General features: G+C 36.1%; 56 protein-coding genes, 3 tRNA genes and 1 other annotated feature (1 of these 60 running past the window's edge). Of the genes, 17 read left to right on the top strand and 42 right to left on the bottom strand.

What is annotated here, in order from left to right; all coding sequences use genetic code 11:
- A protein-coding gene (locus BTR42_RS12170; RefSeq protein ID WP_077497942.1) for a DUF4097 family beta strand repeat-containing protein crosses the window boundary here: on the top strand, positions 1-543 show its 3' portion. The gene continues 363 nt to the left of window position 1, outside the view; the window shows 543 of its 906 coding nt (coding positions 364-906); the start codon falls outside the window, past its left edge; its stop codon occupies positions 541-543.
- Between the two features lie 38 nt (positions 544-581).
- On the opposite strand, the gene BTR42_RS12175 is transcribed toward BTR42_RS12170, so the two are convergent.
- Both BTR42_RS12175 and BTR42_RS12180 read right to left on the bottom strand, forming a co-directional pair.
- A complete protein-coding gene (locus tag BTR42_RS12175) occupies positions 582-935 on the bottom strand; it encodes a DUF1304 domain-containing protein (protein WP_077497944.1) in 354 nt (117 codons plus the stop codon).
- A 219-nt stretch (positions 936-1,154) separates the two neighbouring features.
- Positions 1,155-3,485 carry a YhgE/Pip domain-containing protein gene (locus BTR42_RS12180; protein WP_077497946.1) on the bottom strand — a complete coding sequence of 777 codons (2,331 nt, stop codon included), beginning with the start codon at positions 3,483-3,485 and terminating at the stop codon, positions 1,155-1,157.
- A 131-nt stretch (positions 3,486-3,616) separates the two neighbouring features.
- On the opposite strand from BTR42_RS12180, the gene BTR42_RS12185 reads away from it, so the two are divergent.
- Positions 3,617-4,159, top strand: a complete 543-nt coding sequence (locus BTR42_RS12185) for a TetR/AcrR family transcriptional regulator (RefSeq protein ID WP_077498018.1) — start codon at positions 3,617-3,619, stop codon at positions 4,157-4,159.
- Between the two features lie 390 nt (positions 4,160-4,549).
- Here BTR42_RS12185 and rpsD read toward each other — a convergent pair whose 3' ends face one another.
- From rpsD to mnmA, 8 genes are all read right to left on the bottom strand, one after another.
- Positions 4,550-5,161 (bottom strand): 30S ribosomal protein S4, encoded by a 612-nt coding sequence (gene rpsD / locus BTR42_RS12190; protein ID WP_014295480.1) that lies wholly within the window; start codon positions 5,159-5,161, stop codon positions 4,550-4,552.
- A gap of 266 nt (positions 5,162-5,427) precedes the next feature.
- The gene (locus tag BTR42_RS12195; RefSeq protein ID WP_003066965.1) at positions 5,428-5,700 is read right to left on the bottom strand and encodes a Veg family protein; all 273 of its coding nucleotides are present in this window, start codon (positions 5,698-5,700) and stop codon (positions 5,428-5,430) included.
- A gap of 38 nt (positions 5,701-5,738) precedes the next feature.
- On the bottom strand, positions 5,739-7,100 hold the full coding sequence (gene dnaB, locus BTR42_RS12200; protein ID WP_012962640.1) for a replicative DNA helicase: 1,362 nt from the start codon (positions 7,098-7,100) through the stop codon (positions 5,739-5,741).
- Positions 7,101-7,136: 36 nt separating this feature from the next.
- A complete protein-coding gene (gene rplI, locus BTR42_RS12205) occupies positions 7,137-7,589 on the bottom strand; it encodes a 50S ribosomal protein L9 (protein ID WP_009855195.1) in 453 nt (150 codons plus the stop codon).
- A complete protein-coding gene (locus BTR42_RS12210; RefSeq protein ID WP_077497948.1) occupies positions 7,589-9,565 on the bottom strand; it encodes a DHH family phosphoesterase in 1,977 nt (658 codons plus the stop codon). Before BTR42_RS12210 ends, rplI begins: the two co-directional genes overlap by 1 nt.
- An 86-nt stretch (positions 9,566-9,651) precedes the next feature.
- Positions 9,652-11,556, bottom strand: a complete 1,905-nt coding sequence (mnmG, locus tag BTR42_RS12215) for a tRNA uridine-5-carboxymethylaminomethyl(34) synthesis enzyme MnmG (protein ID WP_077497950.1) — start codon at positions 11,554-11,556, stop codon at positions 9,652-9,654.
- 1 nt (position 11,557) lies between these two features.
- Positions 11,558-12,016: an NUDIX hydrolase gene (locus tag BTR42_RS12220; RefSeq protein WP_077497952.1), complete on the bottom strand. Its 459-nt coding sequence runs from the start codon at positions 12,014-12,016 to the stop codon at positions 11,558-11,560.
- A 215-nt stretch (positions 12,017-12,231) separates the two neighbouring features.
- Entirely contained in the window at positions 12,232-13,353 is a 1,122-nt protein-coding gene (gene mnmA / locus BTR42_RS12225; RefSeq protein ID WP_077497954.1) for a tRNA 2-thiouridine(34) synthase MnmA, read from the bottom strand.
- Positions 13,354-13,590: 237 nt separating this feature from the next.
- Between mnmA and sdaAB the strand changes: the two genes are divergently transcribed.
- The 3 genes from sdaAB (at position 13,591) to BTR42_RS12240 (ending at position 15,880) form a co-directional block, all read left to right on the top strand.
- Positions 13,591-14,262, top strand: a complete 672-nt coding sequence (sdaAB, locus tag BTR42_RS12230; RefSeq protein WP_061458215.1) for an L-serine ammonia-lyase, iron-sulfur-dependent subunit beta — start codon at positions 13,591-13,593, stop codon at positions 14,260-14,262.
- Between the two features lie 11 nt (positions 14,263-14,273).
- On the top strand, positions 14,274-15,146 hold the full coding sequence (gene sdaAA, locus BTR42_RS12235; protein ID WP_077497956.1) for an L-serine ammonia-lyase, iron-sulfur-dependent, subunit alpha: 873 nt from the start codon (positions 14,274-14,276) through the stop codon (positions 15,144-15,146).
- 98 nt (positions 15,147-15,244) lie between these two features.
- Complete coding sequence (locus BTR42_RS12240; protein WP_077497958.1) at positions 15,245-15,880, top strand: HAD-IA family hydrolase; 636 nt, start codon at positions 15,245-15,247, stop codon at positions 15,878-15,880.
- Between the two features lie 29 nt (positions 15,881-15,909).
- Here the strand turns inward: BTR42_RS12240 and BTR42_RS12245 are convergent, their stop codons facing one another.
- The 9 genes from BTR42_RS12245 to yfmF all read right to left on the bottom strand — a co-directional run bounded on the left by BTR42_RS12245 (position 15,910) and on the right by yfmF (position 24,048).
- Entirely contained in the window at positions 15,910-16,566 is a 657-nt protein-coding gene (locus tag BTR42_RS12245) for a transglycosylase SLT domain-containing protein (protein ID WP_077497960.1), read from the bottom strand.
- A gap of 205 nt (positions 16,567-16,771) precedes the next feature.
- Positions 16,772-17,362, bottom strand: a complete 591-nt coding sequence (gene apf / locus BTR42_RS12250) for an aggregation-promoting factor (protein WP_077497962.1) — start codon at positions 17,360-17,362, stop codon at positions 16,772-16,774.
- Between the two features lie 132 nt (positions 17,363-17,494).
- Positions 17,495-18,292 (bottom strand): energy-coupling factor transporter transmembrane component T family protein, encoded by a 798-nt coding sequence (locus tag BTR42_RS12255; RefSeq protein ID WP_012962644.1) that lies wholly within the window; start codon positions 18,290-18,292, stop codon positions 17,495-17,497.
- A complete protein-coding gene (locus tag BTR42_RS12260; protein WP_061458219.1) occupies positions 18,285-19,127 on the bottom strand; it encodes an energy-coupling factor ABC transporter ATP-binding protein in 843 nt (280 codons plus the stop codon). The genes BTR42_RS12255 and BTR42_RS12260 overlap by 8 nt, the downstream gene beginning before the upstream one ends.
- Entirely contained in the window at positions 19,103-19,945 is an 843-nt protein-coding gene (locus tag BTR42_RS12265) for an energy-coupling factor ABC transporter ATP-binding protein (protein WP_077497964.1), read from the bottom strand. Before BTR42_RS12265 ends, BTR42_RS12260 begins: the two co-directional genes overlap by 25 nt.
- Positions 19,942-20,496 (bottom strand): CDP-diacylglycerol--glycerol-3-phosphate 3-phosphatidyltransferase, encoded by a 555-nt coding sequence (gene pgsA / locus BTR42_RS12270; protein ID WP_009855208.1) that lies wholly within the window; start codon positions 20,494-20,496, stop codon positions 19,942-19,944. Before pgsA ends, BTR42_RS12265 begins: the two co-directional genes overlap by 4 nt.
- Before the next feature lie 9 nt (positions 20,497-20,505).
- Positions 20,506-21,450: a helix-turn-helix domain-containing protein gene (locus tag BTR42_RS12275; RefSeq protein ID WP_009855209.1), complete on the bottom strand. Its 945-nt coding sequence runs from the start codon at positions 21,448-21,450 to the stop codon at positions 20,506-20,508.
- A gap of 63 nt (positions 21,451-21,513) precedes the next feature.
- Positions 21,514-22,803 (bottom strand): EF-P 5-aminopentanol modification-associated protein YfmH, encoded by a 1,290-nt coding sequence (yfmH, locus tag BTR42_RS12280; RefSeq protein WP_077497966.1) that lies wholly within the window; start codon positions 22,801-22,803, stop codon positions 21,514-21,516.
- Positions 22,804-24,048: an EF-P 5-aminopentanol modification-associated protein YfmF gene (yfmF, locus tag BTR42_RS12285; RefSeq protein WP_074658529.1), complete on the bottom strand. Its 1,245-nt coding sequence runs from the start codon at positions 24,046-24,048 to the stop codon at positions 22,804-22,806.
- A 1,051-nt stretch (positions 24,049-25,099) separates the two neighbouring features.
- Here yfmF and BTR42_RS12630 point away from each other — a divergent pair.
- Positions 25,100-25,282 (top strand): hypothetical protein, encoded by a 183-nt coding sequence (locus BTR42_RS12630; protein ID WP_157769872.1) that lies wholly within the window; start codon positions 25,100-25,102, stop codon positions 25,280-25,282.
- A gap of 296 nt (positions 25,283-25,578) precedes the next feature.
- Here the strand turns inward: BTR42_RS12630 and BTR42_RS12290 are convergent, their stop codons facing one another.
- The 17 genes from BTR42_RS12290 to BTR42_RS12360 all read right to left on the bottom strand — a co-directional run bounded on the left by BTR42_RS12290 (position 25,579) and on the right by BTR42_RS12360 (position 33,801).
- Positions 25,579-25,782, bottom strand: coding sequence for a cold-shock protein (locus tag BTR42_RS12290; RefSeq protein ID WP_039694771.1), 204 nt, complete (start codon positions 25,780-25,782; stop codon positions 25,579-25,581).
- A 177-nt stretch (positions 25,783-25,959) separates the two neighbouring features.
- Positions 25,960-26,373: a DUF1492 domain-containing protein gene (locus tag BTR42_RS12295; protein WP_077497968.1), complete on the bottom strand. Its 414-nt coding sequence runs from the start codon at positions 26,371-26,373 to the stop codon at positions 25,960-25,962.
- A 159-nt stretch (positions 26,374-26,532) separates the two neighbouring features.
- Positions 26,533-26,934, bottom strand: coding sequence for a hypothetical protein (locus BTR42_RS12300; RefSeq protein ID WP_077497848.1), 402 nt, complete (start codon positions 26,932-26,934; stop codon positions 26,533-26,535).
- A gap of 140 nt (positions 26,935-27,074) precedes the next feature.
- Positions 27,075-27,455, bottom strand: coding sequence for a hypothetical protein (locus tag BTR42_RS12305; RefSeq protein ID WP_077497850.1), 381 nt, complete (start codon positions 27,453-27,455; stop codon positions 27,075-27,077).
- Positions 27,448-28,023 (bottom strand): hypothetical protein, encoded by a 576-nt coding sequence (locus BTR42_RS12310; RefSeq protein WP_077497852.1) that lies wholly within the window; start codon positions 28,021-28,023, stop codon positions 27,448-27,450. The genes BTR42_RS12305 and BTR42_RS12310 overlap by 8 nt, the downstream gene beginning before the upstream one ends.
- Before the next feature lie 21 nt (positions 28,024-28,044).
- A complete protein-coding gene (locus BTR42_RS12315) occupies positions 28,045-28,671 on the bottom strand; it encodes a hypothetical protein (RefSeq protein WP_231873058.1) in 627 nt (208 codons plus the stop codon).
- A gap of 49 nt (positions 28,672-28,720) precedes the next feature.
- The gene (locus tag BTR42_RS12320; RefSeq protein WP_077497854.1) at positions 28,721-28,939 is read right to left on the bottom strand and encodes a hypothetical protein; all 219 of its coding nucleotides are present in this window, start codon (positions 28,937-28,939) and stop codon (positions 28,721-28,723) included.
- Positions 28,940-29,288: 349 nt separating this feature from the next.
- Complete coding sequence (locus tag BTR42_RS12325; protein ID WP_077497856.1) at positions 29,289-30,695, bottom strand: VapE domain-containing protein; 1,407 nt, start codon at positions 30,693-30,695, stop codon at positions 29,289-29,291.
- Complete coding sequence (locus BTR42_RS12330) at positions 30,670-31,218, bottom strand: hypothetical protein (RefSeq protein WP_077497970.1); 549 nt, start codon at positions 31,216-31,218, stop codon at positions 30,670-30,672. Before BTR42_RS12330 ends, BTR42_RS12325 begins: the two co-directional genes overlap by 26 nt.
- A 1-nt stretch (position 31,219) precedes the next feature.
- A complete protein-coding gene (locus tag BTR42_RS12735) occupies positions 31,220-31,366 on the bottom strand; it encodes a hypothetical protein (RefSeq protein ID WP_167367619.1) in 147 nt (48 codons plus the stop codon).
- A 63-nt stretch (positions 31,367-31,429) separates the two neighbouring features.
- Positions 31,430-31,702, bottom strand: coding sequence for a hypothetical protein (locus BTR42_RS12335; RefSeq protein ID WP_077497972.1), 273 nt, complete (start codon positions 31,700-31,702; stop codon positions 31,430-31,432).
- Positions 31,703-31,704: 2 nt separating this feature from the next.
- Positions 31,705-32,046 carry a hypothetical protein gene (locus BTR42_RS12340; RefSeq protein WP_077497974.1) on the bottom strand — a complete coding sequence of 114 codons (342 nt, stop codon included), beginning with the start codon at positions 32,044-32,046 and terminating at the stop codon, positions 31,705-31,707.
- Positions 32,043-32,201 (bottom strand): hypothetical protein, encoded by a 159-nt coding sequence (locus BTR42_RS12740; RefSeq protein ID WP_167367620.1) that lies wholly within the window; start codon positions 32,199-32,201, stop codon positions 32,043-32,045. Before BTR42_RS12740 ends, BTR42_RS12340 begins: the two co-directional genes overlap by 4 nt.
- Positions 32,202-32,212: 11 nt before the next feature.
- On the bottom strand, positions 32,213-32,407 hold the full coding sequence (locus BTR42_RS12345; protein ID WP_077497976.1) for a hypothetical protein: 195 nt from the start codon (positions 32,405-32,407) through the stop codon (positions 32,213-32,215).
- The gene (locus BTR42_RS12350) at positions 32,404-32,721 is read right to left on the bottom strand and encodes a hypothetical protein (RefSeq protein WP_077497978.1); all 318 of its coding nucleotides are present in this window, start codon (positions 32,719-32,721) and stop codon (positions 32,404-32,406) included. The genes BTR42_RS12345 and BTR42_RS12350 overlap by 4 nt, the downstream gene beginning before the upstream one ends.
- Before the next feature lie 288 nt (positions 32,722-33,009).
- Positions 33,010-33,537: a BRO-N domain-containing protein gene (locus BTR42_RS12355; RefSeq protein ID WP_077497979.1), complete on the bottom strand. Its 528-nt coding sequence runs from the start codon at positions 33,535-33,537 to the stop codon at positions 33,010-33,012.
- A 57-nt stretch (positions 33,538-33,594) separates the two neighbouring features.
- Complete coding sequence (locus BTR42_RS12360; RefSeq protein WP_061458754.1) at positions 33,595-33,801, bottom strand: helix-turn-helix transcriptional regulator; 207 nt, start codon at positions 33,799-33,801, stop codon at positions 33,595-33,597.
- Positions 33,802-33,925: 124 nt separating this feature from the next.
- Here BTR42_RS12360 and BTR42_RS12365 point away from each other — a divergent pair, with 124 nt between their 5' ends.
- From BTR42_RS12365 to recF, 5 genes are all read left to right on the top strand, one after another.
- Positions 33,926-34,708, top strand: a complete 783-nt coding sequence (locus BTR42_RS12365; RefSeq protein WP_077497980.1) for a helix-turn-helix domain-containing protein — start codon at positions 33,926-33,928, stop codon at positions 34,706-34,708.
- A 294-nt stretch (positions 34,709-35,002) separates the two neighbouring features.
- Complete coding sequence (locus BTR42_RS12370; protein WP_077497981.1) at positions 35,003-35,212, top strand: hypothetical protein; 210 nt, start codon at positions 35,003-35,005, stop codon at positions 35,210-35,212.
- 255 nt (positions 35,213-35,467) lie between these two features.
- Positions 35,468-36,610 (top strand): tyrosine-type recombinase/integrase, encoded by a 1,143-nt coding sequence (locus tag BTR42_RS12375; RefSeq protein ID WP_077497982.1) that lies wholly within the window; start codon positions 35,468-35,470, stop codon positions 36,608-36,610.
- A 133-nt stretch (positions 36,611-36,743) separates the two neighbouring features.
- On the top strand, positions 36,744-37,121 hold the full coding sequence (gene yaaA / locus BTR42_RS12380; protein ID WP_039692637.1) for a S4 domain-containing protein YaaA: 378 nt from the start codon (positions 36,744-36,746) through the stop codon (positions 37,119-37,121).
- 2 nt (positions 37,122-37,123) lie between these two features.
- Positions 37,124-38,218 carry a DNA replication/repair protein RecF gene (recF, locus tag BTR42_RS12385; RefSeq protein ID WP_077497983.1) on the top strand — a complete coding sequence of 365 codons (1,095 nt, stop codon included), beginning with the start codon at positions 37,124-37,126 and terminating at the stop codon, positions 38,216-38,218.
- Positions 38,219-38,280: 62 nt separating this feature from the next.
- Here recF and BTR42_RS12390 read toward each other — a convergent pair whose 3' ends face one another.
- From BTR42_RS12390 to trpS, 3 genes are all read right to left on the bottom strand, one after another.
- On the bottom strand, positions 38,281-39,147 hold the full coding sequence (locus BTR42_RS12390; protein WP_074582177.1) for a GRP family sugar transporter: 867 nt from the start codon (positions 39,145-39,147) through the stop codon (positions 38,281-38,283).
- 239 nt (positions 39,148-39,386) lie between these two features.
- Positions 39,387-40,868, bottom strand: a complete 1,482-nt coding sequence (gene guaB / locus BTR42_RS12395) for an IMP dehydrogenase (protein ID WP_009855215.1) — start codon at positions 40,866-40,868, stop codon at positions 39,387-39,389.
- Between the two features lie 260 nt (positions 40,869-41,128).
- Entirely contained in the window at positions 41,129-42,151 is a 1,023-nt protein-coding gene (gene trpS, locus BTR42_RS12400; protein ID WP_074658526.1) for a tryptophan--tRNA ligase, read from the bottom strand.
- A gap of 53 nt (positions 42,152-42,204) precedes the next feature.
- Positions 42,205-42,413 (bottom strand) — a binding site (T-box leader).
- A 217-nt stretch (positions 42,414-42,630) separates the two neighbouring features.
- Between trpS and BTR42_RS12405 the strand changes: the two genes are divergently transcribed.
- From BTR42_RS12405 to BTR42_RS12415, 3 genes are all read left to right on the top strand, one after another.
- Positions 42,631-43,503, top strand: a complete 873-nt coding sequence (locus BTR42_RS12405) for a YitT family protein (RefSeq protein ID WP_003067016.1) — start codon at positions 42,631-42,633, stop codon at positions 43,501-43,503.
- An 84-nt stretch (positions 43,504-43,587) separates the two neighbouring features.
- Positions 43,588-45,210: an ATP-binding cassette domain-containing protein gene (locus BTR42_RS12410; RefSeq protein ID WP_009855218.1), complete on the top strand. Its 1,623-nt coding sequence runs from the start codon at positions 43,588-43,590 to the stop codon at positions 45,208-45,210.
- 94 nt (positions 45,211-45,304) lie between these two features.
- Entirely contained in the window at positions 45,305-47,899 is a 2,595-nt protein-coding gene (locus BTR42_RS12415; protein WP_077497984.1) for a YfhO family protein, read from the top strand.
- 65 nt (positions 47,900-47,964) lie between these two features.
- On the opposite strand, the gene BTR42_RS12420 is transcribed toward BTR42_RS12415, so the two are convergent.
- Both BTR42_RS12420 and BTR42_RS12425 read right to left on the bottom strand, forming a co-directional pair.
- Positions 47,965-48,038, bottom strand: a tRNA-Asn gene (locus BTR42_RS12420).
- A 30-nt stretch (positions 48,039-48,068) separates the two neighbouring features.
- Positions 48,069-48,140: transfer RNA gene (locus tag BTR42_RS12425), tRNA-Glu, on the bottom strand.
- A gap of 297 nt (positions 48,141-48,437) precedes the next feature.
- Here BTR42_RS12425 and BTR42_RS12430 point away from each other — a divergent pair.
- Positions 48,438-48,511 (top strand) — tRNA-Arg (locus BTR42_RS12430).
- A gap of 140 nt (positions 48,512-48,651) precedes the next feature.
- Here the strand turns inward: BTR42_RS12430 and rlmH are convergent.
- Positions 48,652-49,131: a 23S rRNA (pseudouridine(1915)-N(3))-methyltransferase RlmH gene (gene rlmH / locus BTR42_RS12435; protein WP_009855220.1), complete on the bottom strand. Its 480-nt coding sequence runs from the start codon at positions 49,129-49,131 to the stop codon at positions 48,652-48,654.
- Positions 49,132-49,341: 210 nt separating this feature from the next.
- On the opposite strand from rlmH, the gene BTR42_RS12440 reads away from it, so the two are divergent.
- Both BTR42_RS12440 and BTR42_RS12445 read left to right on the top strand, forming a co-directional pair.
- A complete protein-coding gene (locus tag BTR42_RS12440) occupies positions 49,342-50,607 on the top strand; it encodes a S1C family serine protease (RefSeq protein ID WP_077497985.1) in 1,266 nt (421 codons plus the stop codon).
- 69 nt (positions 50,608-50,676) lie between these two features.
- The gene (locus BTR42_RS12445; RefSeq protein ID WP_074658518.1) at positions 50,677-51,453 is read left to right on the top strand and encodes a ParB/RepB/Spo0J family partition protein; all 777 of its coding nucleotides are present in this window, start codon (positions 50,677-50,679) and stop codon (positions 51,451-51,453) included.
- Positions 51,454-51,656: the final 203 nt, after the last annotated feature.

The raw sequence follows: 51,656 nt of genomic DNA on the forward strand, positions 1-51,656 counted from the left end.
ATTATTGGCATTGCTAAAACTGGTATTATCGAAAATTCACATACAATCGTTATCTCTGTTCCTCAGGATACAGACCTCACTTCAGTCAAAGCTAATCTTAGCTCAGGAGATTTGGACATCAGTCAGCTTTCACTTGATAATGTAATGCTCGAACTTCTGGCTGGGGAACTAACGTTGACCAACACAACCCTCAATTCAGGAACAGTAAACATCACCTCTGGGGATGCTGAAATTGAGAACAGCAACTTAACAAACGTCGCCTTTTCAATTACAACTGGTGATATTGATTTAGAAAATAGCCAAGCTTCTAACACAACCTTTGAGTTAAGCATGGGAGATTTTTCAGCCAATGCCGCCACCTTCAAAAATGATAACACCATAACAATGACTACTGGTGAGGTTGACATTACTCTTGCCAGCAAAGATTTGAAAGTATTAATGACAAATCTTCTAGGCGATGCTGATATCACTTCAAACTTAAATCAATCAAGTAAAAACACGTTGACAATCGACGGAAACGTGGGTGACATTACAGTTCAATAAAACTTAAAAGACATCGCATTTGCGATGCCTTTTAAGTTTTAAAATAACAACGTCAGTAAAGCTAAAATGGCTAAACCGCCTTGCTTTAAAATAATTTTACGGTCTGCGGTCAAGCTACCATAAAGGGCAACAAGAACGACATTTACTAGAAAAACAGTTACCAAAGTAGCATTAGCTGTAAAGATACCGTAAATCAGAAAAACGGCAATCAAGCCATTGTAAACACCTTGATTTTTAAATAAATTACTTACAGACTCACGTTCTAATTCTTCTTGCGATAGTCCAAAAACACGCGCTGTTGCAGGTGATTGTGTTGCAACTGTTTCTAAATACATAATGTAAAAATGTTCCAAAGCAACCAATAATGACAAAATAATAGTAATAAGTGACATCGTTTCCTCAATCTAAATAGCAAATTAATCATTTACATCGCTGTAAATATATTGTAAAGAAAGGCTGTCTTAATCAGCATTCTCTAGTTAACTCATTAAGTGTATAAAAGTTCCCTTCATTTTTCAAATAATCTGATTGTAAAAACTAAGAACATCGTTTATATCAAAAAAAGATTGAAGAAATTGTCCAAAATGAACGTTTTCTTCAATCTAGTAATCTTAATTTTCTGTTTTTGGTTGTCTGTAAATGATAAGTCCAAGTACCATGAAAGCAACAAGGAATGCTGAAAGAACACCGACTTGTGTACCAATTGAACCTGTCATCGAAATGGTTTGACGTAAGCCCGTTACAATGTAAGTCATTGGCATATATGGGTGAACAACTTGGAAGAACTTAGGACTAAGCTCGATTGGATATGAACCACCTGCAGAACCGACTTGAAGCAATAGCATAATAAGTGATAGGAATGAGCCATAACGATTATCCCAACCAACTAGAGCCGTTACAAGAGCCATTAACGTCCAACCACCTAAGATGATAAGGAGGATTGTTTTCCATTCGTAGTTAGCCTCAAATCCAAGGAATTGAATAGCACCATACAATACTAATGAACCAACCGTTGAAATCAATCCATTAATAAAGAGTTTTTGTTTTGCCCATTCAAAACGATTTTTCACAGGACGTCCTGACAATGAGCTTGCAAAGATAACGTTCGTTGAAAGGGCAACTACCATAAGTGATACTGCAATCATGTAAGGTGCCATACCAATACCATTTACTTTCACGCTATCATTATCTGTTTCTTTTGTTGATACAGGGTTAGAAACCAATTTAGCATTCTTATTTGTTACAGAAACGAGTGATAGTTGGTCACTTGCCTCTGAAAGTGATGATGTCAATGTTGAAATACCACTTGTCAATGTTGTCAAGCCACTTGTCAACGTATCACTACCAGCAGCTAACTGACTTGAACCAGAAGCCAATTCTTCCGCACCAGATTGCAATTGAGAAGCTCCACTTGTCAACTGACTATTGCTAGCAGCCAATTGATTAGCACCAGAAGCTACTTGGGAAACACCACTTGTATAAGTTGTTACCCCTGTCAACAATTCGCTTGCGCCACTACTTAGTTTAGTATTAAGCGTTGAGATTCCTGAAGCAATTTGACTACTTCCAGGGACAAGTTGTGTTGTAGTAGCTGTATTAACCTGATTTAAACCAGTAGATAATGTTGTCAAGGCTGTAACAGCACCAGGTAATGCTACATTTGACTGATTTGCAATTTGAGAAACGCTCGTTTGTAACTTAGTTACCTTACTTGATAAAGATGATGATAACTCTGTTAAAGCAGTTTCCATTGTTTGAACATCTGTTAAAATTTGCTGTGCTTGTTGACTGACACTATTTCCTGAAGTATTTAATGCATTAACTAACTCAGCTTGTTGTGTTGCATCTAAACTTTGGTAAGCAGCTGTTTCTTGAATAGCAGTCAATCTGGCTGAACTATCCTTTTCTTCTGCCTTCAAAATTCCCTGAGCTTGTGAAGCAATATCACTTAAAGCAGTCGAAATTTTTGTAGTATCAACTTCAGTAGAAATCTCAGAAACTGAAGCATTTAATTGTTGAATTCCAGCATTTAATTGTGGTAAACCTGAAATTAATGACTGAATATTTGCAGATTCTTCTGCTGAAAGTGTTGTCGCTGTTGCTAACTTCTGTAAACCATCGGTTAAACTATTAGCACCATCAACTAATTGTTGTACTTGTGCAGAACTTTCTTTTAGTTGAGCTACACCACTTACAAGTGCTGCTGAGTTACCATCTAATTCATTTGCTCCACTCGCTAAACTTGACACGCCGTTTGTATAAGTTGTCAAGCCGCTTGAAAGTGTCGCTGTTCCGTCTGCTAAAGTTTGGCTGCCTGACGCTGCTGTGTTGAGGTTATCTGTAATGGTTTGACTACCAGATTCAAGCTGTTGGCTTCCTGAGAGCAATTCATTGCCACCGTCACTTGCTTCTTGTAAACCATCTTGTAAACTAGACATGCTCTTGAATACAGCTTTTGTATAAGTTTCTGTGATATTTTCAGAAACAGTATCTTTAAGCTTGGTCATCGCAGATTCGCTCATTTTAGAAGCGACAAAGCTACGTCCAGCTGTTGTTTGATAATTAATTGTCAATTTTTCAGGGTCATCTGTCAAAAGGCTGGCTGCCTTTTCAGATAAATCCTCTGGCAATGTGATAACCATATAGTAATCACCATTTTCCAGACCCTCTTCTGCTTTTTCTGCGCTAACAAAGTGATAATCTAAAGCTTTATTTTTAGACATACTGTCCACCATATCATCACCGATTGATAGCGTTTGGTCATTTAAAGTTGATGACTTATCTTGATTGACAACTGCTACTGGCAAATCGTCAACATTTCCGTAAGGGTCCCACATAGAACCCAAGAAAGATAAGTTATAAAGTGCTGGAATAAGAGCAACACCAATCATTGTTACCCAAAGTTTTGGACTTTTTATAAGTGCTTTTAATTCTTCTAACATATTTTCTCCTAATTTGGACACAGTGTTCAAAAATTATGATAAAATATATTATACAGAGATATAAAATAATTTCAAGATAAAAGAAGGAGTTTTTGGACACTCTGTCTAAAAGTGTTCAAAAGATTTTTATTATGGCAAATGATAATCGCAGAGCTAACACCAAAAAAGCCATTCAAGAAGCTATGGTCACCCTTTTAAAGACAGAGAGTTTTGACGACATTACCACCATCAAAATTGCTAAAGAAGCTGGCATTAGCCGTTCAAGTTTCTACACACATTATAAGGATAAATTTGAGTTGATTGATTCCTGCCAACAAACCCTTTTCAATCAAGTTGAATATATTTTTGAAAAACACGAAGGCAATAAAGAACAAGCGTTTTTAGAGATTTTTGAATTTCTAAAACGTGAGCAATTGCTATCTGCCTTAATTTCGGCGAACGGCACGCGGGAATTTCAAGCTTTTATTGTTAATAAGGTGCGCATCTTTATCAACACTGATTTTCAAAATCGTTTTGGGCGTGAGGAACTTTCCCCTGTCGAAAAAGAATACAGTAGTATCTACTTTGCCTATGCCTTTTTTGGTCTCTGCCAATCTTGGATAGCTAATGGCAAAAAAGAATCTCCTCGCCAAATGACTAACCTCATTTTAAAACTTTTACCACTATCACTATAACCACCCATTCTTAAAGTCGCCTTTTGGCGACTCTGAATGTAGATAAACTTACTTTTAACACAAAATAAGTTGCAAACAATTGTTGTCTCACTGTTCGATTTCAGGATTATTTACGAACAAAGTGAGCACAAAAACGATACTTTGTGCCGCTTAAACAATCTGGGAGATTGTTTAAGGTTGCAGATAAGAGAAACGAAGTTTCTCCTACATCTCGGAAGTTTTTGAGAATTCCTTGGATTTCTTCAATAGTCCACTGGTTGCTTTGAGGTCTGAGCCTAGAAATAAAAAAGCGAGAAACCTAAGGGAAGTATCAAAAAGGACTTTTCTATTATAAAAAAACAAAAAACCACGGCGAAGACCGTGGTTTTAAATACTTCAATAAACTGAGAATTAAAGCATTTTGTTGTAGTATTCAACGATAAGTGCTTCGTTGATTTCTGGGTTGATTTCGTCGCGTTCTGGAAGACGAGTCAATGAACCTTCAAGTTTTTCAGCGTCGAATGATACGAATGCTGGACGTCCAAGAGTAGCTTCAACAGCTTCAAGGATAGCAGGTACTTTAGCTGATTTTTCGCGAACTGAGATAACTTGACCTGGAGTTACGCGGTATGAAGGGATATCAACACGTTTACCGTCAACAAGGATGTGACCGTGGTTAACGAATTGACGAGCTTGACGACGAGTAGTTGCAAGACCTAAACGGTAAACAACGTTGTCAAGACGACGTTCCAAAAGAACCATAAAGTTGAAACCAAGAGTTCCACCTTTAATTTTAGTAGCTTGTACGAACAAGTTACGGAATTGTTTTTCACCTACACCGTAAGTGAAACGAAGTTTTTGTTTTTCAGCCAATTGCAAACCATATTCAGAAAGTTTGCTACGGTTGTTAGGACCGTGTTGACCTGGCACGTAGTTACGACGTGCTAATTCTTTACCTGTACCTGTAAGAGACAAGCCAAGGCGACGTGATTGTTTCCATGATGGACCTGTATAACGTGACATTAAAAATGTCCTCCTATAAAATAAAAATTTTGTAGGAAATAACAAATTAGAGAATCCTGATTCGTGCAGTTGACTTTCATCTAAACAGCCAAGATTACTTTTCCGACTTCTAGGAGCTTTTCTATAAGAAGAAAAACTGTAGAAGAGCCAACTGTTGACGAGCTTCATACTCTCCTGCTATTATTTCACACAAAGCTTAGTTTAACATAAAAAAAAGGCGTTGTAAAGCCTTTTTATCTACTATTGCTGATAATTCTAATCAAGGATTAATCAAAATAGCGAATCAATGTTTTTTCAGTTAAAATATCTGAATAAGTGTATGATTCAACATAAGAATTGTTGATTGCTCCTGGAACATCTGAATTTTCATTGTATTCAACGATAAATAATGAAGGGTAAACTTCAGTCAAACGACCAACTTTATTTTTTTCACGTTTACGACCATTTTCAAGTGTCAATTCAACAAGTTGACCTTCATGGGCTTTAATATCTTCTTTGATTTTTTTCATTTTTGCTACATCTGCAAATGCATCACTCATCTTCTACTTTGCTCCTTAATAAAGTAATTTTATATTTATCAACGCTCTTCAAACTGCGCTATACTAGAAAATTTATTGTATTCTTTTTGGAAGATTAATTTCACTGTGCCACGCGCTCCTGAACGGTTCTTCTCCAAGATAACTTCGATAGTATTGTCTTCGACAGCGTCATCATTTTCTTCACCCTCACGACGATAATAATCATCACGATACAAGAAGGCAACGATATCCGCATCTTGCTCGATAGAACCTGATTCACGAATATCTGACAACACAGGACGTTTATCCTGACGTTGTTCAACCCCACGAGACAACTGACTAAGTGCGATAACAGGGACTTTCAGCTCTTTTGCTAAAATTTTCAATTGACGTGAAATATCAGAAACCTCCTGTTGTCGGTTTTCTGGACGTGTTCCTGTAATCAACTGTAAGTAGTCAATGACAATCAAACCAAGACCACCCTCAACTTCTTGAGACAGCTTACGTGCTCGTGCACGAATTTCAGTGATTTTAATCCCTGGTGTATCATCAATATAAATCGGTGCTTCTGCCAAAGCACCTTGGGCAATGGTAATGTTGTTCCATTCTTGGTCGGTCAATTGACCTGTTCGAAGGTGGTGAGAATCAACCATTCCCTCAGCAGCCAACATACGGTCAACCAAACTTTCAGCACCCATTTCCAGAGAGAAAATAGCGACTGGTTTATTTTGTTTAGTCCCAACGTTTTGCGCAATGTTCAAAACAAAAGCAGTTTTCCCGACGGCTGGACGTGCAGCAAGGATAATCAATTGGTCAGGGTGTAAACCTGTTGTAATCTTATCCAAATCACGAAAACCAGTCGGCAATCCAGTAACATCACTTGTCTGACGAGAACGGATTTCCAAATTTTCATAGTTGACCTTCAAAACATCTGAAATCTTACGAAAACCACTGCGATTGCTATGTTCATTAATCTCAACAAGGGCTTTTTCTGCCCCCGCAATAACGTCTTCAGAATCCGTAGCACCTTCATAGGCAAGGTTTACAGTCTCTGTCAACCTAGAGATGATATTACGCAGCATCGCCTTTTCAGCGACAATTTTAGCATAATATTCTGCATTGGCACTCGTAGGAACGCTATTGACAAGTTCGACAATGTAAGACAAGCCACCAATGTTTTGTAAATCCCCTTGGTCATCAAGAATTGTTCTAACTGTTGTGGCATCAATAGCCTCATTACGATCGCTAAGTGTAATCATTGCCTTAAAAATAACTCTATGAGAATACTTATAGAAATCATCTGGGCTAATGTATTCACGGACAGTAATAAGCTTATCTGGCGAGATAAAAATCGAACCTAAGACAGACTGCTCTGCTAATAAATCTTGTGGCTGAACTCTCAATTCTGGCTCTTCTGCCAAATTCTTCACCTCCCCTAATAACCTCTAAACGTAGGACTATGCTTCCTTAATGCTTAATTTAATTTCAGCAGTTACTTCCTTGTGTAACTTAACAGGAACTTCGACAGAACCAATTGCACGAATTGGATGATCTAACTCGATAGAACGTTTGTTGATTTTTAAACCAAACTGTTTAGCCAATTCTTCGGCAATTTTCTTAGCTGTAATTGAACCAAATGTACGTCCATCAGGTCCAACTTTTTCGGTAAACTTAACAACTGTGGCTTCTTTCTCAAGCTCTGCTTTAAGCGCTTGAGCTTCTGCTAAAATTTCAGCTTGTGCTTTTTCTTCTGATTTTTGTTTACCTTTTAATTCACCAATAGCTTGGTTAGTCGCTTCTTTAGCTAAATTTTTCTTAATTAAAAAGTTTTGGGCATAACCTGTTGGGACCTCTTTGATTTCGCCTTTTTTCCCTTTACCTTTAACATCTGCTAGAAAAATAACTTTCATCACTCTACCTCCATGTTTTCTCTTAAATCATTTTCAATTATTTCAAGTAATAAGTGTTCGGCTTGACTAACAGTTATGTCTGATAGTTGACAAGCTGCTAGGGTAAAATGCCCACCGCCACCGAGTTCTTCCATCATTCGTTGAACATTGATTTTACTGCGGCTACGTGCCGAAATAGCTACTTTATTAGGAGCAACCTGAACAATAACAAACGTTGCTTCAATGCCAGCTAGAGATAACATGGTATCTGCAGCTTTACTGGCAACTACTTTACTGTAAACCACATTATCGCCACCACTGGCAATGATAATGTTGTCATAAAGTTTACGCCCTTTGAGAATAAGTTCATTAACCAATCGATATTCCTCAAAATCTGTTTGAGAAATGTTTTGAATTTCAATGCTATCACTTCCTTGAGATCTAAGATAGCTTGCAACATCAAATGTTCGACTTGTAACACTAGCTGAAAAATTCTTCGTGTCCAACATAATCCCTGCCATTAAAATACTAGCTTGAATTTTACTTAGACGTTTACCAGCATTTTGGAATTGAATTAATTCGGTTACTAATTCACTTGCGCTACTTGCCCCACTTTCAATAAAGGTCAATATGGCTTTTTCTGGAAAATTATTGTCACGACGATGATGATCAACAACAATAACATCTGTAAATCTGTTGTAAAGTTCCTGCGATAACGTTAAGTCAATCTTAGAATGGTCAACCATTATCAATAGTGATTGGCTTGTCACTAGTTGTAAAGCTTGGTTGACTGAAATTAAATTCGTTTTTCCATCTTCTTGTAACCTTTTAATTGCTCTTGCAATATCAGGGCTCATTTCATCTGGGTTGTAAACCGCATAAGCTTCCTCGATGACATTACTTGCAAAGAACTGCATCCCAATCGCTGAACCAAGAGCATCCATATCTAAATTACGATGTCCGACAACAAATACTCTATCCACATTTTTTATGTGGTCTGAAATAGCAGTCATCATCGCACGGGTACGCGTACGGGTACGTTTAACGGTAGATACTGACCCACCACCAAAATACAATGGTTTCTTATGCTCATCATTTTCACAAATAACAACTTGGTCACCACCACGCACAAGTGCCGTATTCAAATTTTGGAGAGCCACTTGCCCAATTTGCTGATGATTATCATCACCATAAGCAACCCCCATGCTCAAAGTCAGCGGTAACTCACGCTCTTCTTTAGCCTGTTTACGAAAAGCTTCTAGTACTGTAAACTTATCGTCAATTAGACTACTTAAAACAGCATAATCTGTGAAAAAGTAAAAACGGTCCATATCCACACGACGATAAAAAATATTTTTAGACTTCGTGAAATTCGATATGAAATTAGCAATAAAACTATTGATTTGAGAAATTTCCGCATCAGATAAATCATCTGTTACATCGTCATAATTATCAATTGAGATAATCCCGATAACTGGTCGCAAAAGCGCAGCATCTCCTAGTTGACGATTTCCCATTGACGTATCAAAGAAATAAAAAATCCCTGAAGATGAATCAATGTAAGATGAATATTTATTGCCATTTAACTCAAAAGTTTGGCTGGCATCCCCTTCACGCTTATTGCCAATAATTTTTTGGATGAGCTCGTCCTCAAATTCTCCTTCTTCACTAGTGAAGATAAGTTCAGCGTACGGATTAAACCACTCAACTTCATTTGTAGATTGCTCAAATTGAACAACACCAACAGGCATCTGTTCTAATAAACTCTTCAAACTGACTTCTGTTTGGTCGTTTAGTAATTCAATTTGTTCAAGTTCTGATAACTCATATGTTTCTTTTTGATAATAAAGCAATGCAACAAGCAAAGACAGCGCCAAAAAGATTGCAGCTAAAATAGCTGACTCCGTCTGAAAAAGTCTGACACAAATAGCCAAAATCCCGAATAAAATCAAGCCTATCATGACTAAGTGAATAGTTGCAAATCGAAATCTTTTCATTGGTTAACCTCTTAGCTTACAATTATACCATAAAACAGCCCTATTTGATAGAGCTGTCATTGGTTTAAAGATTACAATTTTATGACTTAATCATTCGCTTTTCTATGATGTTTTTGCTTGCCTTCTAGGTAAACCATCAAAATAGAAATATCTGCTGGGTTAACACCTGAAATACGGCTTGCTTGACCGATTGTTTCTGGGTTAATTTTCTTGAATTTTTGACGTGCTTCTGTTGCGATAGAATCAATATCATCCCAGTCAATATTAGCAGGAATACGTTTTTCTTCCATGCGTTTCATTTTGGCTACTTGGTCAAGGGCTTTGTTGATATAACCTTCATATTTGATTTCAGTTTCCAAAAGTTCAATCACTTTGCTGTCAAGTTTTTCTTCAGCAGGACCAACAAAGCTTGTCGCAATGTCATAATTGATTTCAGGACGACGCATGAATTCTTTTGCTGTCAAGGCATCTGTCAATGGTTTGAAACCAAGTGCTTCAATACGTGCATTAGTTTCTTTAACTGGCTTGATTTTATGAGTTGACAACCTTGTCAATTCATTGTCAAACTGACGTTTACGATTCAAGAAACGTTGATAACGTTCATCATCAACCAAACCGACACGGTGACCAATCTCAGTCAAACGCATATCAGCATTATCATGACGCAAAATCAAACGATATTCCGCACGACTTGTCAACAAACGATAAGGTTCCAACGTTCCTTTCGTTACCAAGTCATCAATCATAACACCGATGTAAGCATCACTACGTTTAAGAATCATTTCTGGCTTGCCTTGAACTTTCAAAGCAGCATTGATACCAGCAACAATTCCTTGACCAGCAGCTTCTTCGTAACCTGACGTACCATTGGTTTGACCAGCCGTAAAGAGACCTGAAATTTTCTTCGTTTCAAGCGTTGCACGCAATTGGTGTGGCAAAACGATATCGTACTCAATCGCATATCCTGTACGCATCATTTCGGCATTTTCAAGCCCTTTAATAGAATGAATTAATTCTTTTTGAACATCTTCAGGAAGACTTGTTGACAACCCTTGAATGTAAACTTCTTCTGTTTCACGACCTTCAGGTTCTAGGAAAAGTTGGTGACGTTCTTTATCCGCAAAGCGCACAATTTTATCTTCGATAGATGGACAATAACGAGGCCCTACTCCTTTGACAATCCCTGAAAACATTGGTGCACGGTAAAGATTTTTATTGATAATATCGTGGCTTGTTTGGTTCGTATAAGTCAACCAGCAAGGAATTTGGTCTTTGAGGTAATCTTCATCATTGGACATGAATGAAAAATGATTTGGTTTTTCATCACCTGGTTGAATCTCTGTTTCATCGTAATTGATAGAACTTGCTTTGATACGTGGTGGTGTTCCTGTTTTGAAACGACCAATTTCAAGACCTAATTCTTTCAAATTATCTGCAAGTCCAATAGAAGCCAAGCTGTTATTTGGACCAGAAGAATATTTAAGCTCGCCTAGGATAATTTCGCCACGAAGAGCTGTACCTGTTGTGATAACAACTGCTTTAGCTGAAAATTTCTGATTAGTAGCTGTGCGAACACCGACAACTTTACCATCTTCGACTAAAACTTCTTCAATCATTGACTGACGCAATGTCAAATTTTCTTGTTGCTCAACCGTATGCTTCATTGTACGAGAGTAAAGAGCCTTATCTGCTTGCGCACGAAGAGCACGGACCGCAGGACCTTTACCAGTATTGAGCATTTTCATTTGAATGTAAGTCCTATCAATGTTTTTACCCATTTCACCACCGAGAGCGTCAATTTCGCGAACGACAATCCCTTTGGCAGAACCCCCAATTGCAGGGTTACATGGCATAAAGGACAACATTTCCAAATTAATTGTTGCCAGCATCGTTTTACAACCCATACGAGCCGCAGCCAAACTAGCTTCAACACCAGCATGCCCAGCACCAACAATAATTACATCATAATTTTCAGCAAATTCGTGTGTCATTTTATTTCTCCTTATCCTTATTTACAAAATGTTTGACTTGACCATCCCAGTTTTTTAGGGCAATTTTTAAAAAGCTTGGATTTAGGTTAATCTTACTGAGTTCTTCAAACGAAATCCACTCACACATACGCTTCTGACCTCCCTCATATATCTCTTTATTAAGATCAGAAAGTGGGTTCACTAAGTAAAGAAATTCAATTTGGTGATGTTTTGTGAGATCCAAAGAAAACTGATTTTCGACAACAAAAGCCAACTGTTTAACTTCAATATCGATATTAAGTTCTTCTTTCATTTCGCGTATTATGGCATCTTCAGTTAATTCATTTACTAAGATTGCTCCACCTAACAAATAATATTCATTTTTAGGAGATTTTGCTAAATATATTTTTTCATCTTTAATAATTAAGGCTGATGCTCTAACAACAAAGCTCTGCTCACCAATTCTAGTTCTAAAATCCATTTAAAACTCCTTAACTGCACAAAAAACAGCCAAAACCCTCGAAAATTGTGCGGCAAAAACGCACAATTCTCATGAGCTTTGACCATCATGATTATTGTTATGATTATTGTATCAAATTAAGTTAAAATGTCAATTTAATTGCCGATAATTTTTCGAGCAATAGTTGATTATATAGATAAGCCAAACCTGTCAACTTATCTTTACACCTTTGTCAACTAGATATATTGACAAGCGACTCCATTTTTATAAGCCATATCAATGATTCCGCCACCTAGGCATTCTTCGCCATCATAGAAAACAACAGCTTGACCTGGTGTAATGGCACGTTGTGGTTCATCAAAGACAACTTCTGCTTTGTCACCTTTAACATGCACTGTAACTTTAGAGTCTGGTTGACGGTAACGGAATTTTGCTGTAACTTCCATTGTAAATTCTTCAGGCATATCACGTGTAAAGTGAATACTTGAAGCGTCAAGACTAGTTGACATTAATGAATCATGATAGAAACCTTGACCAACGTAAAGAATATTTTTTGACAAATCTTTTCCGACAACAAACCAAGGTTGATTGTCACCACCTTGTTGTCCACCGATACCAAGACCGCCACGTTGACCGATTGTATAATACATCAATCCAGCATGTGCACCCATATCACGACCATCAACAGTCATCATACGACCTTTTTGCGCTGGTAAATATTGACTAAGGAATTCTTTAAAGTTCTTTTCACCGATAAAGCAAATTCCTGTTGAATCTTTTTTCTTAGCTGTCGCAAGACCTGCACGTTCTGCAATTTTACGAACTTCTGGTTTTTCCAAATGCCCAAGTGGAAACATTACTTTTTGCAATTGTTCTTGTGATAATTGACTCAAGAAGTAAGTTTGGTCTTTATTATTATCTGCTCCACGTAACATATGAACAGTACCGTCTTCGTCACGAGAAACTTGCGCATAATGTCCAGTTGCTACATAATCAGCTCCAAGCGTCATGGCATAGTCAAGGAAAGCTTTAAACTTGATTTCCTTGTTACACATAACGTCTGGATTTGGTGTGCGTCCTGCACGATATTCCGCTAGGAAATATTCGAAAACACGATCCCAATACTCTTTTTCAAAATTGACAGAGTAGTAAGGAATACCAATTTGGTCAGCCACAGCTGCCACATCTTTATAATCTTCGGTTGCTGTACAAACACCGAATTCGTCTGTGTCGTCCCAGTTTTTCATAAAGACACCGATAACGTCATAACCTTGCTCTTTCAAAAGGAGAGCCGTTACAGACGAATCAACGCCGCCACTCATACCGACAACAACACGTATTTTTGAATTATCTGACATGATAATCCTCCCATCAAGATATTTTTTCGAACATAGGCTTGAAGGGCCCAGTTTTTCAAAAATCGATTTGAAGGTCGATTTTGAATGCGTGAAACCACGCGAAGACTATTATAACACGAAATTTCATTTATGTAAGTCTTTTACACTTAATTCTAATGCTTTTTCTCATTTATTATCGTTTACCCTTTTGCCTTCCTCTGTTATAATAAGTAAGCATAGATTCTTAAAGGAGTAGATATGAAAAATCTAAAATTCCAATCCGTATTCGACATCATCGGTCCCGTGATGATTGGTCCGTCTAGTAGCCATACGGCTGGGGCTGTTCGTATTGGAAAAATTGTTAACTCTATTTTCGGAGAAATTCCCGATTCCGTAACCTTTCATTTGTACAATTCATTTGCTAAGACTTACCGTGGTCATGGAACTGACAAAGCTCTCGTTGCAGGTATCCTTGGCATGGATACTGACAATCCTGACATCAAAAATTCATTAGAAATCGCTCACCAGAAAGGGGTTCGCATTTATTGGGATATTCTCAAAGATAGTAACGCTCCACATCCAAATACCGCTAAAATTACCGTTGAAAAAGGTGACAAAAGCATGAGTATTACTGGCGTATCAATCGGCGGAGGAAATATTGAGGTAACTGAGTTAAATGGTTTCTCTGTATCGCTAAAAATGAATACCCCAACTTTAATTATTGTTCACCAAGACATTCCTGGAATGATTGCCAAAGTGACAGATATTCTATCTGAACATCATATCAACATCGCCCAAATGAATGTAACTCGTGAACGTGCTGGTGAAAAAGCAATCATGATTATCGAAGTTGACTCTCGTGATTGTCACAAAGCTGTTGAACAGATTCAACAAATTCCACATTTGCACAATGTTAATTTCTTTGATTAGAAAGGAAAAGAATGTTTTATTCTATTAAAGAATTAGTTGAACAAGCCGATAAAGATTTTAACGGTAATATTGCTGAACTAATGATTGCCACCGAAATGGAATTAAGTGGGCGTAGCCGTGATGAAATCATTCACATCATGACGAAAAACCTTCAAGTCATGAAAAATTCTGTTACTGACGGACTAACACCTAGTAAATCAATTAGTGGTCTAACTGGTGGAGACGCCGTCAAAATGGACACCTACCTTAAATCGGGTAAGACTTTGTCAGATACCACTATCTTGACCGCTGTCCGCAATGCCATTGCTGTCAATGAACTGAATGCCAAAATGGGACTTGTTTGTGCTACACCAACAGCTGGCTCTGCTGGTTGTTTACCTGCCGTTCTGACAACTGCTATTGACAAATTAAAACTTTCTGAAGAAGAACAGTTGAACTTTTTATTCACTGCTGGTGCTTTTGGACTCGTTATTGGAAATAATGCTTCAATCTCTGGCGCTGAAGGTGGCTGTCAAGCTGAAGTTGGCTCTGCTTCTGCAATGAGTGCCGCAGCTTTGGTTAAGGCTGCTGGTGGCTCTGCTTTCCAAGCCAGCCAAGCAGTTGCTTTTGTTATCAAAAATATGCTTGGACTTATCTGTGACCCTGTTGCAGGGCTTGTTGAAGTCCCATGTGTTAAACGTAATGCTCTTGGTTCAAGTTTTGCACTTGTGGCTGCTGACATGGCACTTGCTGACATTGAATCTCAAATTCCAGTTGACGAAGTTGTTGATGCGATGTATCAAGTTGGAGCAAGTCTGCCAACTGCCTTTCGTGAAACTGCCGAAGGTGGCTTAGCTGCCACACCAATAGGACGACGATTACAAGCTCAAATTTTTGGAGAATAGTTTGCTAAGCATTTAGTATTTTAATACTATAGTAGCAAAACATTCGATCTTGACAAAATTGTCAATGAAAGTTGACACTATTTTACAGGAGAGTAAATATGAAATCTATCTTATTCGACCTCGACGGAACCTTGGTAAATTCCAGTCCAGGAATCAAAGCAGCATTTAATTACGCTTTTGAAAGATTACAGTTACCTTTACAGAGTGACAAGCAATTGTCAACATTTATCGGTCCACCCTTAGAAGTTACCTTTGCTAATTATTTCACTGAGAAAGCCGATATTGACCATGCAATAAAAACTTTTAGAGAATACTATAACGCTAAAGGTGTTCATCAAGTTTCGCTTTATGCTGGTATTTCCGACCTACTAAAAGAATTGAATGACTTAGGCTACTCTCTCTATGTCACAACAAGTAAACACGAACCAATGGCTAAGCTAATGTTGACCGAGCTTGGTGTCATTTCAAACTTTAAGCAAGTTTATGGTTCAACTCCTGAACATTTTCACAAAGCAGATGTGATTAACGCTTGTCTTACAGAACAAGTAATCCAAGCAGCCGAAGCTGTCATCATCGGTGATACAAAATTTGATATGATTGGTGGTCAGAAAACAGGCGTTAGAAGGCTTGGTATTACTTGGGGCTTTGGTTCTGCTGAAAGTTTACAAGAACACGGCGCTGAAATAATCTGTCATCAACCACAAGACATTAAAAAAGCACTATCATCGCTATAAGATGATTAGTGCTTTCTTTTTTATTTAGCTTAATAACCCCAAGCAGATAAGCCTTGAGCATTATAGGCGTTTATAGCAGCTGTAATCTGATCTTGAACAGTTGCTGTTGACCCCCAACCAGGCATTGTTTGAAATAAACCTGATGCCCCAGAAGCATTTGTCACACTTGGATCACCGTTAGATTCACGTGCAATGATTGCTTCCCAAGTTGATTGAGGAACACCTGTTGCTGCTGCCATTTGCGCTGCAGCTTCTGTACCGACAGTACCAGCAGTGTTTCCATTTGATGCTGTTGTTGCATCAACTACTTCTGAACTTGTTGTTGTCGTATAAGAAGCTGACTCTGTCGCAGTCGTGTCTTCAACAACTGGCTCTTCTGATTCTGTGTAAACTTCTTCTACCTCAGTAACTTCTTCGGTAGCAGGTTCTTCAGACACCTCGCTGACTTCTGCTGAGCTAGACTCAGATGATGTTGTACTTGTTACTGTTTGATTTAAAGTCGATGAAAGACTTGTAGATGTTGATTTAACAACCTCTGCCTCAGCATGTGTTGTAAACGTATCTGAGAATAATTCTATTTTTGGAATAAGGAAAATAATCATAGCCAAGCTCAAAGTTGCTCCGAGCACACTAACGATAATATTTCTTATTTTTCTTTGTTTTGCTTTAGCAATCCTACTATACATAAATATAAACTATATACCTCTCTAGAACTCCTTTTTCTATCATATAATTTAATTGTTACTTGGAGATTGAAAATATGTTAAAAATGTTACAAAAACATTGAAACTTACCCAATTTTCCTGAAAAATACTGTTTTAAAGCCATTTTGAGCAAACAAAAAAGATTTGAGAGTTTCTCTCAAATCTTTTTAACTAATTATCTAAAATCTTAATACCAACCATTTGCATTCCAGAAAGCAAGGGCTGCTGACCATGAACCATAACGGCTTGCAACGTATGCATCTGCAACACGTTCTTGGTTTTCAGCTGATAAGTCACCATTCAAGTAAGAAATCGTTAATTGGTAACGTCCGTAGTATTGACCATTTTGAGCTGTGTAGCTACCACTTGATTCGCGTTGTGCGATTGTTTCTTTAGCAGCTGCATCTGATGAGCTCAAGTTTGATGAATAAGTTGTGCTTGTAGTAGTTGTATCTGTACTTGCAGCTGTAGATGTTGCTGATGATGAATCATCAGTAGTAGCTGCTGAAGTTGTAGTTTCTGTTGTTGAAGCTGTTGAATCCAATTCTAAGACTTGACCAACAGTAATGAAGTCAACGTTAGAGATACTATTTAATGATGCCAATTGTTCAACTGTAGTATTGTAAGTTGAGGCAATTTCAGAAAGAGTATCACCTGATTTAACTGTGTAAGAATCTGCATTAGCGACTGCTGGGGCGATCAGTGCTGCTGCAAAAGCTGCGCTAGCAACTCCTAACTTAATAGTTTTCGATTTACTTTTTAAAGTATTTTTTTGCATTATATGCTCCTTTTTACAAATTAGTATAGGATATATAATACAGGGTTAATGTTACCTGAGCTTTAGTCTTTTATTAAAATTATTACAATTAGATTGTGTTAACATAAAGAAAACGCCTACAAATAGGGCGCTTTAGCTTTTCTTAAGCCAAAATAGCAAAATTCCTAAAATAACTAACACTATTAAAGCCAAAGTATCTTTTAGGTGCCATTGCAAAATTCGGTATTTAGTTCGTCCATCTCCGCCTTGGTAACCACGTGCTTCCATGGCAAGAGCAAGAGCATCTGCTCGTTTAAAACTCGATGCAAAAAGCGGAATAAGGATTGGAATGATTGATTTTACCTTTTGAATCAGATTTCCTTCTCCAAAATCCACACCACGCGCTCGCTGTGCCTTCATAATACGTGTCGTGTCATCCATCAAGGTAGGAACAAATCGTAGGCTTAGTGAGAGCATTAAGCCTATTTCGTGTGCAGGCACCTTAAAACGAACAAAAGGCTTTAGAAGTGATTCTACAGCGTCTGCAAGGCTCAACGGTGTTGTTGTCAAAGTCAGCAAGGTTGAAAAGAAGATGATTAATACAAAACGCATAAAAATCAAAACTGCTTGGCTAAAACCGTAGCTTGTTATTTTAAGAAAACCAAATTGAAAATAGGTTTGACCACCTTGTGTAAAAAACATTTGAAACAAAGTTGTGAATAAAATAATACCAATCATTGGCTGAACACCTTTTAAGAAAAAGCTCAACTTAATCTTTGATAGCAAAACAACTATCAAGGTGAATGCAACCATAATAATGTTTGTCACCACATTATTAGCCCAGAAAACAATAACAATGTACAAAATCATTGCTAAAAGTTTGCTACGTGGATCTAAACGATGAATCAAAGAATTTCCTGGAACATAACGTCCGAGTATTAATTTATCCATGTTTCACCACCTCTGCAAATTCTTCTATAGTAATTGGTAAACTTTCTAGCTGTAAACCACGTTTTACAAGCTGCTGAGCAAACTTGGTGATTTTTGGCACACCAAGCTGTTTGCTTTCAAGAAAATCAACATCCTGAAAAACTTCTTTAGGGTAACCAGAACGAACTAATTTTCCACCTTCAAGGACATTGACATAATCCGCATAATTAGCCACATCGTCCATCAAGTGGGTTACTAAAACGATTGTCATACCATTTTGATGTAATTTTTTAAATAAGTCCATAAGCTCACGACGTCCTTTAGGGTCTAAGCCTGCTGTCGGCTCATCTAAGACTAGCACCTCTGGTTCCATAGCCAAAATACCAGCAATCGCAACACGGCGCATTTGACCACCTGACAATTCAAATGGATTTTTTTCAAAAAATTCCTCACTAATACCAACCATAGCTAGTTTTTCACGCGCTAATTGTTCAGCTTCTTCTATGGAAACACCAAAATTTTGTGGACCAAAAGCGACATCTTTAAGAACTGTCTCCTCAAAAAGTTGGCTTTCAGGAAATTGAAAAACAAGTCCTACTTTTTTACGCACAGGTTTGATGTCTTTATTTTTAGAGTCAGCTGTAATTTTTATATCATCTACGATAACGGCGCCCTCCGTAGGCACATTAAGCCCGTTTAACAGCTGCATAATCGTTGACTTACCTGAGCCAGTATGTCCGATAAAAGCGGTATAAGAGCCCTCTTTGATACTAAGATTAATGTCAAAAAGGGCACGCCCTTCAAAAGGTGTCCCCGCTTGATAAGTATAATTTACGCTTTCAAGAGTAATTCCCATAACTGATCTTCTAATTCCTTTTCCGTAAGATAATTCTCTGTAAATTCAAACCCTTTATTTTTTAAAGTAGAGATAAGATTGGCTGAAAAAGGAATATCTAGTCCTAACGTCAATAATTCTTCTCCTCTAGCAAAGAGTTCTCGCGGTGTTGAGCTTGACTCAACTTTTCCTCTTTTCATGACTAACACACGGTCACTCAATGCAACTTCATCTAAGTCATGAGTGATAGAAATAACCGTCATATTATACTGATCACGAATCTCTTTTATCGTCTGAATCAATTCTAAACGTCCCTCTGGGTCTAACATACTTGTTGCTTCGTCCAAAATAATAATATTGGGACGCATAGCAATTGCTCCAGCAATCGCAACACGTTGTTTTTGTCCGCCAGAAAAACGTGACGGCTCACGGTCAGCAAAGTCAGACATTCCAACTAATTGAAGTGCCTCTTTAACACGTGACTGCATTTCCTCAAGAGGAATCCCTTTATTTTCAAGTCCAAAAGCGACATCGTCCTCAACGGTTGCTCCAACAAATTGATTATCTGGATTTTGAAAAACCATTCCAATCTTCTGACGAATGTTCCACACATTTTCTTCCGTTAAAAGCTCGTTTTCAACAAAAATATCGCCTGATTCAGCGGCCAACAGCCCATCAATCAAACGAACTGTTGTTGATTTTCCTGAACCATTGTGCCCAATAATAGACAACCATTCACCTTGTTTCACGTGAAACGATAAGTCATCCAAGGTGTAATTGTCCTGATTATCATCATATTTAAATTTTAAATGTTTAACGTCAATGCTATTCAATGTCATTTAAATGTATCCTTAAAAAGGAATCCTGCTCCCTTGAAGTAATCATATCCTGAATAAATGGTAAAAATCAATGCCACATAAAGTAAAAGTGTGCCAATGATTGAAAAATGGCATAGTAAGAAAATAATTGAAAACATTTGTGTAAATGTTTTGATTTTTCCAGGCATAGCAGCTGCTAAGACTGTTCCACCATTTTCAACAAGTAAAAGACGAAGTCCTGTAACGGCTAATTCACGACAAATAATGATAGCAGCAATCCAAGCAGGAACCATTTTTAATTCAACAAGCATAATAAATGCTGTCATTACCAACATTTTATCGGCTAATGGGTCAGCGAATTTACCAAAGTTAGTAACAACTTGCCATTTTCTTGCAAGATAACCATCTAAATAGTCTGTAATGCTTGCCAATGCAAAAACAATTGCAGCAACAACATGCCCTGTCGAACTCTTCCAGAAACAAAGGATAAGAATGAAGAGCGGAATCATCACGATACGTCCTAATGTTAATAAATTAGGAATGTTTTCTTTTTTTGTAAAATCGATTTTCATTTTTCTACCTTACTGAATATTAATTGTAATATAACTTAGCGTTGTACTTGTTAATGCAGAAGTGTCAACTTCTTGTCCATCAATGGTTACTGTCACACCTTCAGTAACTCCCAAAGTAATCAAAGAACTTGTTGTTCCAGAAGGAAGAACTGCAGTATAACTTGTTGTTCCAGTTGACGAAAGAAGAGTACCAGAATCATTAGATTCTGAATTTGTCACAGACACCCAACTACTGTCTGCACCAGATAAACTAATTTCAACAGTTAAACTATCTGTCACATTTGACAAGTTTACTGTCAAGCTATTGCCGCTTCCCTCAGTGGACATTTTCAAAGAAGTATCTTCCTCAGAAGATGATGACTCACTTGTTGAAGAAGAACTTTCTGATGATGTTGAGTCTGTCGTTGTTGAACTACTGCTATGGACAACGGAGTAGCTTGTACTTGCGTTATTGCTATCACTTTGCAATTGATTCCAAGTCACGAAAGAAACAAAAGCTAAAATTCCCAAGGCTACCAAGCAAAGCATCACAATCGGAAGGTAAGAATTTGTTTTTTCTTTTCCTTTGTAACGGCTTGAGCGTGAGCCAATAATAAAGCTATCATCGCTAGCTGATTTTGCAATGCTAATTGTTTCATCTTGCGGCGTTTTCACAATACTCTCAGTATTAGTAGTGGTAGATTCTACTACGTGCTCTTCTTGCTCCTCATCTGATGAATCAACTTCTTGTTCATGATATTTTTCCAACAAATCAGCGGTGTCAAGCTCAACAGCTTCGCTATATTGTTGTAAGTAAGTTTCAATCTTATCTTTAGGGATTAATTTAAATTGTTCAAGCTCCAAAGCCAAAAGATGTGGCGAAGGAATCGCTGTTTTTTCTTCGACTTCTTCTAATGTCAGGTGTTTTGCCACCCGAGCTTCTCTTAAAATCTCACCAATCGTTTGTTCTCTCATACGGGTTTCCTTTAATAAAATGTAATCAGGTCTATTATAGCAAATTTTAGAAAGTATTTCGATTTATTTTGGCAGGATTGTGAATTCTGTTGCATCAGCATGTGCTAAAAAATCATTACCGATTTTCAAGACTTCTGCAAAATCCAACGTTGCTAATATTTTTGGAACATCTAAGTAAGTTTCATCTTTTGATAAATGATTAATAAATTGCGCTGATAAGTTATCAATAGAATCTAGGCTTTTGAAGAAATCGCCATACAATTCCTTTTTGACAATTTTAAAGTGTTCTTCTGATAAATCGTCCAAATCGCTTGATTGAGATACTTTATTCAAATATTGACGGATATTATTTGCCATCGCAATTGGTTCCAAAGTATCTAAAGAAATAATCAAAAACTGAAAATCTGGACAAACTTCAATTTCAAAATCAAAAGAGTCATCAATCTGTCCACTTTCATAAAGCTGCTGATAACGTTTTGATGTCCAGCCAAGCAACATGGTAAAGAATAATCGCAACGCCAATTCTTGACGTAAAATTGAAGTTTCCTTTGGCAACTGTGCTCCTCTATAACCAATTGCCAATTTAGGTTGAGTGACATCCATTTGAATATTCTTTTTCGGCACTACCTGCTCATACACCAAACCTTGTCGTTTAACAACGTGTTTTTTACTTGCCTTTTCTTTTTGCTCTTTTTCGATTTGATTAAATAGCAAGTCCTTATCGAAATTTCCAACAAGCAGCAATGTCATTTCCTGTGGGGAGTAGAAAATATTGTGATTCTCTTTTAAATCTGCCACCGAAATATTTTCAATACTTTCTTGCGTGCCAGCAATATCTTGAGCAAGGGCAGTGTTAGGATATAAATTTTCAAGAATTCCTTGATAAAGACGGTAGTCTGCATCATCTTGATACATGTCAATTTCTTGACCAATAATATCTTTTTCACGCGTAATAGAGGCTTCTGTAAAGGAGGTTTCTGATATAAACTGCTGAAGAAGTGTCACATTTTCTTCTAGGTTGTCAACCGCAGAAAAATAGTAGCAAGTCTTGTCAAACGTTGTAAAGGCATTACTATTTGCTCCCGCATTAGTAAATAGCTCCGCAACATCCTGACCATCTTCCAATTCAAACAATTTGTGCTCTAAAAAATGAGCAATCCCCTCGTTGTATTCTTTGGACTGTCCATCATGTGTAAACTTCGTGTCAAGAGAGCCAAAATTTACAATCATCATTCCACAGCTTTCTTGAAAATCTTGTTTTGGAATCAGAAAAACTTTCAATCCATTTTCTAACTCAGCCGAGTAAATTTTTTCATTTATTTCTGAAAAAATTTGCTCTTTTAATTCTGTCATTTATTTTCCCTCCAAAAAATAAAGCGCCTGTAATTTTACTTTTCTTGTAAGTTTTAAAACATCTTCTTTACTAACGTTGTCAATTTTGTCAATTATCTTATCAACACTAAAATTACCTGTAAGATACTGATGATTGTAGTCACGTTCAATGATTACTCTTGGAGAATCACAAGACAATTTTAAATTGACTTTCAGCATTTTTTTCGTTTGTTTTAAAAGTGATTCAGAGAAGCGCCCCATCTTAATATCCGAAAATTGCTTATTGATTAATTGAAGTGTTTTATTTCGGTTTTTCTTGTCAATTCCAGCGTAAACATTCAGTAAACCTGTGTAAATATCGAATTGACTTCCTATGGTATATGCCAAACCTTCTTTCTCACGTAATTCTGTAAACAGACGAGAATGAGCAAAACCTCCAAACAGCCCATTAAAGACTAGTAGTGTAAAGTATTCTTCATCTTGATAACGTATTGGAAAATGATAGCCTAGCTGTAAAACTGATTGATTAACGTCTTTAGTTTCAAATTGTTGTCTGATAACATTTGTAAATTCTTGTTGGTAGTCAAATACTAAATCTTTATGACGTTCTTCAAACGGAAAACGATTAAACAACTGTAGCATACGATAATCATCAAATTCACCTAATAAAAAGATGTCCAAACGGTCTTCACGCAACATTTTCTGAAATTCCTGAAAAGCCGTGTAAGAATTTTCAGCGGCTACTAATTCGGCTGTTCCATATTTTGAAGTTTGAAAAGCAGAATCTTCATAAAAAAGTTTCTTAAGCCCCAACTCACTGCTATAAAAACTATCGTCTTTATCAGCGTTCAAATAATTAATCAAATTGGTCTGCTCGATATTAAAAAGTTTAGACTGATATTGCTCAACCGTCACAAGTGGAGAAAATAAATTTTGGTAAAGAAAATCAATCATTTCTTCCAACAGATTTTCATCTGTCATTACAAATTGATTTTTTATAAAAGCCAACTCAATGTCAACGATATGGACTAGTCCCTTGGTTGACACTTTGGTTGACAACGTTGCACCATAAAGACTAGCTAAACGCTCTCTAAAACGCTGAGCTGTTGGATATTCCGCATTGGCTGTCGCTAAAATTTGCGCGACTAAAACACGTCGTGCAACCGTTTTTTGACTAAAGTCACCAGAAAAGCGAAAAGCTAGGTGATTCATTTTAAATTTTTCACTTTTGATAAGATGTAATTCAACACCCTCAACTAATTTCATTGCAAATTCCTTACTAAAAAACACATTATTAGCTAAAATTATACCACGTTTATGTTATAATTACTTGAATTATTATTCTGATTTTTCATAGATTGCTTTACACCTCTTAATCCTTGATAATAAAGTGTTTTTTTAAAAACAAGTTTACACCGATTTTTTTACATTTCTTTCAAAAGTCCACAAAAGGGGGAGTAAATTTTTATGCCCCAAATTTCAAAAAATTATATAAAGTTTACAAAATGGTTGAAAGTGATTGACACCAGACACTAAAAACGTTATTAATTCAATATCTTTACTTTACTGTAATGCATAGTTTACAGTAACTAGGGGGAGTAAAAACGATGCTGAAAACCGTTGGGGGACAATGGAAAGCAAAAACACAACGAAAAAAAGGGGAGTAAAAAAGTAAGTTTACAACATTTAACGAGTTCAGCAGGCAAGAAACTGGCACCCAAAAGGTGCTTTTTTAGTTTGGCTATGGTATAATATAGTTGTTCTTGATAAACTTTTGATAACTTTTTTAGATACTGATAAACTAAATTCGTTCATGTATCACACTTTCTGATTTTGGAGCTTTGCAACTAGCAAGGCTCTTTCTCTTGAAAAATTTATATTCTGTGTTAGAATATAAAAGTGGATAGTTAAAAGACTCAATCTTTTTACTTGTGATGTTAACCGCTCATTTTATGGGTGGTTTTCACTTCTCCACTTTTTGAGTTTTATTTGTCACTGGTACCGTCCAAAAAGGGCGATACCTTTCTTTTGCTCCTAAGTACGTTCTACAGGCACTAAATCAAACTTAAATACTGGTCTGGTATAATTTACCCTCGGAAAGTCTTAATGGTTGCTGTAGGCTATTAAGAACGTTGTCTATGAGGTTTAGAATTGATTGACAGGGCTTTTCTTACATTGAGTTTATAAAATATTCGCTTTCGGACTGTGGTTTATCCATGGTCTTTTTCGATACCTAAAAAGCGCCCCAATAAATGGAGCGCCTGCGGTCGTTCAGAAGTCTGAAAATGAGTTTTATGTTATGTAAAGGGTCGACCGCATGCAAGCAAGGGAGCAAACAAAATATGACACTTTTTATATTGCAAAAGAAGCCCTGCTTGCTCTTTCATTCTACTACTTCCACTACAAAATGACAATACCTAAAAACGGAGCTAATTATATCGTTAGCTACCTAACAAATAGCATAACAACAAAACTCAATGCAAGTGATGACACCCCTTAAAAATCTGAAAAATTGGTCTGCGATACAAGAGAACACCTTGTGGTGGCTCTCCTTGCCACGAGATAGGGGCGGGGGTTAATTTAAACACTCGGACAAATTAAATTTATACCTCAATCACTTAGAACGTCATATAGGGCATTTTAAGGGCTAATAATAACGTGCTAGAAAAATCAAAAAGGGAAAATCGCACACGGAAGAGGGCGGCGTTGTAGAATCCGAACAATAACACGCCCCGTAAAAAATCGTGTGGGTATTCCGAATAAAAAAGAAGCTATCAAAATAGCTCCCCTTAAACGTTAAGAAATTTTAATAATATTGACTGCTTGAAGTCCGCGTTTTCCTTGTTCAACGTCAAACTGAACTTTCTGACCGTCCTCTAAAGATTTAAAACCATTAGATTTAATTTCAGAAAAGTGTGCGAACACATCAGTCCCATTTTCTTGAGAGATAAAGCCAAAACCTTTATCCGTATTAAACCATTTTACTGTACCTTGTACCATTGAGTTACCTCTTTTTTATATAAATTTGTAAAAATATTCAAGAGGAAAAACAAAAGATACCACTTATTACTTAAACTCCAAATCTTATTTACACTCGTTACTCTAACAGTAAAGTCACTATAAGTCAAGACTAAACTCTCATTTACCAAATTATAGAGAACCATTGAGTGATATATTTTAAATCTGCTTAGCTAATTCTTGAAGTGCTTTTCGTTTTAATCGGAACAAAGTTCTGTCAGCTACTTCGAAGAAGTCTTGAATTTCATAAAAATTTTTGTCGCTACAAAAGAACATCTTTAAAACCGCTCTTTGTTCTGGGTTTTCCAATTTGTCATCTATCAAACTAACAAGAGCTTCGCGTTCAGTCATTAAATCATCAATACGTTTTAAAAGTTTTTCTTTACGCTCCATTTTAGTAACATAAACATCTCCAATATCTTTGGTTCGGCTTTCTGTCACTTTAGTATTTGTAAAAGAACTTTTCCTAAATAGCCCCTCTTCCAAGTATTGAATTTCATAATGAATAACTTGAATTTCCTTATCTAATTTTTTAATATTTTTTAGCTTTTTATCCAATTCTTTATAATCCATAAAAAAAACCACATTTCTTGCAATTCACTAGTTATATTATATCACTAATTAGTAATATAATCATGGTTAGATTGTATAACAGAAGACGGTTTTATATGAGCTGTATTTGTCATAGTCATAATTAAGGACTGTAGGTTAAAAACTATCAGTCCTTTTTCGTTATCCTCTTAGTTGCTGAACAACTTTTTCAACAAAATCAACGTCATGAATGTCAATACCGCCAACAGTGTGTGTAGGATTTTCAAAGTAGGGTGACTCACTTTCTAAAATATCTTGTTTATAATTTTCCCAAAACTCTATTAGTTCTTTACGACTTTTCCTTTTTTCAAGAAACACTACACTCTTTTGAGGTTTACTTTTAATTTGTTGTGGTGCTTTAAGTTCTCGCCGTGATTTCATTCTGTTACGTTGTAACTCACGATAGTTGGTCTTATCTTCCCACTGTTTACGCTTCTGACCTCTTCCTATCCGTCTACAATCAGCACTACAATAACAAGCATTTCTTGTATGGCTTATAAAGGCTTGTCCACATATAACACATTTTATTTGGATTTCTGCCATGATACACCTCCTATAAAAGTTATAACGCGAGAAAAAAGGTACAGTGACGGCTTGAACCTCGGCCGTGAGAGCGGAGGGGGTCCCATGCCCCCACTTAAAATTTGATTTTTTCAAATAATGCAAATGTCATAAAAAGAATTTTAAAATAAATTTTTTAATGTTTCTTTATAAACTTTATCAAGTTTTTTTATTTTTTCTGTTTTCACTCCAAACTTTCGTTCAGCTTCTCTCTCAGCTCTAGCTGTCGCCTCGGCTATTGCCTTTGCAACTTCTTTTTCCTTTCTAACTTCATTATCTTTTTTTATTTGTTGCAACGCTTTGCCAAATAATTTCTGGTTGTTTCGCTGTTTCTTTAATGCTTCTTGGCTTATTTCTTCAAGGTAACTATTACTTTCTTTTACACGTTGCTGCCTCTCCTCATCAGCCCTAGCCTGTAGGGTATTGAGGTTTAGGTACCCGTCTGGGGTGGTTGGAATACCTAATTGGTTATAGTTAGGATGGTTAGTAGGTGTCTTAGTCATTGTTGTTACCTCCTTGTTTTAAAACTGCTTGAATAAAGTTTGTTGAACTAATTGTATTAAAGTAAAGACCGAATACATCTTTATGCTTTGTGATATCAGTATCAGTTCCAAGCGTCCAAGTCTTAGGGTGCTTCATGATATCATAGTGCAGAACCTCTAATAATGAGTTAGCTTCATTAATATCAGCACTTGACTGCTCCGCCTTATCTGTTAACGCTTTAACTAGTTCGTAAGCCTTTTTAAAATACTCTTTATTCTTACTGTCAAAGATATCTTCAATCTCTGCTTTAATATCCATTGCTTCTGCTTGAGATAATAAAGGTTCATTTAACTTATCTAACTTATTCTTTAGAAATTCTAGTGTTGTATTTGCTTTCCAAAGACTATTACTAGCTTTCTCATAAACTTTCATATCATCAGCTTCTTGTGCTTCTGCCTGCTGCTGCTGTGCTTTAGCAATGGCTCTATTAGTCTTGTCAATCTCTGCTTCAACTTGTTTGATAGCTTCAAGATTATTTGTTTTAAGTTCTGTTAATGTTTCTGTAATTTCTTTTAATGTTCGTGTCATTGTAATATCTCCTCTGTATTATTAGTCTTCTTTGTTTAATTCTGTATTGTAATACTCTAAACCTTGATACTCATTATCAACGTCTACAGACTTGAATAAGTCAATCGCTTCATCATCCAACATATCAAGTGTTTCAATTGCTGTTTCACTATCTGCATTCAATGGTTCATCACTTAACAAACGTTCTGCATAATCTAACAACTCACTTTCATATAATGCAACCTTGTTAAGCAACTCCTCAAACGTTGCTTGTTCCTTTAGTTGTTCTGTTCGTTTGTCAATATACTCATGAATAGTATCATCATACTCATAGCAGACAATCTCACGCGCTTCCTTGTCGCTGTCCTCTACTTCTTTCATCAGCTCATGATATTGTGCCATCTCATCGGCTTGGTTATCCAAGTCGCTATCTTCCTCGATTGGCTTTGGTTGATAATGTAATTCATTATCTTCTAACATCATCAAGAAGCTTTCCAAACAATTGAAAACACTAAAAGCGATTGCTTCAAATTCTTCTTGTTTCTCTTCAGGAAGATAGCTCTTATAGTCTTTGGTTTGTAATAAATCAGATAGCTCGCAACTTTCTTCTACCCATGCTTTGAGTTCTGCTAGGGTCATTGGTGCTGTTGTTTGGTTTGTGTTAGTCATTTTAGTTACCTCTTTCATCTTTTGATTGTTATGTACTTCCATTTTTTAGTTAGCCTTTCTTAGTATCTGTTGGGATTGCAAAACCACAATCAAACACCCATTTATATCCACGTCTTACCAATTCTTGATAGGTAAAATCATCATCACCGTTTTTGGCGCTTACGGCGAAAACAATTCTGTTAATATAATCATAGCCTTGTTGACCGTTTGGCAATTCTAGGCGATAGGTTTGATTGTCTGGTAGTGATTGATAATCAATTGTTGGCATTTTTTTGATGATTTCCTTTCTTGATTTTTACCCCAAAATACCCCCAATTTACTCCATTGAAAAATTTTTACTCCACAACCTAAACCATTGATACATAAGGATTTGACCGTATTTGTGGCGTAAAAGAGTAAAAATTTCCGTCCGCTATATTATATATAGCAATGGTATACTGCTATTTACTAAAATATTTTATTTTTATATAGAATTTTATTTATATTTACTCTATAAATATGCCTAACTCCTTGATATACAAGGGATTAAGGCATGGAGTAGTTTTTTTAAAATATCGTTTTCATGGAGTAAAAGAGGTATTTTTTGGAGTAAAAATAGTCTTTTATGGAGTAAAAATTTAATGTTTTTTGATAAATCCGCTTGTCTTGCGCTTACCAAAATACATAGCCCTCTGATATTCCCAACCGTCAAGGCTGTTCATATAAATTTTGATTTTCTTCTTGATTTTGGAAGCTGGCTCACTCTCATCTTCAAATATCTCATAAATAACGTCATTGACGTTCAAACGGTCACGCGCTACCGTTCCCACCCATTCACTCCCTGCCTGTCGGTCATCATTGGTCTTGTAGGCTGTGCCTGTTTCCTCTAAATCAGTATAATACTGTTTGCGGTAGTGTTTTTTGGTGGTGACGTCAAAAAAATCTTCTGGGATTTTGATAGACAAATACCACTCCAATTTTTCGATAATGTCATCTTGATATTTGTATTTCGCACGTTCTCTAGCTATGAGTTTGCCCTCTTCGCTAGTATCATCATAATAAAGTTTGCTGTTAGCCTCATAGGCTTTATAGTAGTTGCCCCAGATATTCAATAAGTCCTGTGGGCTTATCTGGTTAACTTGCTTGTCCGTCTTTGGCAATACCTCAACGCCTAAAAAGCGCCTGTCGCCTGTAAAGTCTCTTAAATGTCCTGTATCGTTTGTTGTCCGTGTGAAAACAAAATCAACGGGTATAATCTCTGTTGATTTTCCATATGGTCGTCTGATTCTGATTTCTCTCATGGTGATAATCTGTTTTAATTCGTTCGGTCTAATTTTATTGGTGGCGACTAACTCATCATCATTTACCGCCCATAATTCAACCATTTTCAAAAGGTCGTCCTTTTCGGTGTAAGAACTAATTTCCCCGTAAAAACCTTTAAAAATCTCACGTAAGAATGTTGTTTTGCCTGTTCCCTGCTTACCGACCAAGTCAAGACAATAGTCAAACTGTATGCCTGCATGATAAACCCTTGCAATAGCTCCACGGAACATTAAATCAAAAACAATCCTGTTATATTGGTTATCTTCGATATTGATATACTTTTGAATAATCGTAAACGGGTCTACTGGTTCGGCGGTTGCTTTGGCTTTCTCTAAAAATATCTTGATAGGGTTATAGCTCTTGTTTAAAGCAATGATTTTCACAACATTGGCGATGTCATTTTCTTTATACTCCAAGCCCCAGCATTCGGACAAATAAGCCCACAACTGCCTAATAGTATCATCAGATAATAGCCCATGTTTGATAGTGATATAGTCGGATAACTGTTGATTTCGGGTAACCTCTACATTTTTGGTAGCTTCATTGTATTTAAACAGCTTATTTAACTTAATATCCTCCCCACGGAACAATAATAAGAGGTTGTTTCGGTTTTTGATGATTTTCCCATTCTCATCTCGTTTTAGTCGTCTACTGTTGATACTCGTAACATTGGTTTTATGGTCTGGCACCTTTTCATCAAGCTGATTCATAAAGTCGCTCATTCAGTTCCTCCTTGAAAATCGTATTAATAGTGTTTAGAAAGCAGATATTAAACTTGTTGCTTTTGGTTAAGCTAGCATACAACTGTGTGATTTGCTCGTATGAATAGCCGTTTAGATAAAATAACTTAACAAAGGCTATGATTTCTTCTTTGCTAGATAGTCCGTAAGCTATCCAATGGTACACAACGCCATTAATAGCTAGTGGGCTTCCTGCTCTCTGCCTATTTAGGTATTCATGTTCTAACTCGTCCAATATACCCGCTAGCTTGTCTTGGACGCTTGCTACCTGATAATCTCTAGCAACCTGCCAACCGTCCGCTAAATAGCTTTCTAGGTCGTCTGTGTCGGTTACAGTTACCGTGATACCTTTATAGCTAAATGGCACTATATAAAAGTCTGGTGGTTGATAGTAGGTCATCATGACATGATTGTCTTTGGCTATGGTTCGTGTTGGATTGTCCTTTAGAAAACTAAATAAAGGCAAAACTTGCTTATTAATTTGTAAATTAATTAATTGATACATACTAATACCCTCTTCTTCGTTTCTTTTTCAATTTTTTAATTCTCTTTCGCTCTTTTTGTTGTTCCAATGTAGGGCGACGGTCTTTATAATGCTTCTCATTGTGATAGTGTCCGCCACCTTGTGCAGGGTGTGTATTATATCTTCCCATTATCCAACTCCTCTAAAATTTCAATAAGCAGTAGGTCATTTAGTTCTGGTATAATGTCGTCAATCATTTTTCTACTCCTAAAAATATTAAAATGTCATCAATTTTATAAAAAACTGTGCGTGTGCCTTCAATTGGTGGGATATAGCGTTTTAAACCTGCCTGTTCCCACCGTCTCACTGTGCCATATTTGATATTTAATTCTGTTTGCAACTCATCCTGTGAGATTATCCCTAATGTTTTAGGCTTCGGCTTGGTGTAGGACTTTAGAAAACCAGATACCAGCTTCAGCACTTCCATTTTGAGACTTTCTTCACTCTCTCTGCTCAAACTAAACATGCTTATACCCCCTCTAACAGTTTCTTGACAAGCTCCCTAGACTTTTCAGGGTTTGAATTAGCTAGTGCTGTTACTCGGTTCTGTTCCTCGCTAATTTGATTGATAAGAGAAGTTAATCCCTCTAATAACTCTGCTTGTGTTGTTGCAATAAATACGCCGTTAACATCTCTATTTCGTAACCCTGTAATAGATATGCTGTATCTAATAGCCAAGCGCCTTAAAATATCACGCGCTCCTCTTTCGGTGATTGGTAGTCCGTTGATAATCTCCTTGGTTGTCTTGGCATTTTCTTTACCAAGCCCCAACCGTCTTAGTAGCTCTTTTTCATTCTTTGATAGTGTCATGGCAATATTTCTCCTTTATCTAGCTTAGCAATCTGATTTTTAACCCATGCTGCTCTATCTTCTTGCTGTTCCAAGTGCTTGAATTCTTCCAATTCGGCAAACGTTACACGTTCATTGATAAGGTCAGCTATTTTATTTAATTCTTTATCCGTCATGGTCTGTCTCCTTAATTATAATATCGTCCCTGTGATTGAATATAAGCCCCATACCGTTCTTTTACATGGTTGTCAGGTATTTCTTCCTTAACTTCTTTTGGAGCTTCTACAGGCTTGATTTTGGCTATTTCAATGCCAATTAGGATAAGAATAGCCATAATAAGCAACTGCGCCCAGATAGGTAAGTTGATTTCTTGGTATATCATGCTTTAACCTCTTCTTTCTTGCTTCTTGCTGGTAAACCGTTAACTGCTCTGTAAACAATATCAGTTGTAATCTCATAACCTAGAGTGTTCCAAGCCTGCTCAAAGGTTTCTGCGCAATCTGTATAGATGTTGTGGTACGTAACCATTACATTAGCAACAATCACCCAAGCCGTTGATTGGTCGTACATTGCTTTAAAAAATTCCTCTGCTCTTTTTTTGGTTTCATCTCGTTTTTTAAAGACCGCTTTCTGTTCGTCGGTGTAATGGTCTAAACTAAATGGATTTGCTTTGTTTTCTACGCCTTTAAATTTCATAATTATTTTTCCTTGTCGCCTTTTAATGTTTTTTTCTTGTATATACTTCCTTGTTGTTAGTTTTAAGAGTTCTCGCTCTCTGTCTGGGCAAAATGTTTAAAATCTGCTATAATAGACACATAAAACCTTTTTAATAATGGCTTGCCTGCCTATTTATTTAAAATGGTTATTGTGTTTCATTTTCTGGGACTTGGGTTGTGGTTAATCAAGTCCCTTTTTTGTGGGGTCATTTCTAATGACCTCATTTTTTTATTGTCATTTGAGATGACAAAATTCCTACTCACGCGCTTAATCTTTCGGCGGTACTAATGTCACCATTGGATTATGTAAAGCAATTAGGACATTGTTAATCTGGTGTAAGCCCTCATGTAATTCTTCTAACGTGGTAGCGCTGTTATATAGGTCTATCATCTTACTTTTAAGATAACCGAGGTCATCAGTTGGCTGTTGGGATTGGTGTAATAGTTTGCCTTGCATGTAATAGCCATTTAAACGGATTTCCTTTAGGACTTGTTTTACCCATTTTTTAAATTCCTGGGCTTTTGGTTTGCGTGATTGGAAAAGTACCTCATATAAGCCTTGTTCGGTTAGGAACCAAGCTTTTTGAATTCCGCCAAGGGTCGGAACATTCTTCCGCTCCTTTTCGTCATCATCTACAGATTGCATAAATTTGTTCAGGCTTGCTTTACTATAGTCAATCATTTCAGCAATATCACGAGCTAAAAAGCGTGGCTCTTGTTCGCTACCATAGATATTTAGCTGATGACCGTTAAAGTAGCTTGTCGATACGATTTTCATTGTGGTTTGTGTTGTCATTGTGTTTCTTCCTTTCTTTGCGCGTGGGTTAGTAAATTTACTTTTGCATACTTCCAGTTAAAAAAATATATCTTCAATAGTTATATTAGGAAAAATTGGTAAAAGTAGTTGTTTAAAAGTCATTTTTTCTTTATCAGAAAATGAATTTTTTCCAATTTCTTTGTTATGGTACGTTTGTTTTGTTATTCCTAACTTTTCACCCATTTGTTCCTGTGTTAAACCTAACATGTTCCTGTAACCTTTTACTTTATTAGGATTTATCATTTTTACACCTCCTTTACTTTTGAATACTTTTACAGTATAAAACAACTATTTTATTATGTCAATACTTATCTTTACTTTTTTACAAAAATAGTTTATTATGTAATGTAGAAAAGAGGTGTAATATATGAATGATAATATATTAATAGGTGCTAAGATTAAACAGTTACGCCTATCACTTGGCGAATCAATGGAACAATTCGGTAAAAGATTCCATACCTCAAAAGGGACTGTTAACAATTGGGAGAAAGGTAGGAATTTACCAAATAAAGAAAATCTAAAAATAATCGCTGATTTAATGCACAAATCAGTTATTGAGTTGTTTTGTGGAAAATTAGAAGATAGAATTTTTGATGAATTAAAAAATGCTAATAATTTCTATGACCTTGATAATATTGACTTATTAGAATTGGCAAAACAGATTTCTAAATCAATTGTAGAAGATTATGGCTTGTATACAGATTTTACTGACCCCTCTGTTGAGATTGCTACTTACATATCTAAATACCTTAATAAATTACTGCCTGAGAATACCAAAATATTTCCACTTACTGAAAATTTATCCTATAGAATAAATGATATCCCACAATACGAGCGTAAAAATACTGATTTAACAGCTTTTCTACATATTGAGTTGCTTTATACAGAAGTTAATAATATAGATTTAGTCCTTGACAAAATACAAATAAAATATTCAACTTTATTACAAATCAACTACCATTTTCAAAATAATAAAATTATAGACATAGATTGTGAGGGATTTGAGTTTTTAAACCAAGAAAAATATAAAACTTTTTTTCCTGATACTTTAATAAAACAATTAGAAAAAGAAGTATCTACAAAAGTTTTTGATTTTGTAAAAGCAGATATACAACTAATGAATGATAGGATAGACCAACAAACCGACTAACCCACGCGCCAACATTTGCCTACATTTTGGCTTACAGTAGCGCTCAATATTTCGCTATTTCTATACTATGATTTTCTATGATTTCTAACCTGCCCTAGATATTACATAGGTCAGCCATCTACTATTTTTTACTACATTCTTAAACTTATATGCTCACATTTTCCAACAATTCTAACACCTTAAAAAGCATTAATGGTTTAATAGTCATATCCTCACAAACGCCATAATAGCAACGATTATCGCTTTTTTTAATAGCTCAAAAATTCATGTTTTTTTCATATTGGGAGGTCATCAATGAAAAACTTAAAACCTATACTAAAAGAGATTTTTGACTTTACCTATCAATTATTCTTTGCTTTGATTGCCTTAGATATTAGTTCTCAATTTGTCTTAGGCGAATCACAAGCTACCATGACAGAAAAGCGTTGGTCTTGGATATTCGCTATTTCTCTGATTGTCAGTATCATAAAAACTATCTACCAAAAGCTTAAGAAGAAAGACTAGTGCTACTCTCCAATTTATGGATGATTTACACTGATATTTTCTAACATTTTCTAATACGGAGTACCGTTTTGTTACGTCATATACTAGGATTTTCTCGTATTTTCTAGTAGTTTTGGTAAGGTTGGATTTTAAATCCAAGTATTTCTAACCTGCTATCCCAATTTAGGACTACAGCTATACACTCTCATTTTCCAACAATTCATATAAACCTAAAACCTTTTTAATAATGGCTTGCCTGCTGTAGAAAGGTTTATCATGAATATCAAAGAAGTTATTAAAAAAGACGGTACAAAAGTGTACCGTTCAAATGTTTATTTGGGAGTAGATAGCATTACAGGAAAGAAAGTTAAAACGACTATAACAGGGCGAACGAAAAAAGAGGTTAAAGCTAAAGCCCAGCAAGCCCAAAGCAATTTTAAAGCTAATGGGGCAACGGTATTTAAAGCAACAAATATTAGGAATTATAAGGAACTTGCTGATTTATGGTTGGAAAATTATCAAATGACGGTAAAACCTCAAACAGTAGACGTTGTAAAGAGTTATCTAACTATCCATATACTGCCAAGCTTTGGGGCTATGACATTAGAAAATATTAGCATAGTTGTTATTCAAGACTGGGTGAATAAGCTAGCTAAAAAGTTAGTAAATTTCTCTGCTGTAGTATCGGTTCATAAACGGATTTTACAATATGCCGTTACTATGCAATTAATAGACTACAATCCTGCGCGTGAGGTTATCCTCCCACGTAAACCAAAAGCAAAAACAAAGGTTAAGTATATCCCTAATGATAATCTAAAAATATTTATGGACTACATGGATAAGATAGCTCCTTATCAATACAAAGATTATTACGACAATATTTTATATCATCTCTTACTTGCTACTGGTTGCCGTTTTGGTGAGGTGGCAGCCCTTGAATGGTCTGATATTGATTTAAAAAATGGAACGGTTAGCATAAACAAGAATTACAGTCATATCTCTAACGCTGTGAGCACTGTTAAAAGCAAGGCTGGGAACAGAGTTATCAGTATAGATAACAAAACTGTTCTCATGCTCAAACAGTACAGGAACAGACAACGTCAAATATTTGTAGAAGTTGGCGCTACTGCTCCTAGTGTTTTATTTGCGACACCCACACAAACTTACATGCAAATAGGCAATCGTCAACATGCTTTAAAAACTCACTTAAAAGCGTGTAACATACCAAGATTTACGTTTCACGCTTTCAGACACACACACGCTAGTTTATTGCTCAATGCTGGTATCAGTTATAAAGAACTACAACACCGACTAGGACACGCAAATATTACAATGACATTAGACATATACAGTCATTTATCAAAAGAGAAAGAAAAAGAAGCTGTTTTCTATTACGAAAAAGCTCTCCAAAATTTGTAAAAGTCCACAAAAAGGGGAGTAAATTCAAAAACGGCGTGGTAAAGGCACCTCACAAACATTATTAAATCAACGTTTATAGGACTTTGGTTCACAAATATGTTATAATTACTTGAATTATAAAATGGAGAAAACAATGGAATACAAATTATTTGATGACTATATCACATTACAAGCATTACTAAAAGAACTTGGTATTATCCAAAGTGGTGGGGCTATAAAAGGGTATTTAGCAGAAACAACGGTTCTTTTTAATGGTCAAGATGAAAAACGTCGTGGCAAAAAAATTCGTATCGGCGATACCATCACCATTCCCGAAGAAAATGTTGAGATTCAGATTGTCGAACCAACATCAGCTGAAAAACAAGAGCACCTAGAAGCAATTGCTGAAAAAGAACGTGTCACTGCTATTGTCAAAGAGCTCAATCAGAAAAATAAAAAAGTTAAAAAACAAAATCAAGGAAAAACAAAACAAACAAATGAACGTAAACCCGTTCGTTTTCCAGGAACTTAAGCATGTGGATTCAAAAAATAACGTTAAAAAATTATCGTAACTATCTGACTAGTGAGCTTGAATTTTCTCCTGGACTTAATGTTTTCATCGGAAAAAACGCTCAAGGAAAGACAAATTTCTTAGAAGCAATTTATTTCCTTTCTCTTACCCGCAGCCACCGCACACGAACAGACAAAGAGTTGATTCATTTTGATGCCAAAGAACTTCTGGTTTCTGGTATTTTACAACGTTCAAGTGGTACTGTTCCTTTAGATATTAGTCTTTCAAGTAAGGGACGTGTTACAAAAGTTAATCATCTAAAACAAGCTAAGTTATCAGACTATATTGGTGTAATGACCGTTGTTCTTTTTGCACCTGAAGATTTACAACTCATCAAAGGCGCTCCAAGCCTTCGTCGAAAATTTATTGACATTGATTTAGGGCAAATAAAGCCGATTTATTTAGCTGATTTGTCTAATTATAACCACGTGCTAAAACAGCGTAATGCTTATCTTAAAACGGCTGAAAAAGTTGATACTGATTTTTTAGCTGTGCTTGATGAGCAATTAGCTGATTTTGGTAGCCGTGTCATGGAACATCGTTTAGATTTCATTTCTAATTTAGAAAAAGAAGCCGACCGCTATCATTATGCCATTTCAAACGGCATTGAACATCTTAGTATCCATTATCTGTCATCTGTTTCCTTCCAAGAAAAGGATGACATTAAGCCAAATTTCTTAAAAGCTTTACAAAAAAATCATCAGCGTGATATTTTCAAAAAAAATACAAGTGTTGGTCCCCACCGTGATGATTTAGAATTTTTCATCAATGATATGCCAGCAAATTTTGGCAGCCAAGGTCAGCACCGTAGCCTAATCTTATCACTAAAAATGGCTGAAATTGAGTTAATAAAAACAGTAACTGGTGATTATCCTATTTTACTTTTAGATGATGTCATGAGCGAGCTTGATAATTACAGACAAACCGAACTCTTAAAAATGATTATTGATAAAAACGTTCAAACCTTCATTACAACAACAAGCCTCGACCACCTATCACAGCTTCCGGACGAGTTAAAAATCTTTACAGTTAATCAAGGTAACATTCAAGAAAATTAAAAAAGCTGGCGTTTGCCAGCTTTTTGTTATGTTTACAGATAAGTTGACAACATTGTCAACGATTAATAAGATTTGACAATTCCTAGTAAAACAGCACCAAGAACAAAACAAGCAATACCAATTGCCAACCAACGTGTTTCTTTACGTGTTTTTGTTTCACCAAGGAAAAGAATACCACCCATGATAGAAATAACAACACCTAATTGTGAGAAGCTAAAAGCAATAGCTAAACCAGCTTTAGCAGCAGCTAATAACATGAAGATATTACCAACACCCCACATCAAACCAACGATAGCATTTTTGATAACAACTGTTTCAAATTTAACGTTGAATTTCATGAACATCATTGCACCAATAACCATACCAACAGCCATTGGGAAGATAACTGCCAACGCATCAAATTTCATGATGTTGTTGAATAAGATTGTGTAAGAAAGGTAACCAACAGTAGAATAAGTTAAAGCACGGAAACCTTTCCCAAAATCAGTCAATTCATTCGTTTCAACTTTTTCAGCATCCTGTTTACTTGTAAAATAAAAACCAATAACAAGCAAAAGTAAAGCAATGATACCAAGAGTGTATTGAACAGGTTTACTCCATTCACCAAAAACGATTGCACCAATTAAGCTACCGAAAACTAATTGAGCACCACTTGATAATGGATTCCCCACAGAAACACCCATATATTGCATAGCACGGAATTGACCATTTTGCCCCATAGACCAAAGCATACCACCAATAATTCCAAATACCCAGAGTGATACTGACATTTCTGGTTGGACAAATAACCAAACGACAAAAGCAAATAAAAGTGCTCCAATAGTCATTCCTAATGTTTGTTGATCTGGTTTACCACCAATTTTATTGCTGACAAAACCAATACTTCCCCATGCAACCATGGGAATCAATGCATATAAAATACCTTGCATTTTTTCTCCTTTACAATATGTTTTACAGCTAAGTAAACAAAGTTTACACTGTTGTAAATATGAAAATAATCGTTCATTTTGTGTGAAAACGCTTTTTCAGAAAACAAAAGAAATTTTCATTTTAAAACGAACACAGCTGTATATTCTATCACAATTACTATCACTTTGTAAAGGTTATCAAAAAAATCCCTGACAGGCATAAGCACATCAGAGATTTTTTTAATTAATTATTCTAGAAATTAATGTACTGAATAGTTTGGTGCTTCATTTGTGATTTGAACATCATGTGGGTGGCTTTCAATTAAACCAGCACCTGACATCTCAACAAACTGAGCTTTTTCGTGAAGTGCTAAAATATCTTCAGCCCCAACATATCCCATACCAGCGCGAATACCACCAAGCATTTGGAAGACGATATCAGCCACAGCACCTTTGTAAGCTACACGACCTTCGATTCCTTCTGGAACAAGTTTGTTAGCTTCATTGACTGAACCTTGGAAGTAACGGTCGCTTGAACCTTTTTTCATAGCTGCAATTGATCCCATACCACGGTATGTTTTAAATTTACGGCCTTGGTAAATTTCAGTTTCACCTGGTGCTTCATCTGTACCAGCAAACATAGAACCAAGCATTACAGCATTACCACCTGCTGCCAAAGCTTTAACAATATCACCTGAATATTTGATACCACCATCGGCAATAATTGTTTTGCCATATTCACGTGCAACAGCTGCTGCATCATAAATAGCTGTAATTTGCGGAACACCAACACCTGCTACGACACGTGTTGTACAGATTGAACCAGGACCGATTCCGACTTTAACAACATCGACACCAGCTTCGTAAAGCGCACGAGCTCCTTCTGCAGTAGCAACATTACCAGCAATCAATGTACGTTCTGGGAAGTGTTGACGAATTTCAGCAATTTTACGAAGAACACCTGCTGAATGCCCGTGTGCAGTATCAATAACAATGGCATCAGCACCAGCTTCAAAAAGTGCTTCAGCACGTTCAAAGGTATCTGATGTAACACCCACAGCCCCTGCAACTAAAAGACGACCAAATTCATCCTTAGCAGCATTAGGGAATTCAATAACTTTTTCAATATCTTTGATAGTGATAAGACCTGACAAACGTCCTGCTTCATCGACCAAAGGAAGTTTTTCAATACGGTGTTCATGAAGAATACGTTCAGCAGTTTCCAAATCAGTTCCAACAGGAGCTGTAACCAATTTTTCACTTGTCATGTGTTTAGAAATTGGTGTGTGATAATCTGAAATGAAACGCATGTCACGGTTTGTAATGATACCAACTAATTTACGATTTTCAAGAGTTTCAACAATCGGAACACCACTGATACGATAACGTTGCATCAATTCTTCTGCTTCTGAAACAGAATGTTTTGGTGTTAAGAAGAAAGGATCAATAATAACACCGTTTTCTGAGCGTTTTACTTTACGAATTTCTTCAGCTTGTTCTTGAATAGACATGTTTTTATGAACAACACCGAGACCACCCGCACGTGCAATCGCAATCGCCATTTTACTGTCAGTTACAGTATCCATAGCAGCTGTCACGATAGGAATGTTCAATGTCAAATTTTTTGCAAGTTTTGTTTGCATGTTAACTTCGTTTGGAAGAACATGACTTTCAGCAGGAATAAGTAATACGTCATCAAAAGTGTAACCTTTTTTCAAAAATTTAGTGTCCCAATTTGACATTAAATAACCCTCTTTTCTATGTATTTGTAGGGGATTTTAGCCCCCCAGCTAATTTTTTATTGTTACTATAATAACACGCCAAAATCATTTGTCAATAAAATAAATTCAATTTTTTTCCAAATTACCTTTAAAAAAACATGGTATTTTCTACCTATTATTAGACTGATTATTTTTGCAATTCTCATTTAAAACAAATGCTTTTCAACAAATAAAAACTCTAAAGTAAAAATTGTTACTTTAGAGTTTCGCTTCACTTTATTTTAGAAGTAATTGATTCCCATAGCAGCTTTAACTTCTGAAAGTGTTTGACCAGCAACTTCACGCGCTGCTTCACTTCCTTTTTCAAGCATACGGAATACTTCACCCATGTCTTTTGCGTATTCTAGGCGGCGTTCACGGATTGGCGCCAATTCACGTTCAAGAATATCAAGCAAATAACGTTTTGTTTTGACGTCACCAAGACCTCCACGTTGATAGTGTTCTTTCATAGCTGAAATGTCATCTTGATCTTCTTCACGTCCGAAAATATCAAGATAATGAAAAACCATATTTCCTTCAATTTGTCCTGGATCTTCAACACGAACATGATTAGGGTCTGTGTACATGCTCATTACTTTTTTACGAACAGTATCAGCATCATCAGACAAATAAATACCATTTCCAAGAGATTTAGACATTTTAGCATTACCATCTAACCCTGGTAAACGACCAGCTGCTTCATTTTCAGGAAAAATACCTTCTGGCTCAACCAAAACATCTGTTTTATAAGTATGATTGAAACTGCGAACGATTTCACGTGTTTGTTCAATCATTGGTTTTTGGTCATTTCCAACTGGCACATAATTCGCTTTAAAAGCTGTAATATCCGCAGCTTGAGAGATTGGATACACCAAAAATCCTGTTGGAATTGAACTTCCAAACCCTTTTTGCGCAATCTCTGTTTTTACAGTAGGATTACGTTCCAAACGTGCTAATGATACCAAGTTCATGTAGTACATGGTTAATTCAGCTAATTCAGGAATTTGACTTTGAATGAAAATCGTAGATTTAGCTGGATCAAGCCCTACTGATAAGTAGTCCAATGCTACATTTCCAACTGATTCTCTGATAATTTCAGATTCCTTAGCGTGGTCTGTCAAAGCTTGTTGGTCTGCCAAGAAAACAAACATATCGTATTTGTTTTCATTTTGCAATAACACACGATTTTTTAAACTGCCGACATAGTGTCCTAAGTGCAACTTACCAGTTGGACGGTCACCTGTCAAAATAATTGGTTTTACCATTCTATCACCTCAAAATTAATTTCAAATTAAAACAACCCCACGTAGCTAAACTACGTGAGGGCGTTATTAATACGCGGTACCACCTCAATTGATAGAAAATTTTCTACCATCTCTTACCACTATTAAAAGTTCACAGATAAATGCAAACATTATTTTCCATTATATACATCAGCCCATTCATGCAAGGGTACTACTGATTTTCAGCACCATCAGCTCTCTAAAAGTACGCGTTTACATTACTCTTCTGAATCTTCTTCATTTTATGAAATTCTAGAAACTTTGTCAAGCTAATAGCTATTTTCCTAGGAAATTCTCGCTTTCTTAGAAAGAATAATTATACAGTTTCTTCGGGAATTTCTTTTTAATAAAATTAAAAAATGAGAATTATACATCGTAATCAACTTTCTTTCACATAAATCTTGACGAGTATCTTCTTCTTTGCAATAATAGAATCGTTTGTTATAAAGAAGAGGGTTATTATGAAGAAAAAATTAATTGATTTTGGGCTCGTTACAGTAGGAGCCTTTATTGCTGCTATCGGTTTTAACAGTTTTTTCCTAGAGAATCACATTGCATCTGGTGGGGTTGTTGGTTTAGCTGTTAGTTTGAAAGCTTTATTTGGTTGGAATACTGGGAATTTTGTTATGATTTCAAATTTTCCACTCCTTATAGCTTGCTGGCTTTTCCTAGGAAAAGAGACATTTGTAAAAACCGTTTATGGGTCATGGATTTATTCTATTTTTGTTAAACTAACTGAAGGTGTGCCAAATTTAACAGACAATCCTTTGTTAGCTGCGCTTTTTGGAGGTATTATTTGTGGTTTTGGTTTAGGGGTTGTCTTTTGGGGAAATTCTTCAACAGGTGGAACAGGTATTATCACCCAAATTCTCCATAAATACACACCACTTCCTCTTGCCGTTGCAATGACAATCGTTGATGGTTGTAGTGTTGCGATGGGATTTGTCGCCTTTGACATTGACACAGTTATGTATTCTATTATTGCATTGATTACGATTGGTTATGTCGTTAATAGCATGCAACTTGGGGTCACTTCATCACGAAATATCATGATTGTTTCGCCTAAGAATGATTTAATCAAACATTATATTTCTACGAAAGCAGACCGTGGGGTCACTGAAATTCCAGTTACTGGTGGTTATTCAGGTGAAAATCATACCATGCTAATGACAACTGTTTCTCGTCAAGAAGTCCCTCGTTTAGAAAAAAATATCCAAAAAATTGACGAAACTGCCTTTATCGTCGTTATGCCTGCTACACAAGTTATGGGACGTGGATTTAGCCTCAAAAAATACTATAAACTTGACGAAAAAGACATCATTTTACCAATGTAATGCAAAGCCCCGCTTTCTCTGATTGAAAATTGGGGCTTTTTCATGTACAATGAAGCTTATAGATAAATATTATGAGGTGAAAAATTGCTTACAGTTTCTGATGTATCACTACGTTTCAGCGATAGAAAACTGTTTGATGAGGTTAACATCAACTTTACAGCTGGAAATACCTATGGTTTAATCGGTGCCAACGGTGCAGGAAAATCAACATTTTTAAAAATCTTGGCAGGAGATATTGAACCAACAACAGGTCATGTTTCCCTTGGTCCAGATGAACGCTTATCAGTTCTTCGTCAAAATCACTTTGACTATGAAGAAGAACGTGCTATTGATGTTGTTATTATGGGAAATGAACGCCTTTACAACATCATGAAAGAAAAAGATGCTATCTACATGAAACCTGATTTTTCAGACGAAGATGGTGTCCGCGCTGCCGAGTTAGAAAGCGAATTTGCAGAGCTTGGCGGTTGGGAAGCCGAAAGCGAAGCTTCTCAATTACTTCAAAACTTAAACATTCCAGAAGACCTTCATTACCAAAACATGAGTGAATTAGCCAATGGTGATAAAGTGAAAGTCCTTCTTGCCAAAGCTCTTTTTGGTAAACCTGACGTCCTTCTCCTTGACGAACCAACCAACGGTCTTGATATTCAATCCATCTCTTGGTTAGAAGATTTCTTGATTGACTTTGAAAATACTGTTATTGTCGTTTCCCATGACCGTCACTTCTTGAATAAAGTATGTACGCACATGGCTGACCTTGATTTCGGTAAAATCAAACTTTACGTCGGTAACTACGACTTCTGGAAACAATCTTCTGAGCTTGCTGCTCGCTTACAAGCAGACCGCAATGCTAAAGCAGAAGAAAAAATTAAAGAATTGCAAGAATTCGTGGCACGTTTCTCTGCCAATGCTTCTAAATCAAAACAAGCCACATCTCGTAAGAAAATGCTTGATAAAATTGAATTAGAAGAAATTGTTCCTTCTAGTCGTAAATACCCATTTATTAACTTCAAAGCAGAACGCGAACTTGGTAAAGACCTCTTAACTGTTGAAAATTTATCCGTTAAAATTGATGGAGAAACTGTCCTTGATAATATCAGCTTCATCCTACGTCCAGGTGATAAAACAGCTTTCATTGGACAAAACGATATTCAAACAACAGCTCTTATTCGTGCTTTGATGGATGACATCGAATACGAAGGTACTATCAAATGGGGTGTCACAACTAGCCGCTCTTATCTTCCAAAAGATAATTCACGTGACTTTGCCTCTGGTGAATCAATTCTTGAATGGCTTCGTCAATTTGCTTCTAAAGAAGAGGACGATAACACATTCCTTCGTGGATTCCTTGGACGCATGCTTTTCTCTGGTGACGAAGTTAACAAATCAGTTAGCGTATTGTCAGGGGGAGAAAAAGTGCGCGTGATGCTTTCTAAATTGATGCTCCTCAAATCAAACGTTCTTGTCCTTGATGATCCAACAAACCACTTAGACTTGGAATCAATTTCAAGCTTGAATGATGGGCTGAAAGATTTCAAAGAATCTATTATCTTTGCAAGTCATGACCATGAGTTTATTCAAACACTTGCTAATCACATTGTCGTAATTTCAAAAAATGGAGTTATTGACCGTATCGATGAAACTTATGATGAATTTCTTGAAAATGAAGAAGTTCAAGCCAAAGTTAAAGAACTCTGGAAAGATTAATCTCTTAATAATTTCCCGACGTTTACACAAACTTTACAATATAGAGAAAAGAAACAGGTTGGGATAAGCTATCTCAACCTGTCTTACTAAAGCTATGACATTAAAATCTTTAAAACCAAACATTAATACTCTTTACTACTTAGCAGCATTTGCTCTGCCATTTCTTATCTTATTTTTCGCCTTATTGTCTGAAGATATTTCATTCAATAGTGACACGACTATTTTAGCTAGTGACGGTTTCCACCAGTATGTCATTTTTGCTGAAAATCTACGAAATATTTTACACGGTTCAGATAGTATTTTTTACACCTTTACGAGTGGTTTGGGACTAAACTTCTATGCTCTTATCAGTTACTATCTAGGAAGCTTCTTCTCACCTTTCGTTTATTTCTTCAGTCTAAAGAGCATGCCTGATGCTATTTATATCTTTACATTACTGAAAGTTGCTTGTATGGGGGTAAGTTGTTTTTATAGTCTCAGACAACTCTACCCTAAAGTGCTGAAACCTTTCAGCATCGTCTTATCGACTTCTTATGCATTGATGAGTTTTGCTATCAGCCAAATTGAAATTAATATGTGGCTTGATGTATTCATTCTTTTGCCTTTAATCATTTTAGGAATTAATCGCTTATTAGGTCAGCAAAAATTCATCCTTTATTACCTAAGTTTAACGATTCTCTTTATCCAAAACTATTATTTTGGATACATGGTTGTTATCTTTTTAATTCTTTATTTCCTTGTTCAATTAACTAAAGAATTTAAATGGAAAGTCATTCTACGAAAATTTATTAACTTTACAGTTGTGTCAATCTCTGCTGGTCTCTCTAGCTGCATCATGCTGCTACCAACTTACTTAGACCTATCTACACACGGTGAGGAATTTTCTAAGTTTACAGAGTGGTTTACAGATGCGTCATGGTTCTTTGATTTATTTGCTAAGAATTTTGTTGGCTCTTATGACACAACAAAATTTGGTTCTATTCCGATGATTTACGTGGGAATTTTCCCATTGATATTAGCTATTATTTTCTTTACGATTAAATCAATCAGGTGGCAAACTCGTTTAGCTTATGGCATAATGCTTGCTCTCATTGTTGCTAGTTTTTATCTTGAACCATTAGACCTTATCTGGCAAGGTATGCATTCGCCAAATATGTTTCTTCACCGCTATTCTTGGACATTCTCTATTCTTATCATCCTATTAGCAGCTGAAACATTATCTCGTTTAAAAGAATTAACACTCAAGCAATATCTTATTGGGATTATTCCCTTGGCTCTTGGATTTATTGTTACAGCGTTGTTCCAAAGTCATTATGACTTTTTAGAACCTTCGCAAGTCATTATCACCTTTGCTTTCTTAGCTGCTTATGCTATTATACTCATCAGTTATGTAAATAAGTATCTATCATTTAAACTCTTTGTCAGCTTTACACTTATCTTTACAATTTTTGAAATATCATTAAATACTTATTATCAAATTGCAGCCCTTGATAGCGAGTGGGTCTTTCCTTCTCGACAAAGTTATAATCGTAATTTGACAGACATTGACAAACTTGTCAACGAAACACAAGAACTGAATACTACTTTCTATCGTACTGAAGAATTGTTACCTCAAACTGGCAATGACAGTATGAAATATAATTACAATGGTATCTCTCAATTTTCATCTATCCGAAACACGACCTCTAGTAGCACATTAGACCGGCTTGGCTTTAAATCAACAGGGACTAATCTCAACCTTCGCTACCAAAATAATACCTTGCTGATGGATAGTTTATTTGCTGTGAAGTATAATCTTTCTGAAACTAGTGTTGATAAATTTGGTTTCAATTATGTTGACGGTTCTGGCAATGTGTCACTTTATGAAAATCAATATGCTAGTCAACTAGCTATTTTAACGAATGGTATTTACAAGGATATTGACTTTGGTGTCAACACGCTTGACAACCAAACTAATTTTATCAATAACTTGACAGGATTATCTGAGAAATACTTCACACGTTTAGCTTCTCAACTAACAGGTGGTGCTAATTTGCTTAATAACCGAGTCACCACTACAAATGATGGTCAGTTGACAACAAGTGCTACTTATCAAGTCACTGTCACTGCTAATACTCAACTTTATGTAAGTGTCCCTAACATTACTTTCTCTAATGATAATAGTGAATCTGTTCAAATTACAGTTAATGGAAAAACGACAGAATACACAACCGATAATGCTTACAGCTTCTTTGACCTTGGTTACTTTGAAGAAGGACAAACGCTTGACATCACATTTACTTTCCCTGAAAATAGTCAAGTTTCCTTCAATCAACCTAATTTTTATGCTTTAGATTTAACAAGTTATCAAAAAGCTATGGCGATTATTGACAATCCAGACGTTACCGTTACAACTGATAAAAATACCGTTACTGCTACTTATAAAGCAGACGAAGATAGTTCATTATTCTTCACCATTCCATATGATAAAGGATGGACAGCTACACAAAACGGGAAAAAACTTACGGTTTCAAAAGCGCAAGATGGTTTTATGAAAGTTGATGTAAAAGCTGGTGAAGGTAAAGTAACGTTAACTTACATCCCAAATGGTTTTAAAGAAGGAGCTTACCTATCCATATTAGGAATCATCCTTTTCCTTGCTTATATGATTGCACGAAGAAAGTATCATTTAAGGATAAAAGCAGGCTAAAATTTAGCCTGCTTTATTTTTAGGTATTAAAAAATCCTAAGTAAACTTAGGAAGGTGTCTTATCACTCCGGCAGTAGGACTCGAACCTACGACATCATGATTAACAGTCATGCGCTACTACCAACTGAGCTATGCCGGATAAAGAAAAAAACTGCTAGGCAGTAGTTTATAGTCCGTACGGGATTCGAACCCGTGTTACCGCCGTGAAAAGGCGGTGTCTTAACCCCTTGACCAACGGACCAGAAGCTTTAAGGATTTCTCCTCAACACTCATACTATTATATCAGATATTTTTTCTTTGTCTATAGTTTTTTTCAATTTTTTTACGTTTTTTTACAAAAATTATCGGTAAAAAATGTAAAACAGTCAAATCATAAAAAATAGTTATCAAAATAGGATTTATAGGTATTTTTTTATAAAAAATGATTAGTAGAAATTCACACTATTTCTCGCTTACTTCCTAATCATGATTTATTGTTATGAGTTGATTTTTAGTTGACAGCATAGTCGATATTTTGATAGAATGATTAAGTTGATATGGTCTCATAGCTCAGCTGGATAGAGCATTCGCCTTCTAAGCGAACGGTCGCAGGTTCGAATCCTGCTGGGATCAAATCTCAAGTCGGCTCAAGCCGGCTTTTTTTTATTTTTAACAAATGTTTCACATGAAACAAAGCAACTAAAAAAGAGTAGTAAGAAGACATGGTAAATTAACTCCTTTACTACTCTTTTATTATATCACCATAGGTTAAATTACTTGTGGTAAGGGCTTCCTTGTTGAATCATAAAAGCACGGTAAATTTGTTCTGATAGAACTAAACGCATTAATTGATGAGGTAGGGTTAATAAACCAAAACTCAAGCGCAAATTAGCACGTTTTTTGACCTTATCTGCTAAACCAAGGCTTCCTCCAATCACAAAAACAATATCAGAATAGCCTCTTAATGTCGCATCAGCAATAACTTGACTAAAAGCTTCAGAAGATAGTTGTTTTCCCTCGATGGCTAGGACAATAACATAATCACGCTCTGAAATCTTTGCTAGGATGCGTTCGCCCTCTTTTTCCATAATTTGCTGATTTTGTGCAGCACTAGCATTATCTGGTGTTTTTTCGTCTGCTAACTCGACAATTTCAAATTTTGCAAAGCGACTCATGCGTTTTCCATATTCGGCAATACCGTCTTTTAAATATTTTTCTTTTAATTTTCCAACAGCGATAATTTTTACTTTCATAGCTCCATTTTACCACATATTCACAAGCTTTTCACACCTTATCCACATGTTCATAAATCATCAACATGGCTTTTAGTAGCTTTGAATCAGGATTTTTTCACATTTTTAAAAAGTTTTCCACAGGTTGTGGATTACTTTATTTTTTTTTACTTTTAAGGTATAATTAAGTCAATTTTTATATGCTATCCAAGAAAAATGGGAGGTAGAGACGTGAAAAAAATAAAATTACCAAATTTACCCAAGTTGCCAAAATTTAATTACAAAAATTGGTTAAAACCATTGGGTGTCATTTTAGTCGGCTTTATAGCTGGTATCGCAGGTACAATACTCGTCCTAAATATGGCAGGTATTTCAATCACTAACGTCAGTGGTTCAAGTACAAAAACAACAACAAGTAGCGTAAGCTATTCTAACTCTAACGATACAACAAAAGCTGTGGAAAAAGTTCAAGACGCAGTTGTATCTGTTATTAACTACAAATCAGACTCGTCGTCTTCTACAAGTGACCTCTACAATCAAATGTTTGGCAATGATTCAGACAGTAGTAGCGATTCAAGCTCTACAGATGATTTGACTGTTTACAGTGAAGGTTCTGGGGTTATTTACAAAAAAGATGGTGATTCTGCTTATGTCGTCACTAACAATCACGTTATTGATGGGGCCGAACAAATTGAAATCATGCTTGCTGATGGAACAAAAGTTGTTGGTGAGCTAGTCGGAGCAGATACTTATTCAGATATTGCCGTTGTCAAAATTTCTTCTGACAACGTATCTACAGTTGCTGAATTTGCCGATTCTGATAAATTGACTGTCGGTGAAACTGCTATCGCTATTGGTAGCCCACTTGGTACTGAATATGCTAACTCTGTAACACAAGGTATTGTCTCAAGTCTTAGCCGTACAGTAACCATGACAAATGATGATGGTGAAACTATCTCAACAAATGCTATCCAAACGGATGCAGCGATTAACCCAGGTAACTCTGGTGGTGCTTTAATTAACATTGAAGGACAAGTTATCGGTATCAATTCAAGTAAGATTTCATCTACATCAAGTTCTGGTGAATCTGTCGAAGGTATGGGATTTGCCATTCCATCTAACGATGTTGTATCCATTATTAACCAATTGGAAGAAAATGGGCAAGTTATCCGTCCAGCACTTGGTATTTCAATGGTAAACTTGAGCGACCTTTCAACAAATGCAATTGCTCAACTTAACATTCCAACAAGTGTAACAAGCGGTGTCGTTGTGGCGGCTGTTCAATCTGGTATGCCAGCTGAAGGTAATCTCGAACAATATGATGTCATCACAGCTATTGACGACCAAGAAGTAACATCTACTTCAGATCTTCAAAGTATCCTTTATACTCATTCTGTTGGTGACTCTGTCAAAGTAACCTTCTACCGTGGAACTGATAAGAAAACAGCCACAATTGAATTAACTAAGACAACACAAGATTTATCTTCCTCAAACTGATAACAAATAATAACTAATGAAAATGAAGCTGAGCATTCCTCAGCCTCATTTTTTAAGGATAAAAGACTTATGCCTGAAACACTCATATTAATCAAAATTGAAAATATCTCACCTAATCCCTACCAACCCCGTTTAGAATTTAAACAAGAAGAGCTAGAAGAACTAGCACGTTCGATTAAAACTAATGGGCTTATTCAGCCGATTATCGTCCGAGAATCAACTGTCTTTGGTTATGAGCTTATTGCTGGTGAACGACGTCTAAGAGCCTCAAAAATAGCAGGTTTAACCGAAATTCCTGCTATCATAAAAAATATCTCCAATCAGGAGAGTATGCAGCTAGCTATCGTTGAAAATTTGCAACGTTCTGATTTGAATCCAATCGAAGAAGCAAAAGCTTACCAGCAACTTCTGGAAAAAAATCAAATGACCCATGAAGAATTAGCACAATTTATGGGAAAATCTCGCCCCTACATTACCAATTGCCTCAGATTACTTAACCTTCCTAAAAGTCTCTCTGATGCCGTTGAAAAAGGTGAGCTGTCTCAAGGACACGCGCGTGTTCTTTTAACCCTTAAAAGTGCTGAAGAACAAGAGAAGTGGTATCAAAAAATTCTAGCAAATGATATTAGCGTTAGAAAACTTGAACATTTACTAAAACCTGCTAAAAAGAAAAAAAATCGTCCCAAAAAGAAAGATATTTTCATTCGAAATCAAGAAGAAGAATTGACCAAACAGTTAGGACTTCCTGTTAAAATTATCGTCTCTAAAACTGGCACAAAAGGAGAGGTGAGTTTACATTTTCAATCTGAAGAAGACTTAAACAGAATTATCAACAAGCTAAAATAGCTTGTTGATTTCTTTTTTTATTTTTCACAGTTTTCCACAGAAAAAACAGCCTATAATCCCCAGTTTTATCACACTTTCTTTGTTTTCCACACCCTGTGGAAAACTTTCGTAAACAATGTGGATTTTTTATTTCCACCGTTGTGGAAAACTTTTATTTTTTATGTTAGAATAGGTATTGAATTATCCACAAAAAGGAAACTACT

Source organism: Streptococcus gallolyticus subsp. gallolyticus DSM 16831, assembly GCF_002000985.1.
Lineage (GTDB): Bacteria > Bacillota > Bacilli > Lactobacillales > Streptococcaceae > Streptococcus > Streptococcus gallolyticus.

Bases quoted from the DNA above. Each gene is read 5' to 3' on its own strand.
- BTR42_RS12175 (WP_077497944.1), bottom strand. From the start codon at position 935: ATGTCACTTATTACTATTATTTTGTCATTATTGGTTGCTTTGGAACAT.
- BTR42_RS12180 (WP_077497946.1), bottom strand. From the start codon at position 3,485: ATGTTAGAAGAATTAAAAGCACTTATAAAAAGTCCAAAACTTTGGGTA.
- BTR42_RS12185 (WP_077498018.1), top strand. From the start codon at position 3,617: ATGGCAAATGATAATCGCAGAGCTAACACCAAAAAAGCCATTCAAGAA.
- rpsD (WP_014295480.1), bottom strand. From the start codon at position 5,161: ATGTCACGTTATACAGGTCCATCATGGAAACAATCACGTCGCCTTGGC.
- BTR42_RS12195 (WP_003066965.1), bottom strand. From the start codon at position 5,700: ATGAGTGATGCATTTGCAGATGTAGCAAAAATGAAAAAAATCAAAGAA.
- rplI (WP_009855195.1), bottom strand. From the start codon at position 7,589: ATGAAAGTTATTTTTCTAGCAGATGTTAAAGGTAAAGGGAAAAAAGGC.
- BTR42_RS12210 (WP_077497948.1), bottom strand. From the start codon at position 9,565: ATGAAAAGATTTCGATTTGCAACTATTCACTTAGTCATGATAGGCTTG.
- mnmG (WP_077497950.1), bottom strand. From the start codon at position 11,556: ATGACACACGAATTTGCTGAAAATTATGATGTAATTATTGTTGGTGCT.
- BTR42_RS12220 (WP_077497952.1), bottom strand. From the start codon at position 12,016: ATGGATTTTAGAACTAGAATTGGTGAGCAGAGCTTTGTTGTTAGAGCA.
- mnmA (WP_077497954.1), bottom strand. From the start codon at position 13,353: ATGTCAGATAATTCAAAAATACGTGTTGTTGTCGGTATGAGTGGCGGC.
- sdaAB (WP_061458215.1), top strand. From the start codon at position 13,591: ATGAAAAATCTAAAATTCCAATCCGTATTCGACATCATCGGTCCCGTG.
- sdaAA (WP_077497956.1), top strand. From the start codon at position 14,274: ATGTTTTATTCTATTAAAGAATTAGTTGAACAAGCCGATAAAGATTTT.
- BTR42_RS12240 (WP_077497958.1), top strand. From the start codon at position 15,245: ATGAAATCTATCTTATTCGACCTCGACGGAACCTTGGTAAATTCCAGT.
- BTR42_RS12245 (WP_077497960.1), bottom strand. From the start codon at position 16,566: ATGTATAGTAGGATTGCTAAAGCAAAACAAAGAAAAATAAGAAATATT.
- apf (WP_077497962.1), bottom strand. From the start codon at position 17,362: ATGCAAAAAAATACTTTAAAAAGTAAATCGAAAACTATTAAGTTAGGA.
- BTR42_RS12255 (WP_012962644.1), bottom strand. From the start codon at position 18,292: ATGGATAAATTAATACTCGGACGTTATGTTCCAGGAAATTCTTTGATT.
- BTR42_RS12260 (WP_061458219.1), bottom strand. From the start codon at position 19,127: ATGGGAATTACTCTTGAAAGCGTAAATTATACTTATCAAGCGGGGACA.
- BTR42_RS12265 (WP_077497964.1), bottom strand. From the start codon at position 19,945: ATGACATTGAATAGCATTGACGTTAAACATTTAAAATTTAAATATGAT.
- pgsA (WP_009855208.1), bottom strand. From the start codon at position 20,496: ATGAAAATCGATTTTACAAAAAAAGAAAACATTCCTAATTTATTAACA.
- BTR42_RS12275 (WP_009855209.1), bottom strand. From the start codon at position 21,450: ATGAGAGAACAAACGATTGGTGAGATTTTAAGAGAAGCTCGGGTGGCA.
- yfmH (WP_077497966.1), bottom strand. From the start codon at position 22,803: ATGACAGAATTAAAAGAGCAAATTTTTTCAGAAATAAATGAAAAAATT.
- yfmF (WP_074658529.1), bottom strand. From the start codon at position 24,048: ATGAAATTAGTTGAGGGTGTTGAATTACATCTTATCAAAAGTGAAAAA.
- BTR42_RS12630 (WP_157769872.1), top strand. From the start codon at position 25,100: ATGCAAGCAAGGGAGCAAACAAAATATGACACTTTTTATATTGCAAAA.
- BTR42_RS12290 (WP_039694771.1), bottom strand. From the start codon at position 25,782: ATGGTACAAGGTACAGTAAAATGGTTTAATACGGATAAAGGTTTTGGC.
- BTR42_RS12295 (WP_077497968.1), bottom strand. From the start codon at position 26,373: ATGGATTATAAAGAATTGGATAAAAAGCTAAAAAATATTAAAAAATTA.
- BTR42_RS12300 (WP_077497848.1), bottom strand. From the start codon at position 26,934: ATGGCAGAAATCCAAATAAAATGTGTTATATGTGGACAAGCCTTTATA.
- BTR42_RS12305 (WP_077497850.1), bottom strand. From the start codon at position 27,455: ATGACTAAGACACCTACTAACCATCCTAACTATAACCAATTAGGTATT.
- BTR42_RS12310 (WP_077497852.1), bottom strand. From the start codon at position 28,023: ATGACACGAACATTAAAAGAAATTACAGAAACATTAACAGAACTTAAA.
- BTR42_RS12315 (WP_231873058.1), bottom strand. From the start codon at position 28,671: ATGACTAACACAAACCAAACAACAGCACCAATGACCCTAGCAGAACTC.
- BTR42_RS12320 (WP_077497854.1), bottom strand. From the start codon at position 28,939: ATGCCAACAATTGATTATCAATCACTACCAGACAATCAAACCTATCGC.
- BTR42_RS12325 (WP_077497856.1), bottom strand. From the start codon at position 30,695: ATGAGCGACTTTATGAATCAGCTTGATGAAAAGGTGCCAGACCATAAA.
- BTR42_RS12330 (WP_077497970.1), bottom strand. From the start codon at position 31,218: ATGTATCAATTAATTAATTTACAAATTAATAAGCAAGTTTTGCCTTTA.
- BTR42_RS12735 (WP_167367619.1), bottom strand. From the start codon at position 31,366: ATGGGAAGATATAATACACACCCTGCACAAGGTGGCGGACACTATCAC.
- BTR42_RS12335 (WP_077497972.1), bottom strand. From the start codon at position 31,702: ATGTTTAGTTTGAGCAGAGAGAGTGAAGAAAGTCTCAAAATGGAAGTG.
- BTR42_RS12340 (WP_077497974.1), bottom strand. From the start codon at position 32,046: ATGACACTATCAAAGAATGAAAAAGAGCTACTAAGACGGTTGGGGCTT.
- BTR42_RS12740 (WP_167367620.1), bottom strand. From the start codon at position 32,201: ATGACGGATAAAGAATTAAATAAAATAGCTGACCTTATCAATGAACGT.
- BTR42_RS12345 (WP_077497976.1), bottom strand. From the start codon at position 32,407: ATGATATACCAAGAAATCAACTTACCTATCTGGGCGCAGTTGCTTATT.
- BTR42_RS12350 (WP_077497978.1), bottom strand. From the start codon at position 32,721: ATGAAATTTAAAGGCGTAGAAAACAAAGCAAATCCATTTAGTTTAGAC.
- BTR42_RS12355 (WP_077497979.1), bottom strand. From the start codon at position 33,537: ATGACAACACAAACCACAATGAAAATCGTATCGACAAGCTACTTTAAC.
- BTR42_RS12360 (WP_061458754.1), bottom strand. From the start codon at position 33,801: ATGATAAATCCTAATAAAGTAAAAGGTTACAGGAACATGTTAGGTTTA.
- BTR42_RS12365 (WP_077497980.1), top strand. From the start codon at position 33,926: ATGAATGATAATATATTAATAGGTGCTAAGATTAAACAGTTACGCCTA.
- BTR42_RS12370 (WP_077497981.1), top strand. From the start codon at position 35,003: ATGAAAAACTTAAAACCTATACTAAAAGAGATTTTTGACTTTACCTAT.
- BTR42_RS12375 (WP_077497982.1), top strand. From the start codon at position 35,468: ATGAATATCAAAGAAGTTATTAAAAAAGACGGTACAAAAGTGTACCGT.
- yaaA (WP_039692637.1), top strand. From the start codon at position 36,744: ATGGAATACAAATTATTTGATGACTATATCACATTACAAGCATTACTA.
- recF (WP_077497983.1), top strand. From the start codon at position 37,124: ATGTGGATTCAAAAAATAACGTTAAAAAATTATCGTAACTATCTGACT.
- BTR42_RS12390 (WP_074582177.1), bottom strand. From the start codon at position 39,147: ATGCAAGGTATTTTATATGCATTGATTCCCATGGTTGCATGGGGAAGT.
- guaB (WP_009855215.1), bottom strand. From the start codon at position 40,868: ATGTCAAATTGGGACACTAAATTTTTGAAAAAAGGTTACACTTTTGAT.
- trpS (WP_074658526.1), bottom strand. From the start codon at position 42,151: ATGGTAAAACCAATTATTTTGACAGGTGACCGTCCAACTGGTAAGTTG.
- BTR42_RS12405 (WP_003067016.1), top strand. From the start codon at position 42,631: ATGAAGAAAAAATTAATTGATTTTGGGCTCGTTACAGTAGGAGCCTTT.
- BTR42_RS12415 (WP_077497984.1), top strand. From the start codon at position 45,305: ATGACATTAAAATCTTTAAAACCAAACATTAATACTCTTTACTACTTA.
- rlmH (WP_009855220.1), bottom strand. From the start codon at position 49,131: ATGAAAGTAAAAATTATCGCTGTTGGAAAATTAAAAGAAAAATATTTA.
- BTR42_RS12445 (WP_074658518.1), top strand. From the start codon at position 50,677: ATGCCTGAAACACTCATATTAATCAAAATTGAAAATATCTCACCTAAT.